Below are 56,295 nucleotides of genomic sequence, written 5' to 3'. Positions count from 1 at the left end.
AGTCGATCGATTTGGTCGAATGCGATGGCGGCGCCGTCTTTCTGCTGGATGAAGAAGATCGACGCCTGGTGCCGGAAGTCGTGCGTTGGCGGGGCGACAAGATGGATATTTCTCAAATTCATCTTCACGCGATTCCCCTGCAGGGAACCGGTATTCAGACCGAGATCGCTGAGGTGTTGCGTGAGAAAGAGATCAAGCTCATTGAACGACGCTTGGATTATGATGAACTCGATGTGCTTGGTTTACGGGAACTCGTTGAGCATGAGGAAGCGATCCGGATGGCGCTGGTCGTCATTCCGCTGGTCAACCGCAGTCAGGGGGTTCTTGGAGCCATTCTTCTCATCAACGCTATCCACCAGGGCGAAAAACACTGGAAGATCGGTGCCCGCTTGATGGAGCTTGTGCGTGCCGTCAGTGCGAGTGCCGGCATCACCATCGAGAACAAATTGCTTCTGCAGGCGCAGAAAGACCTGATGAATGCGCTGATCAAATTGATCGCCGGGGCCATTGATGCAAAATCGACCTATACTGGCGGCCATTGTGCGCGTGTGCCTGCCCTCACGCGGATGCTGGCCGAATCCGCCTGCCGGCAACAGAGCGGGCCGTTCGCCGAGTTCAAGCTGAGCGACGAAGAATGGGAGGCGGTAGATATCGGTTCCTGGCTGCATGATTGCGGCAAGGTCACGACCCCGGAATATGTGGTCGACAAGGCGACCAAACTGGAAACGATCTATGATCGCATCCACGAAATCCGCATGCGCTTCGAGGTGCTGAAACGCGATGCGGAGATCGCCTATTGGCAGGGGCTCGCAGAAGGACGACCTGAGTCGGAATTGCAGGCCACATTGGTGGCCGCGAAGAGGCAACTGGATGATGATTTCGCCTTCATCGCCGTGTGCAATGAGGGTGGCGAATTCATGGATCCAGCACATATCGAGCGCTTGAAAAGCATTGCCGCGCGCCATTGGCGGCGGACGCTGAGCGACCGGATCGGTATTTCCTACGAAGAAAAGCGTCGCAAGGACCGGATTCCCGAGCCAACCCTACCCGTCGATGAGCCCTTGCTGGCCGATCGCGATGATCACATCAGCTATCGCGAAGAGAAGGAGCGTTACGGCCCCGACAATGCCTGGGGTTTCAAGCTTGATGTTCCCACCTTCAAAATGAATCGCGGTGAGGTCTACAATCTCAGTATCGGTCGCGGAACTCTTACCGAAGAAGAGCGCTTTACGATCAACGATCACATCATGCAGACGATCATCATGCTGGAGAGCTTGCCGTTGCCGCCGCACCTCAGGAATGTCCCGGAAATCGCCGGCGGCCACCACGAGAAGATGAATGGCACCGGCTATCCGAAAAGATTGAAGCGGGAAGAAATGTCGCCTGTTGCCCGGATGATGGCGATTGCCGATGTGTTCGAGGCGCTGACGGCCGCCGACCGCCCCTACAAGAAGGCGAAGAAACTCAGCGAAGCGATCAAGATCATGGGGTTCATGAAGAAGGATCAGCATCTCGATCCAGATCTTCTGGACCTCTTCTTGAAGGACGGCGTTTGGAAGCGCTATGCAACCAAGTTTCTGGACCCAGCCCAGATCGATGAGCCCGATATCGATGCGGTGCTGAGCATCAAGCCCGCCGCCTGACACGTAAAGAAAGCCCGCCGACAATTCATGTCGGCGGGTTTTGAACGACTTGAAGCCGGAGAGATCAGCCGCGGCGATGTTGGCGCGGTGGGATCCCTTGAGCTTTGCCGCCTTCGGCACGAGCGCGATAATCGATACGCGGGCGTTGGCTGTCCTGACGCACCGGCTCCGACTTGGGCTCGCCACCGCGGTTGGATTGCGCGCGGCGCAGATCCGCCTCGAAACGGCTTTCATCGGCACGAGGTTCCGGCCGCGGGTTATGGCCACGCGCGTCATGCTGGCGTTCCCGCACCTTGTGATCGCGACCGCGGTGACTGTTCTGGTCGCGGCCCTCGCCATCGCGCGCTTTGTGTTCGGTATGGGCGCGGCGGGGCTCCTGGCTGCGCTCGCCGCGCGGCTTGCTATCACGGCTTTTTTGTTCGCCATGGGCACGGCGCGGTTCCTGCGACCGCTCGCTACGAGGCTTGCTGTCGCGTGCCTGCGCATCGCGAGACTGGCCATCGCGCCGGCCGTTACGTCCGGATTGATTGCGGCCATTCTGCTGGCGCGGGGCACGGCGCTCTTGATCCTGACGGATGGATTGCGCGCGGTGGAGCGAAATCTGTTCACCGTCGCCGCCTGTCTCGGCGCTACCCGCAGACAGCGGGTGATCATCGACCACGGGCAGCTTCATGCGGACGATCTTTTCAATGTCGCGCAGCAGACTGCGCTCGTCGCCGTCGCAGAGGCTGAGGGCGACGCCAGCATTGCCGGCACGGGCCGTGCGGCCGATCCGGTGGACATAGCTTTCCGGTTCGAGCGGGAGCTCGAAGTTCACGACATGGCTGATGCCGTCGACGTCGATACCGCGCGCGGCGATGTCGGTGGCGACGAGGACCTTGACCTGGCCGTTACGGAAGGCGTTGAGGGCATGCTGACGCGCATTCTGGCCCTTGTTGCCGTGGATCGCGGCGCTGGTCAGGCCGTCCCGTTCGAGATTCTCGGCGACCTTGTCGGCACCGCGCTTGGTGCGGGTGAAGACAATGGCGCGGCTGACCTCCGGCGCACGCAGCAATTCGGTGAGCAGACGGCGCTTGTTGGCCTTCGGCACCATATAGATCAGCTGGTCGATACGCTCGGCGGTGGTGGATTGCGGCACCACTTCAACGCGCTTCGGCTTGGTGAGCAGGCTGTTGGCGAGTTCCGACACGTCCTTCGGCATGGTGGCGGAGAAGAGCAGGGTCTGACGGCGGGCCGGCAGAGCTGCTGTGATCTTGCGGATGTCGCGGATGAAGCCCATGTCGAGCATACGATCTGCCTCGTCGAGAACGAAGAACTCGACCGAAGAGAGCGTGATGTGACCCTGGTTCATCAGATCAAGCAGGCGGCCCGGCGTGGCGACCACGAAATCGATGCCGCGGCGCATGGTGGTGACCTGCGGAGCCTGGCCGACGCCGCCGAAGATGACGGTCGAGCGCAAGGGCAGGTGGCGGCCATAAGTCTTGATGCTGTCGCTGATCTGGACGGCAAGCTCGCGCGTCGGTGTCAGGATCAGGGCGCGCATGGATTTCGGCTGCGGTTGCTTCCGCTGCGCCATCATGCGCTGAAGCATCGGCAGCACGAAAGCGGCCGTCTTGCCGGTGCCGGTTTGGGCAAGACCGAGGAGGTCATGGCCTTCGAGAAGATATGGAATGGACTGCGCCTGGATCGGCGTCGGCGTGACGTATCCGGATTCGGTGACCGCCTGCATCAAGGGCTCGACCAGATTGAGGTCGGCGAATTTCGCAAGCGGGGCAGTCTGGGTATCTATGGTTTGGGTATTCAAGTTCGTTTCCTTAGGGCGTGTAATGTCATGCCGCTAAGAAACATGCGCGCAACCCAATGCGGGCGCGCGGACGGAATCCGGCGGGCGAGCCCGAGGCGCGCCGCTCAGGAATCTATGACAGGGGGTTCTGTATCTCAGGACGGACGCCGGTAAACAGCCGTTAACTATTCGGCCTATCTCGTGGCGTAAGCGCGCAGTCGCGAGAAATGCATGCGGTATATGGACGTTCGGCAGAGATATGTCAAGTCAATTGACGCAACTGCCTGGAATCGCTCAATCCGGCTTGATCTTGTAGAGCGTCGCCGACCATTTCAGGAAGGCCGAGAAATCGGCATAGCCGATCTGATACTGGCCGCTGTTGTCGCGGATCTTGCCCCCGAATTCGAGATATGGGTTCTCGGTGGGTGCATAGATTTTCGGGTCGTTGACGATGAGTTGCAGATTGTCTCCGGTTCCGTCGGTACCGACGATCAAGACGGCGCGCTTCTCGGTTTTCGTCTCGCCTTCATTCCGCGCCGGTTCGATCTCCACCAGGATCGGGCGCTCGAAGCGGATTTCGTGCACGACCTCGTCCGGCGGAATCGTCGTTGCCGCTTCCCAACGCATGGCGATCGGCAATTCGCCAAAGGTTTCGCGGGCATATTGCGAATAGCCTTTGACCACACGGCTTACGGCGCTGAACTCGCTTTCCGAAGCGGGCTTGCGGCAATCCTCATTCCCGGTCAGGAAGAAGGCGATGCTGCATTGCATCTCCGCTGGCCCGGTATTGGGTACATCGTAATAGACCATGATCATCTCGGCGATCGCCGCCCAGGCCTGGCCCGGCGCCGTTTCCGGATATGGAGGAATGTCCAACAATGCCTCGGCGCGCGCGGGTGCCGTGACGATGCCGGAAAAGGCGGCCAGGAGGAGAGCCCCGGCGAGGGATTTCCAGAATACGGTTGGTTTCCAGAACATGGGCGATTCTCCGACCAAAGTGGTTGGACAAGCATTCTTGCTGGCGGCGCCCATAAGGGCAAGGCCGTGGTGTTGACAAGATCGCGAGCCCTGGCGCATGCATGGGCGCGATTTTGTTCCGACCCATTTCATTCCTATTGGGCCAATTCCGGAGTGCCACGACCATGAAGATCGAGAAGATTCTGAAACCCCTGGGGCTCGATGCCAAGGCGCTGAAGAAGGGTGACCTCATCGTCCGTTCGCCCATTACCGGCGGCGAAATCGCCCGCCTGGTTTGCGATGATGCCAAGGGTGCCGCCAAGAAGATCGCCCGCGCGCAGGCCGCCTTCCTTGCCTGGCGCGAGGTGCCGGCGCCCAAACGCGGCGAATTGGTGCGCCTGCTGGGGGAAGAACTGCGTAGCCACAAGGCCGCGCTGGGTGCTCTGGTCTCGATCGAGGCTGGCAAGATCACGACCGAGGGCCTGGGCGAAGTCCAGGAAATGATCGATATCTGCGATTTCGCCGTGGGGCTTTCGCGTCAGCTTTATGGCCTTACCATTGCTTCCGAGCGCCCGGGCCATCGCATGGCGGAAACCTGGCATCCGCTGGGTGTCGTTGGCGTCATCACGGCCTTCAATTTCCCGGTCGCGGTCTGGTCGTGGAATTCTGCACTGGCCTTCGTCTGTGGCAATTCGGTCGTGTGGAAGCCCAGCGAGAAAACGCCGCTGACGGCACTGGCCTGTGGCCAGATCCTGAAGAAGGCAGCGGCACGGTTCACCCGGGAGACGGGCGTCAAGGTGCCCGATGGCCTCCTCGAAATTCTGGTCGGCGGGCGCGAAGTCGGCGAAACCATGGTCGACGATCCGCGCGTGGCGCTCGTTTCCGCGACCGGCTCGACCCGGATGGGCCGCGAAGTGGCCCCGCGCGTGGCGCAGCGTTTCGGCCGTTCGTTGCTGGAACTGGGTGGCAACAACGCGATGATCGTCTGCCCCAGCGCGGACCTCAAGCTTGCCGAGCGGGCGATCCTGTTCAGCGCGGTAGGGACCGCCGGACAGCGCTGCACCAGCCTGCGGCGACTCTTCGTGCATGAAGATGTCTATGGAAAGCTCCTGCCGCGTCTGAAGAAACTTTATGGCATGGTGACGATCGGCAACCCGCTCGATGCCAAGACCCTGGTCGGGCCGCTCATCGATGCGGCTTCCTTTGAAGGCATGCAGAAGGCTCTGGGCCAAGCTAAGACCGAAGGCGGCAAGATCACCGGCGGCGAGCGTGTCAGCGTCAGTGGCTGTGCCAATGGTTATTACGTGAAGCCGGCTCTGGTGGAGTTGCCGAAGCAGAGTGCCGTGATGAAGCACGAGACCTTCGCGCCCATTCTCTACGTTGTGAAATATCGCGACCTCGGCGAGGCGATTGGCCTGCAGAATGATGTGCCCCAGGGCCTGTCCTCCTGCATCTTCACCCGCGATGTGCGTGAGGCCGAATTGTTCACCTCCGATGTCGGCTCGGATTGCGGCATCGCCAATGTCAATATCGGCCCGTCGGGTGCCGAAATCGGTGGCGCCTTCGGTGGGGAGAAGGAAACCGGCGGCGGCCGCGAGAGCGGCTCGGATGCCTGGAAGGCCTATATGCGGCGGGCCACCAACACCATCAACTACTCCGACCATTTGCCGCTGGCACAGGGCGTCAAATTCGACGTCGGCTGAGCATCCGCAAAGCTAGATGAATTGACGGGGCGCGGTTTCAACCGCGCCCCGTTTTTCTTAGCGAACAGCGGGTACCACGAGCCAGATCCGCTCGATCTGGTGCCGATAGGCGATGATGAGGCCGATCACCGCGGCCGAGCCGGCCAGAAACAGGAAGAGGCCATTAGGCCCCCAGGCTTCCATGGCAAGGCCCGCGCCGATCGGACCTATGGCCGTGCCGACGCCGTTGACGAAGAGCAGGACGCCCGCCGTGCTCACCGTGCAGCCGCCGCTCAGGCGGTCGTTCGCCAGGGCGGCACCGAGGCCATAGATCGGCGCCATGATCGCGGTCAGCAGGCCGAACAGAATCACCAGCGCCATGAAGCTGGCGCCCGAGAAAATGAACAAGGCGGTGCTGAGCGCGATGCTCAAGGCGATGATCGCCTTGGCGACACTGAGACGCTCGCGCGACCGATCGGAGATGAAGCCGATCGGGAACTGGCCGGCGATACCCGCGATGGCCGCTACGGTCAGCATCAGCGAAAGGTCGGTGGTGTCGAGCCCGGTCTCGATCGCATAACTCGGCAACAGGCCATGGAGCGCGCCGCCTTCGAGGCCCGAGCCGAAACAGATGATGAGCGCCACGGAGGGAGCGGTGCGGAACTGCCGCAGGCTGAGAGAACCGCTGCTGGGAACGGGCAGTTCGGTGGCGCGCGACAGCAGGACAGGCAGGGTGGCGACGCAGACCAGCACACCGGCGATGATGAAGCTGACCATGCCGCCGGTCCCCTCGGCCAGCACCGCGAGGGGCGAGGCACCTGCCGTCAGCCAGGACGCGGTCATGTAGACGCTGTAGAGCCTGCCGCGATTGCCGCGGCTGGCCAGCGTGTTGAGCAGGCTTTCGGCGATGGTATAGACGCCGGCCATGGCAAAGCCGCAGATCACCGACAGAACCAGCCAGAACATGACATCGAACAGGATGGCATGGGCGAGCAGGCTCGCCCCGGCGAGCGCGGCGAGGGCGGCCACTGTCTGCCTGCCGCCGAGGCTGGCAATGAGATGCCGGCAGATCTGGGTGCCAGCGAGATAGCCGATGGAATAGGCCGAGGCGACGAAGCCGATCATCCCCGTCGAGACGCCGTTCTCCTCCAGCCGCAGGGAGATCAGCGGCGAGACCAGCGCCAGGGCGGTCTCAAACCCAGCCACCGCGATCAAGGCCGGCAGGAACAGGATCAGGGATGCACGCATGGGAGTTACTCCGGGTATTCACCAGCGCCGGATCACCTGCGCTGGTCATTGGCACAGCAAGGGGGAAGCGGGCCGGGCCCGGATCGGCCGCCCGATTCGGAACGCAATGAAGCTCAGGATGGAAAGGGAGGGAGCTCTAGCGTTCGATGTCGCCGCGTTCGAGCGGTCCGCTCGGCGGCAGATCCGGCAGCAGGACGCGCGCATGCCAACCGAGCCAAAGGCCGGTGGTCGCCATCCCTATTTTTTGCTGCGCGAACATCATTCGGTCACCTCGAAAGTGACCCCATGCTATCTATGTATAATGAATAAGTCAATTAATACAATTGTATACACGCAAGTTATTGAATCATCATTCATTTTTCTCGGCTATCTATTGTACAATCGTATAATTTTGTTTACGCGACTCTTGAGGGGGATTATAAATGACACAAGCAGGTGGCCGCCCGGCACACCGGATTCTGCATCAGGACTTTATCATGCCGTTCGATTTCCAGCCCACCGACGAGCAGCGTTTGCTGGTCGAGACGACCCGTGCCTTTATCGAGAAGGAGCTCTATCCGCTTGAGCGGCAGATCGACAAGCTGGGGCATGTGCCGGCGGAGATCGGCAAGGAGTTGAAGGAGAAGGTCAAGGCGCTGGGGCTCTATGCCGCCAACATGCCGGAAGAGGTGGGCGGTGGCGGGCTCGACGTCATGTCGCAGATGCTGTTCGAGCGCGAGCTCGGCAAGGTCAATTGGGCGCTGCAGAAATTTGTCGGCCGCCCGTCCTACATCCTGATGGCCTGCAAGGACGAGCAAATCGAGAAATACCTGCTGCCCACGGTGCGCGGCGACAAGATGGAAGTCTTCGCGCTCACGGAGCCCGGCGCCGGGTCGGATGCCATGTCGATCTCGACCCGTGCCGAGAAGGACGGTGACGATTACATCCTCAATGGCGGCAAGCATTTCATCACCGGGGTCGGCGTGCCGGATTTCGCCATCGTCTTCACGGTAACCGGTATCGACGAGACCAAGCGCGGTCCGCGGAAGCGCATCACGGCCTTCCTGGTCGATCGCGACACGCCGGGCTTCACCATCCGGCGCGGGCCGCGCTGCGTCTCCTACCGCTCCTACGACAATTTCGAACTCTTTTTCGACAATGTGCGGCTCAACAAGCGGCAGATGCTGGGCGAAGAGGGGAAGGGCTTCGACGTCGCCAATGAATGGCTGCTGGGCGGCCGCGTCTTCATCGCGGCCAATTGCTGCGGCAAGGCGGAACGGGCGATGGAACTGGCGCTCGATTGGGCGGCGACGCGTAAGCAATTCGGCCAGACCATCGGCAAGTTCCAGGGTGTTTCCTTCAAGCTCGCCGACATGAAGACCGAACTCGCCGCGGCGGACGCGCTCACGGCCTATGTCTGCTGGAAACTGCAGAACGGTACCATGACCAATGGCGATGCCGGTATGGCGAAATTGTTTGCGACCGAGATGCTGGGCCGCGTCACAGACCAGGCGATCCAGATCTTCGGTGGCATGGGCCTGATGGAAGAATTGCCGCTGGAAATGATGTGGCGTGACGCCCGTGTCGAGCGCATCTGGGAAGGCACTTCGGAGGTCCAACGCCACATCATCTCGCGCGAGATGCTGCGGGCGAAGGAACAATAAGCGGCGTTACGGCATCAAGGTGGCGCGGATCGCCTTCAAGGCGAAATGCAGGCCGTCATCGCGCACTCGTGGGATGATCGTCGCGAGATAGGCATCGACATCCTTGGGGGCGGGCACATGGTCGTGATCCGGCAGGATGCCAAGCCGCCAATGCACGAAATCGAGGAGCGGGGCTTTCTCCGGCGGCATGGCTTCGCGCAATGGGCGGAGTGCGCTGGCAAGCTCTTCCGGGTCAAGATCGCCGGCATAAGTGGTATTGCCTTCCCCCGCATAGCAGACCGGCGAGGCATTGCGATCGCCGAGAACGAGGCCCGCGGATCGTTCGGTGACGATCCGCCACATGGCAATGTCATGAGATTGCGGGCGGATGCTCGGCAATTGGAACATGGCATAGCCGACGCCGATGACATCGGCCGGTTGCGTGATGCTGGCGAGGGTGCGGTCGAAAAATCCGCCGCCATAGCCAAGGCGATAAAGTTCCGCGTCAAATCCCACCAGCGGCGCCAGGATGGTCCGCGGCAGGATTTCAAGATCGGTCGCCGGAATGGGAATGTCCCAGATGCCGCGTGTCATGTCGCAGCCCGGCGTCCAGGGACGAAAGGTGAGTGGTTCGCCCAGTTTCTTGCCAACCGGCAAAGCCAGTTCGATATTCTCGGCGGCCAGCACACGCATCAGCGGTCGCAGATCGGGCTCGCCGCGGAAGGGCCAGTAGAAGCTGATCGGGGCCTCGGCCTCGCGCAGCAGCGGGTGCAGTCGCTCCATGAGGGCCGCCGTCATGCCCTGGCGCAAAGTGGGCGGCAGCGCAGTGCGGGCAGCCAGGATCTTCTGCCGGGCTTCCTTGCGCCAGGCTTTCACCAAGGGCCATTGCGTGGGCGTGGCGGCGGTCACTTCCAGATCGGCTTGCCGTTACCGGGCAGCCCCAATTCTTGCCAGCGATCGGTGACGAGTCCGATCACATCCTGATCCATGCGGATTTTCTCACCCCATTCGCGGTGCGTCTCGGGCGGTAATTTGTTGGTGGCGTCGAGGCCGATCTTGCCGCCAAGCCCGCTTTCAGGCGAAGCGAAATCGAGATAGTCGATCGGGGTGCGTTCGACCAGGGTCAGGTCGCGCACCGGATCCATGCGGGTCGAGATCGCCCACATCACATCCTTCCAGTCGCGCGCATTGATGTCGTCATCCACGACGATCACGAATTTCGTGTACATGAATTGGCGCAGGAAGGACCAGACACCGAACATCACGCGCTTGGCATGGCCGGGATAGGCTTTCTTCATCGACACGACGGCGATGCGGTAGGAGCAGCCTTCCGGCGGCAGCCAGAAATCGACGATCTCCGGGAATTGCTGCGTGAGGAGCGGAATGAAAACCTCGTTGAGCGCTTCACCCAGCACCGAAGGTTCATCGGGCGGGCGACCGGTAAAGGTCGAGAGATAGATCGGATCCTTGCGCATGGTGATGGCGCTGACCGTGAAGACAGGGAAGGGCTCAACCGAATTATAATAACCGGTGTGATCGCCGTAAGGTCCCTCGTCGCGGTAATCTTCCAGCGAGACATGACCTTCGAGTACGATCTCGGCATTGGCCGGCACTTGCAGCGGCACGGTCTTGCAATCGACCAGCTCGACCTTCTTGCCGCGCAGCATGCCGGCGAAGTGATATTCAGACATGGTGTCGGGCACAGGCGTCACGGCGGCGAGGATGGTGCCGGGATCGGCGCCGATCACCACGGCGGCCGGGAATGGCTCGCGTTTGGCAGCACCCCACCGCGCATGATGCTGCGCACCGCCGCGATGCTTCAGCCAGCGCATCAGCGTCTGGTTTTTGTTCAGCACCTGCATGCGATAGATGCCGAGATTAAAATCGTCCGACTTGCCCTTGCCCGGCCCCTTCGTGACAACCAGCGGCCAGGTGATGAGCGGTGCGGGCTCGCCCGGCCAGCAACCCTGGATCGGCAGTTCGCCTAGATCGATCTGATCGCCGGTGAGGACGACATCCTGCACGGGACCGTAACCGGATTGCTTGGGCTTCATGGCGAGCGCGGTCTTCAGGAGCGGCAGCATCTCCCAGGCTTCCTTGAAGCCGCCCGGCGGTTCCGGCTGCTTCAGGAACGCGAGGGTCTCGCCCAGCGCACGTAATTCCGAGGGTTCACGATCCATGCCCCAGGCAACGCGTTCCACCGTGCCGAACAGATTGACCAGGACCGGCATGCGATAGCGTTTGCCGGTCGCGCGGGAGACCGGATTTTCGAAGATGACCGCCGGGCCGCCTTCGGCAAGGAGGCGGGTCTGAATTTCGGTCATTTCCAGGTGTGGATCGACGGGTGCCGAGACGCGCATCAGGCGGCCGGCACTCTCCAGTTTCTGAACGAAATCACGCAAGGATTCATAGGGCATGGTCAGGGCAATCTAGCGGGATTCAATCGCGTGGGCTAGGCTCCGACGCCAACACATGCCGAGGCGGCGCGGCAGGCCTTCGACCGGCTCAGGGGCCGACCACAAGGCAATCTGCGCCGGAAGATTTGACGGTGCTGCAGGCATCCACAGCCTCCTGCCGCGTGGCGAAGGGGCCGGCTTGCAGGCGGTGATAGATGCCCTTGCTGCCAAGATCGGCTTGCTCAACATGCAGTTCAAGATTGGCGAGTGGCGCGCCGATGCGCTTCTTGAGGCGGGTCCATTCACCCGCCACGTCGCCCTCATTGGGGACAGAGGCCAACTGGATGCGGAAGCTGCTCGAGAGGGCGTTGCTGGAAGGAGGAGGTTCCGGTGCAACCACCGCTGCCGGCGCTGCAACTTCCGGCGCCGCTATTGGCGTCGTTTCGGGGAGATAGGCCAAGGATGCCGATTGCGATGCGGCAATGGCTTCGGCCCGTTGCTCGGCCGTCATTCGCTGACCAACCACGTCCTGGTTGGTCTCGGCGAGCGTCCGTGAAATACCGGGAGCAGCACCGCGTACCGCGAGCGACAGCCATTTATAGGCTTCGACGTCGCTTTGCGTAACACCTTGGCCCTTGGCATATAATACGCCGAGGCGAGCTTGCGCCTCCGGCTCGCCGGCGGCAGCGGCTTGCTGCAGCAAGGCGATGCCATCGGCGGTCTTGCCGCCGTGACCGGCAAGATAGAGCTCGGCCAGCTTCCACTTAGCGTATCCGTCGCCCGAGGCTACGAGCGGTTCCAAAGCCGATATGGCGGCATCATAATCCTTGGCGGCAATCGCGGCCTCGGCGGTGGCGATGTCGGCGCTTGCGGGACAGGAGAGGGCAATGCCAAGGCTTAGGGGCAGGCTTGCCAGCAGATATCGGAACTTGATCATGAAAACTCGCAGATGACGGCTCAATGATGGGCTGAAAGGTAGACGCTGTGATCGAGTCGCGTCGATGTGTCCGCTCACACGATTTGGGCCATTCGCGGCGATATGCCGCCCTGGCAACGCCATTTCGTCTGTGCCATGCTGAATAAATTGTGGTCGTTTCCGTGCGAGGTAGCGATGCCTATCCTGGTGAAATTCATGTTCCGGCATGCGCTGGTCGGCTATGCCCTGGCGATCGTCTTCGTTGCTGCCTTGCTGGCATTGGATATCGGCGGAATTGCCGGATTGATGCGAGATTCGTCGTCGGGGATTCTGGCGCTCGGCCTGTTAATCTTCTTCACCGGCCTCACCTTCGCCAGTCTTCAGATGGGAATTGCCATCATGTCGTTGCGGCCGGAGCGAGAAGAAGATGATCCTGACGATCACGTTCCCGGTGTTCCCACCTGGGAAGAGGTGCCGGTCCGCGCTGTTGCGAAGACCTCAAAGCTGCGTTCACGCACGCGACGCTAGGCGGCGAAGCCGCCCTTCTTGCCGCCGCGGCGGCCGTGATCTTCCTCGAACAAGGCCGCGAGCTGTTCCAGTACGGTGCCGCCCAATTGTTCGGCATCCACCAAGGTAACGGCGCGGCGATAATAGCGGGTCACATCATGACCGATGCCGATGGCAACCAGTTCGACCGATGAGCGGGTCTGGATCCAGTCGATGACGTCGCGCAGGTGGTGTTCCAGGTAATTGCCCGGATTGACCGACAGGGTTGAATCGTCGACTGGCGCGCCATCCGAGATTACCATCAGGATCTTGCGCTGTTCCGGCCGGGCGATCAGGCGGTTGTGTGCCCAGAGCAAGGCTTCGCCGTCGATATTCTCCTTGAGGATACCTTCGCGCAGCATCAAACCCAGATTCTTGCGGGCACGGCGCCAGGGAGCGTCGGCGGATTTATAGATGATATGGCGGAGATCGTTGAGGCGGCCGGGATTGCCGGGCTTGCCCGCGGCGATCCAGCTTTCGCGCGATTGGCCGCCCTTCCACATGCGCGTGGTGAAGCCCAGGATCTCGACCTTGACGCCGCAGCGTTCCAGCGTGCGGGCAAGGATGTCGCCGGTCATGGCGGCAACCGTGATCGGTCGGCCACGCATGGAACCTGAATTGTCGATCAGCAGCGAAACGACCGTATCGCGGAACTCGGTATCGCTTTCCTGCTTGTAAGAGAGCGGCAGATCCGGATTGACCACGACGCGCGGCAACCGCGCGGCGTCCAGGATGCCTTCCTCAAGGTCGAAGTTCCAGGAACGGTTCTGCTTCGCCAGCAGGCGCCGCTGCAGGCGGTTGGCGAGCTTCGCCACCACGGTCTGCAACGCCGTCAATTGCTGGTCGAGCAATTGCCGCAGGCGTGCCAGTTCTTCCGGATCGCAGAGATCGGCAGCATCGACGATCTCGTCGAATTGCGTGGTGAAGGGCTTGTAGGGCGCTTCATTGCGGCGGCTGAGGTCCGGTTCGTTGCGGCGCTTCGGCGAGCCGGGCTTTTCATCGCCGGCCTCGGCGTCCATTTCCATTTCGGTGTCGTCGGAATCGACATCCTCTGCCTCGGCCGCGGCACTTTCGGCAGCTTCAGATTCCAGCTCCATCTGGCTGTCGGATTGCTGCTGTTCCTTGCCCTTGGTTTCCTGCTGGTCGTCCGGATTGTCCTGGTCCGGCTCGTCCTCGTTCTGCTGGTCGTCTTCCTCGGAATCGAAATCGTCATCCGCGGCTTCGAGTTCCATGTCGGCCAGTAGGCGGCGTGTCGCCTTGGCGTAGGCGGATTGATTGGTCAGTGTCTCGCCCAGGCGCTCGATGTCCTCGCGCACTTTCTGTGGCAGGTCACCGCGCCACAGATCGACCATGCCCTTGGCAAGTTCGGGGACGGCCTGACCGGTCAGACATTCGCGGGCGAGGAGACGCAGCACATCTGGAAGCGAGCCCTCCTGCTGGCTCGCAACCCGCACGAAACCCTTCTGCCGGCAATGCTCGTCGAGTGCCGCATTGAGGTTCTGTTTGACGCCGTCCATGCGTTTGGCGCCGATGGCTTCCACGCGCGCGGTTTCCAGGGCCTGGAAAATGTCGCGGGCGAGCTGACTCTTGGGTGCCTCGCGGGCATGAATCTTGGGATTGTGGTGGCGCAGCTTCAGGGCGATGGCATCCGCTTCGCCGCGTGCAAGCGCCACATCCGCCGCCGGCAGATGACGGCCGGGGAGGGGCAGGCGTGCCTCATTGCCGGAAATGCCGCTCGGCCCCTGATTGGGAGCAAAGCTCACCTGCAATTCGGGGTTCCGCGAAATGGCGCGCATGGTGGCACCGGTAACGCGGCGGAACTCCTCGACCGGATTTTTCGGTCCCGACATGGCTGGCCGAATCCCCTGCCTGTTACGCCCGGATCTGTGCCTGGGCGTTGTCCTTCAGTTCCTGACCGAAACAGCGCTGGAAATACTCGGCCACGACGGGCCGCTCCAGCTCATCGCATTTGTTCAGGAAGGAGACGCGGAACGCGAAGCCGACATCGCCGAAGATGCGCGCATTCTCGGCCCAGGTGATCACGGTACGCGGGCTCATGACGGTCGATATGTCGCCATTGATGAAACCGGCGCGGGTGAGTTCCGCGCAGGCGACCATTGAATTGACCTGCTTGCGACCGGCCTCGTTGTCATAGGTCGGCGACTTGGCGAGCGCGATGTTCACCTCGTCGTCATGCGGCAGGTAATTGAGGGTCGCCACGATGTTCCAGCGGTCCATCTGGCCCTGGTTGATCTGCTGCGTGCCATGATAGAGGCCGCTGGTGTCGCCCAGGCCCACTGTGTTCGCCGTCGCGAAAAGACGGAAGGCGGGGTGCGGGCGGATCACCTTGTTCTGGTCGAGGAGGGTGAGCTTGCCTTCGACTTCAAGCACGCGCTGGATCACGAACATCACATCGGGACGGCCAGCATCGTATTCGTCGAACACGAGCGCGGTCGGATGCTGCAACGCCCAGGGCAGCAGGCCTTCGCGGTATTCGGTGATCTGCTTGCCGTCCTTCAACACGATCGCATCCTTGCCGATGAGATCGATACGGCTGATATGGCTGTCGAGATTGATGCGGATGCAGGGCCAGTTGAGGCGCGCCGCCACCTGCTCGATATGGGTCGATTTGCCGGTGCCGTGATAGCCCTGAATCATGACGCGGCGGTTGAAGGCGAAGCCGGCCAGGATCGCCATCGTCGTATCATGATCGAAGCGATAGCTGTCATCGACATCGGGCACATGCTCGGTGCGCTGACTGAATGCCGGCACCTGGAGCTCGGTATCGAGGCCGAACATCTGACGCACCGAGATGCTGATATCGGGCAAGGACGACTTGTCGGCTGGGGCGAGGTTCTGGGTGACCATTTTTTTCGGACTCGTTCGGCTCGTTAACGTCTTCAAAGGGCGCCTTTTTAGGGCAATTCCGGCGAGGTGGCTAGGCCAATCCCTGCAACGCAGCCTTGCTTTGGTAGGGATTTGCGTTTGTCGGGGCGGGCGGTTAGGCGATGGCAGCCCGTTTTAGTGTGCTGTAGGCCTGATTAACCACTTTCAGGCGCTCTTCCGCATCCTTGTCGCCGCCGTTTGCATCGGGATGCAATTGCTTGACCAGGGATTTATATCGGATCTTGATCGCGTCCCATTCCACCGGCGCCGTCAATTCCAGGACGGCCAAGGCCTGGTCTTCCGCCGACAGGCGGCGCCGGGCGCGGGCCTGGGCTTCCTTTTCGGCCTTGCGCTTGGCCTGGCCCATACGGGCCTCGACATGGGCCTTTACCTCGTCGGGGAACAGGTCGAAGCGGGTGCCGTTGGCGAATTTATACTGGCGACCGCTGGCGCTGCGCTGGCCCAGTTTCCAGGTCGGGCGGTCGCCGACCACCGAGGAGCGGACCGAACGCTCGATTTCGTCCGGTCCCATGCCCGCATAATAATCCCAGGTGCTGTTATATTCGCGCACATGGTCGAGGCAGAACCAGAAGTAATCATTCAATTTTTCCCGCGACTTGGGTGCGCGGAAGGTGCCCTGGGCCACGCAGCCGGGATGGTCGCAGGCCTTCTCGACCGGCGGCGGATCTGGATCGAAATGCCGGCGGCGGCGGGCACGAATGGTCTGTTCTTTCGACATAAAGCTAAGTATGAGGGGGGCGTCCTGATCCTGCAAGTGCGCGAGCGCTCAAAAGATCACATGTCGCAGTCTAATCACCTCATATGATTGCCAATTTCTTAGAATGGAACGTGCTGTCATGACTCATTGTCCCTGTGGCTCCGGCAAGGATCTCGCGCAATGCTGCGGTCCGCTGATCGAAGGTGCTGCTGCGCCCACCGCCGAGGCGCTGATGCGCTCGCGCTATACGGCGTTTACGCTCGGCAATATCGATTACATCGACAGCACCCATGCCAGCGACATGGACGAGCCCTTTGACCGGGCCGAAGGCCAGGCCATGGTGGATGAGTTCAAATGGCGCGGTCTTGAAATCGTGCGCGTCAAGGATGGCGGCCCGACGGATCAGACCGGCGAGGTCGAGTTCACGGCACGCTTCCGCCGCGGCGGGCAGATGGGGCTCCATCACGAGCGCGCGACGTTCAAGCGCGAGAACGGCCGCTGGGTCTATGTCGATGGCGAGCTTAACCCGAAAGCGGCGACCGTGGTGCGCACCGCCCATGTCGGTCGCAACGATCCTTGCCCCTGCGGCTCGGGCAAGAAATACAAGAAGTGCTGTGGCGCCTGATCAGTTTAGCGCGGAGAGACCGAAATGGGCCAAGTCGCCGACACCATGACCGAGAAGCTCAAGGCGGCCTTCGCGCCGGACTCTCTCAACGTCATCGACGAGACCAACCAGCATCATGGCCATGCCGCCTGGAAGGAAAGCGGCGAAACACATTTCAAGGTCGAGATCACTGCCGCTTCCTTTGCCGGCAAGAGCCGGGTCGAACGCCAGCGCATGGTCTATCAGGTTTTGGCTGCCGACCTCGCCGGTCCGGTCCATGCGCTGGCCCTGGTCGTCCGGGCGCCCGGCGAGGCCTAATCCTTGCCATCGTAGAATTGCGGCCAATGCGATTTTACCACCTCGCTGTCACTGGCGAGGGCGTGGCAGGTGTCAAGGAAGGCCGGACGCTTGCCAGGCGCCGTTTCCGCGGGCGGGCTATCGGTCTGCGGGCCGCCCATTTCCCGTTTGGCCTTCTCGCGCCAGCCATAAATGGTCTGAAAAGCGACGGTCCCCATGGCGCGCAGCATCTCGACATGATGCGTGCAGCCATGGGTGCCGCTGAACTGGGCGCGCAGGGTTCGCGTCCAGCCCTTCGCGACGGTTGCACCCTTTAGGGACTCAAAGGCCGGCGTGATCGCAGCGCAAATTTCGAAGGGCGAGGCGGCGGTGATGGCGGCAACGTCATGGACCGTGAAATCATCATCCAGGGTCAGGCGGACGATCATGTCGTGAACCGGTTCGCCCGGCTTGACCTCGCCGCGCCATTCATTGGGAAAGGTATAATCCTTGGTATCGACCATGCGGCCTTCGATATCGAACAGCCCATCGCGGCGGCGATAACCGCGGAAATCATAGCGCCGCGTGTGCAGTGCCTCGCGCTCGGCGGCTGCGGGCAACGCAGTCAAAGGCCGTGTCACGACGGTCTGTCCGACGATTGCGCCGCAGCTGTCTTCGCCTGTGTCTTGCCGAGCACGACCTTGCCGATTTTCGTGACCTGATCGAAAGGCGGAATGACCTTGATGCGGGTCAGCTGATTGCGCTGGCGCTCCAGGATTTCAAAGCGGAAGCCATGGAAGGCGAATATCTGCCCCTCCGAGGGGATTTGCTGGGCCTCGTGGAGAATTAGCCCGGCGATGGTCGAGGCTTGCTCGTCTGGCAGGCGCCAGCCGAATTCGCGGTTGAGATCGCGCAGGGTGACGGTACCGTCCATGACGAAGCTGCCGTCCGATTGTGTCTGAACGCCCTCGACCTTCACGTCGTGCTCGTCGGCGATATCGCCCACGATCTCTTCGAGAATGTCCTCAAGCGTGACGATGCCCATGAGGGCGCCATATTCGTCGACGACGATGGCGAAATGCTCGCGCCGCTTGCGGAATGCCTCCAACTGGGTCAGCAGATCGGTCTGGTCGGGGATGAACCAGGGTTTGCCGGCGAGAGATTCAATGTTCAGGCCGTCGAGCTTCCAGGCATTGGCCTGAATGGCGCGCAGCAATGCCTTGGCATGCAGAACGCCGATGATGTTGTCCTGCTGGCCACGATAGAGAGGGATGCGGGTATGCGGGCTTTGCAGCGCCTCGGACACCATTTCCTCGATCGGTTGATCCGCGTCGATCATGGTCATGTTGCGCCGGTGCACCATGATGTCGGAGACGGGCACGTCCTCCAGATCGAGGATCGAATGCAGCATCTGACCGGCATCGCGGGTTTCTTCATCCGCATGGGTATGAAGTGCGATGGCGCCGCGCAGTTCCTCGATGCGCTCTTCGGCACCGGGTTCGCTCACCACTTTGACACCGCACAGGCGCAATAGGCCGCTGCAGATGATCTGCGTCACATGGGTGACGGGATAGGAGACGCGGACGAGCACATTGATGAGCGGCGCCAAGGTGAGTGCCGAGCGGTCGGCATGGTTGATGGCAAAGGTCTTCGGCAGCACTTCGCCGAGCACGAAGATCACCGCCGTCGCGGCAATGCCGGCGTAAAGTGTGCCGATCTCGCCGAAATAGCGGGCGAAGATCTGAGCCGAGACGATGGCGATGAAGCTGTTGACGCAGGCATTGCCGAGCAGAATGGTGCTGATGACATGCTCCATGCGTGCGCGCAGGTGGTTGACGGCAATAGCTCGTTTATAGCCCTGATTGGCAAGCTGCATCATGCGCGCCTTCGAGGCCGCGGTGAGCGCGGTTTCGGAACTGGAGAAGAATCCCGAGCCGATGATCAGGAGGACCAAAAGCAGGGCGTTGAGCAGCAGGGAATCCATCGTGACTCTCTCTTCAGGCAAATGACGGCGCCAGGGCGCCGGCCGATTACGCGGCGATGGCAGCGTTCAGGACTGCGGTGACCTGGGAAAGATCGACATGCGCCGGATGGAAGGTCTGGCCAATGCCGCGTGCCAGCACGAAACCGATGCGGCCGTCCTTCACCTTCTTGTCGCGGCCCATATGCTCGATCAGCCGCTCGGCGGTCCAGATGCGGCCCTGGACCGAGAGGGGGGATGTCGGCAGGCCGACGCTAGCCAAATGGCGCTGGACGCGCGCTGCGTCTTCGGGCGGGCAGAGGCCGAGTGTGGCCGAGAGGTCAAAGGCCATGACCATGCCGATCGCAACACCTTCGCCGTGCAGCATCTCGTCCGAAAAACCGCATTCGGCTTCCAGTGCATGGCCAAAAGTATGGCCGAGATTGAGGAGGGCGCGGGCGCCGCTTTCGCGTTCGTCGGCGCCCACGATGCGGGCTTTGGCACGGCAGGACACGCCGATCGCATAGCGCCTGGCTGATTCATCACCCTCAATGACATCAATGCCGTTGGTTTCCAGCCAGGAAAAAAAATCCGGCTCGTCGATGAGGCCGTATTTGGCGACTTCGGCATAGCCGGACAACAATTCGCGCCGCCCGAGCGTGTCCAGCGTGCCAGTATCGGACAAAACCAGACGCGGTTGGTAGAAGGAGCCGACAAGATTCTTGCCCTGCGGCGTGTTGATGCCGGTCTTGCCGCCGACGGATGAATCCACCTGTGCCAGCAAGGTCGTCGGCACCTGGATGAAATTGATGCCGCGCAGGATAATCGACGCGGCAAACCCGGTAAGATCGCCGATGACGCCGCCGCCGAGTGCTACGAGGGTTGACGTGCGCTCGACCTTCATGTCCAGCAGCAGGCCGCACAGGCGTTCCAGTTCCTGAAAGCTCTTGGTCCCTTCGCCGGCGGGCAGGATGATGCTGTCAACCCCGATATCGGCGCGCTTCAAAGCCTGTTCCAGCGCTTCCAGGTGCAGCTTGGCGACATTGGCATCGGTCACGATTACGACATGCCGGCGTCCCAGCAAGGGCGCCACGTATTGGGCTGCGGTGTTGATCAGATTGTGGCCGATCAGAATATCGTAAGAGCGATTGCCCAGCTCCACATGCACGCGCTCCGGCGCCGATCGATCCGGCCCGCTCATGATTGCACCTCGGGATCCGTGGCGGCGCGGCCGGGAAGCAGCTTGTCCCGAAGCGCTTCCATGACGCGGCCGAGGGTGGCTTCCGGCGGTCCGTCGGCGCTCTCCACGGTTATGTCGGCCTCGGCGTAAAAGGGATCGCGCAAAGCCATGAGCTCGGCGAGCTTGGCGCGCGGATCGACATTCTGCAGCAAAGGCCGGTTGTTGCGGCGCGAGACGCGCTTTACCAGAAGATCGAGGTCGGCGCGGATCCAGATCGAGAGCCCGCGCTCCTTGACCAGGGCGCGTGTTCCCGGATCGACAAAGGCGCCACCACCGGTGGCCAGCACGTGGACCGGGTTGCCAAGCAGGCGCTGGATGACCCGGCGCTCGCCATCGCGGAAGGCTTCCTCGCCATGCATGGCGAAAATATCGGGTATGGAACAGCCGCCGGCCGCGATCTCGATCTCGCGATCGGCATCGACGAAGGTCAGGCCGAGATGGCTCGCCAGGCGCTTGCCGATGCAGCTTTTGCCCGCGCCCATGAGCCCCACCAGAACAATCGGCCGATCGATCGCCGCGACGACATCGCGGGCGAGGGCTTTGTCGAGGCTGTTCATGGCCTCCTTCGCCTTTTCCGGCGCCTTCTCGGGCGCGGGTGGGGCGCTCGCGGAAAGCTGGGCGGTATCTTGGGTTGCATCGACCATGCGGGGTGCGTAACAGGCAGCCGGGCGAGGCGTCAAGCGGAGCCATGTCACGGGGTTGTGACGAGCCGGCAGCCAGGGAGCCCGCTAGAATTCGACCTAGTAATCGAATCCGCCCCTATGGCATGATTCCAACTCACCCGATGCTCGGTGCAAGCCGCCGGTATCTCCCGTCAAACAATCGGTAACCTTTTGAATTTCCTGACATGAACAAGACCTTGTTGAGCCTGCTGGGCGGAATCGTGGTGATCCTGATCGGTGGCGTTGTGCTGCTTGGCGTCTACAAGCTGCCGGCGCCCACCCAGCAGATGGAAACGCAGATCCCGAATGACCGTTTGTCCCTTCAGTAAGCCCCTGTCGCCGGGTGCCTGGACCCGGCTTGCCCGCAATCTGAGTGGCGCCGGCCTCGTTCTGGGCCTGATCCTGGGTGGGACGGCGCCAGCCTTGTCCCTATCCGGCGAGCCGACGCAATTGGGGGTCCCCCAGGCGACGCCAGCCGAGCCCGCGCCCCATAATCCGCCTGTAGCGACCCCGCCAGCAAGTTCCGGCGGCGGAATCGAAGCTGCCCCCTTGCCGCCCCTGCAGCCGGCGCCGACACAGCCCGCCTCGACCACCCCCCTGCCGGTTCCGACAACCGGGGCGCCCGCGCCGGAAGTTCCCGGGGCGACCCAGCCAGGTGTCTTCCCAACCCAGCCGCCGGTCATGGCCGCCAATCCGCAGCCAACCGGACAACCAGCGGGATTGGGCGCCGATATTTGGCAGGGTTCCGAGGTTTCGCGCCTGATGGCATTGGTCCCGCGCCTGCCGGCGCCGGTCACGGTGCCGGCCTTGCGCGACCTCCAGGTGCGCCTGCTGTCGACCGAGGCGCCGAATGCCGGCGCCGTGCCGGGGATCGATCCACTGCAGCCGCTCCGGGCCGACAAGCTCTATCAGATGGGATTCAGCGACGCGGCGTTGGGTCTTGGCCAGAGTAATGTTCTGCCCGCAGCCATTTCCGGCGATCCACGCGAGGCGGTCGAGCGCTTGCTGGCCGACAACAACGATGCGGCAGCCTGCCAGCAGGTCGATGCCGTGCTGGCCGGCGGACAGATGCTGGATGCTTTCTTCCGTCGCGCCGTCATCTACTGCCAGATCATGCGCGAGCAGAATGATGCGGCTTCGCTGGGTCTCGGCCTTATGCGTGAAACCGGTACGGATGATGCGGCGACCAAGGATTTCATCGCACTCGCTGCTCTTGCCAATGGCGAGACCAAGCGCCAGCCGAAACTTGGCGCGGCGTCCGACGCCCTTAATTCGGCGCTGATGAAGATGACCGGCATGCCGGTCCCCGGCAGCAGCGCTGTTGCCGCCGTACCCGTCGGCGCGGGTGGTGCGCTGATGATCGCCCGCGATGCCGCGCGGCCCTTGCCGGAGCGTGTCGCGGCGGCGGAACAGGCCTTTCGTAACGGCCTCATGCCGGCGGCAGAACTGGGCGAGCTCTATCTGCAGCTACCGGCCGGCAATGCCGATGCGGCGACGGCCATTGCCCTGGCCGATACCGCCGAGTTGCGGGCGCAACTTTATCAGGAAGCCCGCCGCAGCAATCAGCCGGCTCAGAAGGCGAAGGCGATCAACGCTGCGTTGAAGCAGGCGCATAAACGCGGCGATTATCTCAATCAAGCGCAGCTCTACATGGCATTCGCCGACGGCATCAGTCCCAGCCGTGAGCTTGCCTGGTTCGCGGCGGAAGCCGCCCGCCTGATGTTCCTCGCCGGCAAACCGGACAAGGGCGGCTATTGGCTGAACACAGTTGCTGCCAATCCCAGCGCGTTTTCACGCCCGGGAGAGCGGGAAGGGTTGGAACTCCTCGGCCGTATCTCTGGCCTCGGCGGCAATGCCCAAAGTGATCCGGTCCAGGCTTGGCGGCAGGCAAGCGGTACTCAGAACGCACGCATAGACCTTCTTTATGCGCTGCTCTCGGGCCTGGGCGATCCAGTTTCCGGAGGCGTCGCCGGCAGCTTTCCGGCGGAACCTGTCGTCCCCGTGGGATCCTCCAGTGCGGAAATCGCCGCGGCGGCGTCCGGCGGACGGAAAGGCGAAACCATCCTCCTGGTCCTGGCGGCGATCAATGGCGATCAGGCCATCGCTGTGGATCCAGCCGCTCTTGCCACATCCTTGAAGAGTCTCGGTGCGATTGGCTTTGCGGCCGAAGCGCGCTCCATCGCGCGCGAAATCGCCATACTGGCCGGCCTTTAAGGCCGGGATCGTGAGATGACCGCGGACCTCGCGCCGAGCCGCCATCCCGCGCTGGACGGGTTTCTGGAGATGTTGCTGGCCGAGCGTAATGCGGCTGCCAACACGCTGTCCGCCTATCGCCGCGATCTCGAGGATGTATTGGCTTTTCTGCGACGTCGCGGAAGCGATCTGGTCGCCGCCGAGACGGATTTGTTGCGCAGTTATCTGGGCACGTTGAGTGCTGCCGACCTGGCGCCCAGGACGCAAGCGCGCAGGCTGTCGGCACTGCGCCAGTTCTACCGTTTCCTGGTGGAAGACGGGCAGCGCAAGGATGACCCGACCGCTGCCCTCGATGCGCCGAAACTGGGGCGTCCCTTGCCGAAGCTGCTGTCGGAAAGCGAAATGCTCGCGGTGATCGAGGCCAGCCGCACCCTTGACGGTGCCGAAGGGGCCCGCTTGCTGGCAATGATTGAGCTGCTTTATGCGACCGGCCTTCGGGTCAGTGAATTGGTGTGCCTGCCCTTGGCCGCGATCTTACGTGACCAACCCTTTATGACGGTCACTGGAAAGGGCGGCAAGGAAAGGCTGGTGCCGCTCAATCCCCCGGCCAAGGCCGCGGTGGTGGCTTATCTGTCGGTGAGGCCCAGTTTCCTGGGCAAGGACCAGACCTCAGCCTTCTTGTTCCCATCGCGTGGCAAAGAGGGGCATTTGACCCGGCAGCGCTTTGGCCAATTGCTGAAGGAAATCGGACTCAGGGCCGGCCTCGACCCCGCGCGAATCTCGCCCCATGTCCTGCGGCATGCCTTTGCGACTCATCTCCTGGATCACGGCGCCGATCTGCGCAGCCTCCAGAAGATGCTGGGGCATGCCGATATCGCGACCACCCAGATCTACACACACGTCCAGGAGGAACGCCTCAAAAGCATGGTCGAGGCCCACCATCCGCTCGGTCAAACCAGCAAAAAGCGCGCCAAAAAAGCTGATTCGATTGGGGATTCCTAGCTGTGGGGCCGGCCTTGCGCCCGCGGCCAACGGGCGCTGCTGCAGGGGCAGTCATTGTGCAGTGCGGAGGCAAGGATTGACAGCGGGCCGAGGGTCGGGCCAATAACGGTCGAAGAGATGGGGAGAAAATCAGAAGATGAGTTTCAAGATCGTCGAGCAGGCGCCGGCACGGCTTAATCGCAGCGAGTTGGCAGTTCCTGGCTCGCAGCCGCAATTATTTGAAAAGGCTGCGAAATCTGCCGCCGACGTGATCTTTCTCGACCTCGAGGATGCCGTGGCGCCGGACGACAAGGTCCAGGCGCGCAAGAACGTCATCCAGGCGCTCCATGACATAAATTGGGGCACCAAGACCCTGTCGGTCCGGATCAATGGTCTCGATACCCATTTCATGTATCGCGACGTGGTCGACGTGATCGAACAAGGCGGCGAGCGCCTCGACCTCATCATGATCCCCAAGGTCGGCACCCCGGAAGACGTCTATGCCGTCGACATGCTGGTCACGCAATGCGAGGCGGCGATCGGCCGCAAGAAGCGCATCGGTTTTGAAATGATCATCGAGACGGCGCTGGGCATGCAGAATGTGCACGCGATCTCGGCGGCATCGAAGCGCAATGAGAGCCTGCATTTCGGCGTTGCCGATTACGCGGCGTCGACCAAGGCGAAGACGACCAATATCGGCGGCGCAAATCCGGCCTATTCCATCCTCACCGACAAGGATGAGAAAGGTGGCCGCGACGTGCATTGGGGCGATATGTGGCATTACGCGGTCGCGCGCATGGTGGTCGCCGCGCGTGCCAACGGCCTGCGTCCGGTCGATGGCCCGTTCGGCGATTTCGGCGATGCTGATGGCTATAAGGCCGCAGGTGGCCGCGCCAATGTGCTTGGTTGCGAAGGAAAATGGGCCATCCACCCGTCACAGGTTGGCTTGGCCAACGAACTCTTCAGCCCCGCAGAGGCGGAAGTGAAGAAGGCCGAACGTATCATGGAAGCGATGGCGCAGGCTCAGAAGGAAGGCAAGGGGGCCGTTTCCCTGGATGGGCGCCTCATCGATCTGGCTTCCATCCGTCAGGCCGAGGTGCTACTTGCCAAGGCCCGGCAGATTTCCGGTGCCGAGTAAGCCGGCACCGCAAGGAGTGATGTTGTAGATGGCGACTTATCTCGAATTCGAGAAGCCGATTGCGGAGCTGGACGGCAAGATTGCCGAACTGAAGCATGTGGCCAATGGCGGTGACATCAACATCGCCGATGAGGTCTCCAAGTTGCAGTCGAAGACCGAGAAGCTGCTGAGACAGACTTATGCCAAGCTCACGCCGTGGCAGAAGACACTGGTCGCGCGGCATCCGGAGCGGCCCCATTTCCATGACTATGTGAGCGCCCTGATCAGCGATTTCGTGCCGCTGGCGGGAGATCGCGCCTTTGCCGATGATCGTGCCATCCAGGGTGGCCTCGGGCGTTTCCGTGGCCGTCCGGTGATGATCATCGGTCATGAGAAGGGTAGCGACACGCAGAGCCGCGTGCGCCACAATTTCGGCATGGCGAAGCCGGAAGGTTATCGCAAGGCTATCCGTCTGATGGAGCTTGCCGGCAGGTTCGGCCTGCCGATCATCACGCTGGTGGACACACCGGGCGCCTATCCCGGTGTCGAAGCCGAGGCGCGCGGTCAGGCCGAAGCCATCGCGCGGTCGATCGAAACCTGCCTCAAGGTCGAGGTACCGTTGATCTCGGTGATCATCGGTGAAGGCGGGTCAGGCGGTGCCATCGCGCTGGCCGCCGGCAATCACGTGATCATGCTGGAGCATTCGGTTTATTCCGTTATCTCGCCGGAAGGGTGTGCCTCGATCCTGTGGCGCAGCGCCGAGCAGGCGAAGGAAGCGGCCGAGGCGCTGAAGCTGACCGCGGAGGATCTGAAGCAGCTTGGCATCATCGACGAAATCGTTCCCGAGCCGCTGGGTGGAGCGCACCGCAGCCGTGCCGACATGGCGGTGCGCCTGGGCGAAGCGCTGGAGACGGCCTTGGCCCGGTTCGACAATCTGGGGGGTGAGGATGTGCGCCGCCAGCGTCGGGACAAGTTTCTGGAAATGGGCCGGCAGGGTCTCAATGCCTGAGCGCCGTGCCAAGATGCGCTGCTATGCGCTGGCCGGAGCCCTCGCCGGGCTGTTGGCCTTCGGCCAGGCAGCGCTCGCTCAGGAGACCACGGCTATCGGCATCGTCGGCGCCGATGTCGGCATGAATGTCCTCGATTTTGATTCCGCGCGATCCAGTTTCTTTTATCAGAATGATCGTGACGGCGATTTCGCTCTCTCGTTCGACGAGATGTCGGAAGCGATGGCGCATGGCGGTGCGCGATTGTTTGATGGTTATGATCTCGATGGGGACGGCCTGATCTCTTTCGAGGAATATGTGGAATCCGGCACCGAGCTGTTTCAGAGCCTCGATGCCGATGGCGACGGCGTTCTTTCCTCCCTGGAAATGTAGCCTCGCAGGGTTTCCCCGGATCCGGCGTGTAATCTCATGAATGGCAGCCGACGCTGCCTTCTTGAGGAGTTCGGGTTTATGAAAAAATCAAACAAAATCATGCTGTTGAGCGGTGTTATTGGCCTTGTGCTGACGGCTGTTTCGCCGGTTTTTGCCGGTGGGGGCAAAGGCGCCATGTGGCTGGAAGCCGACACTAACAAGGATGGCAGCATCGATCGCGCCGAGTTCGACGCCTTGCGCGCCACCCATTTTGCCGCGTTCGACGCCGACAGCGATGGTCTGCTGACTGCCGACGAATTCAAGGCTGCGCACGAAAAGCGCCGGGCCGAAATGAAATCCAAGATGGGGAAGGACGGCGATGGCCCGCGTCATGGCGAGGGCATGCTGCAGCGGATGGATACCAGTGCCGATGGCCGTGTGACGGCGGATGAATGGCAGGCCAGTTCCCTGCAGCGCTTCGTGCGGCTTGATAGCAATGGCGACGGCGCCGTTACGGCCGAAGAAATGACTGCGCATCATGGCAAGGGCATGCATGGCCAAGGGGCTGTCGATGGACAACGCCTGATGAAGGGTCATGGCGGCATGATGGACCAGGCGGACAGCAACGGCGACGGCCAGCTTTCCAAGGCCGAATGGGATGCCGCCGGTACCGAGATGTTTGCCCGTATGGACAAGAATGCTGACGGCAAGATTGCCGCCGATGAGTTTCCGCACCAGCGCAAGAAGAACGGCGAAGCGCCACAGCCATAAGGTATGGCGTTCGCTGAAACCGGATCAATTGGCAAGGGGCTGGCGTGATGCAGGACGGCATGGCCATAATCCCAATCGAATCCAGTCCCGACTTCATGGACGGGATGAAACGAGTTGGGGCCGCCTTGGTTGATACGGTGCGGAAAGTTCAACGAACCGAAGCTGATGACGCATCCAGTGCATCCGCCGCGGACGATGATCGTCTGCTGGCGGATGTTGCCGGGGGCAGCAATACGGCCTTTGCGCGTTTGATGGAACGGCATCTGGGGCGAGTCTTCTCTCTGGCGTTGCGGGTCACCGGTTCGCGCGCGGATGCCGAGGATGCCGCTCAGGAAGCCTTTGCCCGTGCCTGGCGCAAAGCGCCGGACTGGCGGGCAGGGGAGGCGCGGTTCTCGACCTGGCTCTACCGCGTCACGATGAATTTGTGCATTGACGCAAAGCGCCGGCCGCGCGCGGAGCAGTTGGACCCGGATCTTCCCCTGTTGGATCCGACCGAGAATGTGGTCGATCTGATGATCGAGCGGGAACGGGAACAGCAGGTGCTCGCAGCCATGGCGGCTCTGCCAGAGCGGCAACGCCACGCCATGGCACTTTGCTACACGCTGGGTCTCAGCAACGCAGCCGCGGCCGAGGCGATGGAAATATCCGTAAAGGCCTATGAAGCATTGCTGGTGCGAGCGAAGCGCGATATCCGCGCCAAGTTGGAAGGAGTCGAGCCATGAGCCGACAGATGCGGGATGACGAATTCGAATCTATCTTGGGCCATGCCTTGCGAGCGCATGCGGCGCCGGCGGGATTGCGGGAACGAATCTTGAATTCCGCGCCACCGCGGCAGGCGCATTGGTTTGCCGTGATGTTCTCGCCGGTACGGATCGCTGCCTGTGCGGGCATCCTGTCGCTCTCGCTGGGATTTGCCCTCGGCGTCGGCAATGCAGCTGTCGCCGGTGATACCAATACGGAAATGGCGGTGGCGCTCTATGCCGCCAATGACATCGGGGATCTTTGATCATGCTTGCCGCGACCAAGACAAAATGGCTGCTGGGTGGAATCATCGTGTCGCTTTGCCTGAACCTGTTCCTGCTGGGCGGCATGTTCGGCGGTCATTTTCCGGCACCCTGGGGCAAGCCCGGGAAGATGCCCGGCGTCATCATGGCGACCGTCCCGCCTGAATTGAAATCGGTCATCCGCGAGAAATTCAAAAATAGCGGCCCGGAATCAAAATCGGAACGCGAAGCCCTGAAGCAGGAGATGGATAGCAAGCGCATGCGCGTTGCAGATGCCCTGGCTGCTGAGCCCTTCGATCCGGCACGCCTCGAGGTCGAACTTATGGAACTGGAACAGACGGCGAGCAACATGCTGAGCCGTGCACATCGCAAGATCGCGGAGATCGCCTCCGAATTGACACCCGAACAGCGCCGTCAATGGGCGGAAGGCTGGCGCGAAATGGGGCCGCCGAAGCACTAAAGCTTGACGGGCGCCTATTCGGCCGCCCTGTGACGTGCTGGAGAGGTCGTGCTCGAGTCCGGCGTGGCGCGGAACTTCGCCAGCAAAGCAGAGCGTGCCGTCGCGGCTTTTGCCATGGCCGCCTCCTTCACATGACCGAAACCACGAATCTGTTCCGGTAACGAGGCAAGTGCTACGGCGCTGCGATGATTGTCGGCACTGAGGTCGCGGATGATCTCGGCCATCATCTCTTCATATTCGGCGATCAGCCGCCGCTCCGCCTGACGTTCGGCGCTGCGCCCGAAGATATCCAACGCAGATCCCCGCAGGCCCTTGAGGTGGGCAAGCAGGCGAAACGCCCACATGGTTCCCGGTCCAAATTCCTGTTTTTTGAGATGACCCGTAGCAGTGTCCTGCCGGGCGATCAACGGCGGGGCGAGATGGTAATGGATCTTGAAATCGCCCTCGAACCGATCCCGGATCGCTTGTTCAAAGCTGCCATCGGTGTAAAGCCGGGCTACTTCATACTCGTCTTTATAGGCAAGGAGCTTGGCGTAACAGGTCGCGACGGCCCGGACGAGCGCGTTTTGCGACGGGACAGCCGCCTTCTCCGCCGCCGCTACCTCTTCGACGAGGCGGCGATAGCGCTGAGCGAGGCCGGTATTCTGGTAAACAGTGAGATGCGCCATGCGGTGTGAGACGATTTCATCCAGCGTCTCGGGCATAGGCGCCGCTGGATGGGCCGGAAGCGCGGCTTCGGTTACCGACGCCAGGTCGACCGCCGCGCGGCGGCCCCAGGCAAAGGCCTGGCGGTTGCTCTCCACGGATACGGCGTTGAGATCGATCGCGCGGTTGATTGCCTCGGCACCCACCGGGATAAGGCCGCGCTGATAGGCATAGCCCAGCATGAATAGGTTGGTGGCAATGGAATCGCCCATCAGGGCGGTGGCGAGCCCGGTGGCGTCGAGCAAGTCGATCGCCTGCGTGCCAATCGCCTTGATGAGATTCTGTTGCAGCGCCTCTGCCGGAAACAGCCAGTCTGGATCACGGGTAAAATCGCCGGTGGCGATCTCGTGGGTATTGACGACGGCACGGCTGCGGCCGGCCTGCAGCGTGGCCATGGCATCGGTTGATCCCGAGACAACGATGTCACAGCCGAGCAGAAGATCGGCGGTGCCGGCGGCGAGGCGGGTTGCATAAATCTGTTCCGGGGCGATGGCGATGCGGACATGGCTGAAAACAGCGCCGCCCTTTTGTGCCAGGCCAGCCATGTCCATGACCGAGCAGCCCTTGCCCTCAAGATGCGCCGCCATGCCCAGAAGCGCGCCAATCGTGACGATGCCCGTGCCGCCGACGCCGGTCACCAGAATGTTGTAAGGGCGATCCAGCCCCGGCATCTGCGGATCGGGCAAATCCGCAGCTGCGAACGGTTTGGGATGTGGCTGCCGCAGCCGGCCGCCATGGATCGTGACGAAACTGGGGCAAAAGCCGTCAACGCAGGAAAAATCCTTGTTGCAGCTCGATTGATCAATCCGACGCTTGCGGCCGAAGGCGGTTTCAAGCGGTGCCACACTGACGCAGTTCGAGGTCCGACTGCAATCGCCGCAGCCTTCGCAGACACGTTCGTTGATGAAAGCGCGCTTGGGCGGGTCGACCATGATCCCGCGCTTGCGCCGGCGGCGCTTTTCGGCAGCGCAAGTCTGGTCGTAGATGATCGCGGTAACGCCGGGGATGTCGCGGAGATCCCGCTGTACTGTGTCGAGTTGATCGCGATGATGAACGGTCGTGCCGCCGGGGAACGCAGAATCACCGCCGTATTTCCCAGGCTCGTCGCTGACGACGACAATGCGGCCTACCCCCTCGGCGGCCAATTGCTGGGCCATCATGGAAACGCTGAGTGGGCCGTCCATCGGCTGGCCGCCCGTCAGGGCGACGGCGTCGTTGAACAAAAGCTTGAAAGTAATGGTGGTCTTTGCGGCCACGGCGGCGCGGATCGCCAGCAGGCCGGAATGATAATAGGTGCCGTCCCCCATATTCTGGAAGACATGCCCCGTCTTTGAGAACGGGGCGGCGCCGATCCAGGTGGCACCTTCACCGCCCATTTGCGTATAGGTGGTGGTGTTGCGGTCCATCCACTGCGCCATGAAATGGCAGCCGATACCCGCCAGCGCGCGGCTGCCTTCCGGCACCTTGGTCGACGTGTTGTGGGGGCAGCCGGAGCAGAAATAGGCGATCCGCTTGGTGGGTGCCGTCAGGCGGGCATTGGCGGCATCAATCGCATCGAGACGGGCGAGGGCGGACTCCAGTCGCGTATCGGTCCCGAAGCGCCTAAGGCGCCGCGCGATGATGCGCGCGATATGACCTGGCGAGAGGTCGCCGGCCGAAGGAAGGATCCATTCTCCGGCTTCATCGTATTTGCCGATCACGGTTGGATGCCGTGGCAGATTGTAGAGTTGCTCCTTGATCTGGGTCTCGATCAAGGAGCGCTTTTCCTCGATCACCAGAATTTCCTCGAGACCCTCCGCGAAGTTTCGGAGGCCCTGCGGTTCCAGCGGCCAGGTAAGACCCACCTTGTAGAGCGTAAGGCCGATCTCGGCGGCGCGAGCCTCGGTAATGCCGAGATCGTCCAGCGCCTGTCGGACATCGAGATAGGATTTGCCGCAGGTGACGATGCCAAGCCGTCGTCTCGCTCCATCCAGCACGATGCGGTCGACTTTATTGGCGCGGGCAAACGCCGTGACGGCGGCAAGCTTGTATTTATGGAGCCGCATCTCTTGCTCGAGCGCCTGGGTGGACGCCATGGGCGAACTCGGCAATTGGATGTTGAGGCCATTGCGCGGCATGTCGAAATCGACGGGAACCTGGAAACGCAGACGATCTGGATCTATATCGATCGAAGCCGAGCTTTCGATCGTCTCAGAGACCAGCTTCATCGCGACCCAGCAGCCAGAATAGCGCGACATCGCCCAGCCCAGCAGGCCGAAATCGCAAATTTCCTGCACGCCGGAGGGATTGAGCACCGGAATGCCGGCATCCATGAAGGCGAATTCGCTCTGATGTGCCGTGGTCGAGGATTTGCAGGTGTGATCGTCGCCCGCCAGCAGCAACACGCCGCCATGCCTGGCCGAGCCGGCGAGATTGCCGTGACGGAGCGCATCGCCGCTGCGGTCGACGCCGGGACCCTTGGCATACCACATGGCAAAGACGCCGTCGTATTTGCCATCGCTGAAGAGATCGGTCTGCTGGCTGCCCCAGATGGCGGTCGCAGCGAGGTCCTCGTTGACGCCGGGCTGAAACCGGATGTGCTGGCGTTCGATGAAGTTACTTGCCTGGGTGAGGGCGAGATCGATGCCGCCCAAAGGCGAGCCGCGATAGCCGGTGATGTAGCCCGCGGTGTCGAGCCCGGCGCGGGTATCGCGCTGGCGCTGCATCAGCGGCAGACGCACCAAGGCCTGCGTACCGCTTAAGTAAACCCGGTGTGCATCAAGGTCGTATTTGTCGTCCAGGGAAACGGCGGCAAGTTTCGTCAAGGATGCAGCCTCCAACGGCAAAAGAGGGAGCTTCGCATGGCCTGTTTCGAACGACGATCTTCCGATTCAGTGTGCTTGTCCAGGGGCTTGCCTGGGTGACGATCAACTAGTTCGATTTGGTCACGCGGCGAGCCGCGTGATAGCTTGAAATTGCGTGGCGGGCGCTCAAACGGAACAAGTATTGTTGCTGCAGCGCAGTGAGCAGAGGTGAGGTGAATCGGTATGGCGACGGATCGATCCAGTAAAGACGCCGGACGTTACGCGCTGCTTGGTCCCCATTTTGCGGGGCGGCAACGGCTCCTGGTTGGTGCCGCCGCGGCATGTCTCGCCTATGCCGTGCTGTGGGGTATGGGCCTTACCGGGCCGTTGCGGGTGGCCCTCTCCTGGGATTTCGGCGTCGGCGTCTTTTTGCTGGTGGCGGCTGTGATGATGCTGCGTTCGACCAGGGAACATATAGAGCGCCGCGCCCGCCAGATCGACATCAGTCTCACGGAGATCGCGGGGTTGACCGGCCTTGCCGCGGCTTTCAGCCTCTACGCCGCGGCCGGCGTGCTGGGAGCGGCAGAATCCCAACCCGACATGATCAAGCCGCTCTATATCGGTGTCGGCGGGGGAACCATTATCCTGTCCTGGTTCTTCGTACACACGCTTTTCGCAATTCACTACGCGCACGAGTTCCATGACGAGGATCGGACGCAGCACGGCAAGCCACAAGGCGGCCTCAATTTTCCCGGCGACAAGTCGCCCGATTATTGGGATTTTGTCTATTTCGCGGCGGTCATTGCCATGACCTGTCAGGTGTCGGATATCAGTATCGACAGCCGCGCCATGCGCCATCTGGTGACAGCCCATGGCATTATCAGCTTTTTCCTCAACACAGTCATCGTGGCGCTGACCGTCAGCATCGCCGCCGGCCTGATCTGAAAAGAGTACGACAGAATGGATGCCCGCAATCACTTCCTGGAAACCTCGCTCGATGATTTGCTGCATCCTGGCGAAACCGGCGATGGATTTGCGCAGTTGGAAGCCTTGCTGGAGCGCGTGGCGCGCGATGTTCCGGCCTATCGGCAGATATTGAAGGAAAAGGCCATCGATCCGGCCACCATCCGCAATCCCGCCGATTTTGCGCGTCTGCCTCTGCTCGACAAGGCGAATTACATCCGCCGTTTCGGCCAGGACGAGTTGGTACCCGGTGGCGACCGTGGCCGCTGCGATTTCTACGCCGTTTCCTCCGGGTCGACCGGTGAGCCGACCTTCTGGCCACGCGCTGCCGCCGACGAATACCCGATAGCGACGCGTTTTGAACAAGTGTTCCGCGATGCCTTCGCGGCACATGAAAAACGAACCCTGGCGGTTGTGTGCTTTGCCTTGGGCACCTGGGTAGGCGGCATGTTCACAACCTTCTGTCTGCGCGCCCTGGCCGAGAAGGGTTACCGGATCATGATCGCGACGCCCGGCAACAAACCGGAAGAAATATTGCGAACTGTCGAGAGATTGGCGCCGCAATTCGACCAGACCGTGCTGCTGGGTTATCCGCCGTTTCTGAAAGAGGTGATCGACGCCGGCATCGGGCAGGAATTGGATTGGGGACGCTGCAATATTCGACTTGTCTTGGCGGGCGAAGTGTTCAGCGAAACTTGGCGCGATCTCGTGGCCGAACGGGCTGGCACGAAAGACATTTTGACCTTCGCCGCCTCGCTTTACGGTACCGCGGATGCCGGCGTCCTGGCACAAGAGACGCCTCTCTCCGTGGCGATCCGCCGTTTCCTCAGCGGTCGTCCGGACATCGCGATGGGAATCTTCGGCGAGGCACGTTTGCCCACCCTTTGCCAATACGATCCAGCCAGCCGGTACTTTGAAGTTGTCGATGGTACCTTGGCCTTCAGCGGCGACAATGGCGTGCCCTTGATCCGTTACCACATCGCGGATCGAGGCGGGATCATGGCCCATGAAAAGATGCTGCGGCGCCTCGGTGATGCCGGTTTCTCACCCCAGGCAGCCGGTGTGGAGACATTCCGAAGGCAGCCCTTCGTCTGGGTTTTCGGTCGCGCCAATTTCACCATCTCCTATTTCGGTGCCAATATTTTTCCGGAGACGGTCAGCCTTGGCCTCGAACAGAAGGATGTGCACGGTTTCGTGACGGGGAAATTCGTCATGCAGGTGAAGGAGGGGATCGAAGGGAAACCGGCTTTCACCCTCGCGGTGGAAATGGCCCACAATATGGCGATGGAATCTGCCATCGCCGAACGTGTCGCGGACGAGGTCCTGGCCGCCTTGCGCCGGCTCAACAGCGAATTTGCCAATTATGTCCCGGTGGAATTGCAGCGACCCATCGTGACCCTATTCCCGCAAGGGCATCCGGAGTACTTCCCGGTGGGCGTCAAGCATCGCTATAGTCGCTGACAAGGGTTCACCCTCGGTCGTAAAGCCGGCCGATGACATGACCCCAGCGTTCGCGGATCTTGTGCCGGCGGATCTTCATGCTGGGGGTCAGCATGCCGTTATCGATCGTGAAGGCTTCCGGCAGCAGGGCGAAGCGGCGGATCTTCTCGATCGGCGAGAGCGTGCCATTTACGCGGTCGATGACACCGGCCATGGTTTTCTGGAAATGGGCGTTCTCGACCAGCGACGGCAGATCCTCAGGCGCGCCGTTGGCCTGGCCCCAATCACGGGCAAAATCGGCATCCGGCACGATGAGGGCCACAAGGTGCGGATGCTTGTCGCCATGGGCCATGGCCTGGGCGATCTCGGGCTGCAGCGCGAGAAAACCTTCCACCCGGGCCGGTGATACATTATCGCCGCCAGAGAGAACGATGATGTCCTTCTTGCGATCGGTGATCTTGAGATAGCCGTCGCTATCGAACTCGCCGACGTCGCCTGTATGGAGCCAGCCGTCGATGACGACCTTGGCGGTCGATTCCGAATCGCGCCAGTAACCGTTCATGACAGCCTCGCCGCGAATCAATATCTCACCGTCTTCGGCGATGCGCGCCTCAAGGCCGTCGAAGATCGGTCCCACGGTATCGATCTTGATCTTCTTCGGCATGTTGGCGCTGATAACGGGCGAAGCTTCAGTCTGGCCATAGCCCTGAAGCAACCGCACACCGAGGGCCAGGAAGAAAACCCCGATCTCGTAATTGAGCGCGGCGCCGCCCGAGACGAAGGCCTTCAAATGGCCGCCGAAGCGCTTGCGCACTTTCTTGCGCACGAGAACGTCACATAGCAGGTTCAGGAATTTCTCGCCAAGCGACAGCGATCCGGGCTTCTCGTAGTTCTTGCGGCCAAGGCGATAGGCCAGCCAGAACAAGCGCTGCCGGGCCTTCGGCGCCTTCTCGAGGCCGCGCAGGATCTTGGCATGCATCGCCTCGTAAAGGCGCGGCACCGCCGTCATGATCGTTGGACGTGCCTCGGCCATGTTGTCGACCAGGCGCTCGACACTCTCGGCATACCAGATTTCGGCACCGATCGAGATCGGCAGGAACTGGCCGGCCGTATGCTCGTAAGAATGTGAGAGCGGCAGGAAGGAAAGGAAGCGTTCATTGCCAAGCCTGATTTCCAACAACAGCTTATAAGCACCCTTAATGTTGGCCAGGATCGAGCCGTGGCTCAGCATGACGCCCTTCGGCACGCCGCCGGTACCGGAGGTGTAGATGATGCAGCAGGTTTCGCGGCGGTTCAGGGAAGCGAGGCGGCGGTCGATCTCCGCATCGTCCTTTGACAGTTCCAGCGCCTCCGCCCAATCGAGTTGGCGGAAGGGCATCTGCGCGGCCTTGTCCTGGGCATCCAGCGCAATGTGAAACTTGACATCCGGGGCTTGCAGGGCGGCGGGCAACAGGCGTTTGGCGATGGTATCGCCGGCGGCGATGATACCCTTAGCCCCGCTATGCGTAAGGATATGGCGGTGATCCTCGGTGGTATTGGTGGCGAACGCGGGAACCGTGATTCCGCCGGCACTCATGATGGCGAGGTCTGCGATCAGCCATTCCGGACGATTTTCGGCAATCAAGGCGACCCGGTCGCCGGGCTGGATTCCAAGGGCTACCAAGCCGCGGGCCAATGCCCTGATTTGTTCCGCGATCGCGCGCCAGCTGGCCGACTGCCACCGATTATCGCGGCGCTGGTAGGTACAGGGACGCTCCCCCAGAGCCTCGGCCTGGTCGAAAAACAGCCGCGGCAGGCTTGGAACCTGATCGTAATTCATGGAATCCGCCTCCCCAAACGCCCGTTCCGGGCCTCGTCGCGCGACTCTTGGCGCGCCCCCATAAATCCCCATATAAGGGCATCTGGAAGCAATCAAGCTTGGGAAAGTGAAAAAGCATGACGGCCGCACCTGCGAAATCCGACCCGAAGAATGATCTTGGAGCCCTGCCGAACTGGAATCTGGCGGATCTCTATGCGCGCCCGGATGCACCGGAAATCGAGCGCGATTTGAAGTCTTTGGCGACCTTGGCCGGGGAGTTCAAGCGTGGTTATGAAGGGAAACTGGCTGGTCTTTCCGGCGCGGATCTTCTCAAAGCATTGCTGGCCTATGAGCGCATGCAGGATCTGGCCGGGCGCATCGGTTCCTATGCCCAACTGGCCTATGCCGGCAACATGACCGATCCGGTCTTGGCGCGATTCCAGCAGAATATTTCCGAACGGCTCAACGAAATCTCGGTCGAGACCCTGTTCTTCACCCTCGAGCTCAATCGCATCGAGGATAAGGCGCTGGCGAAGCAGCTTGAGCACGTACCGTTGCGGCGTTATGCGCCCTGGCTCGATGCCGTGCGCGCGTTCCGGCCACATCAGCTTTCCGACGAGGCCGAGCGCCTGCTGCACGAAAAGGCGATCTCGGGCCGTCAGGCCTGGAACCGGATGTTCGACGAAACCATGGCCGAACTTCGTTTCGAGGTGGAAGGAGAGAGCGAAAAGCTCAGCAGCAATGAAGTCCTCAATCTCCTCACCGACCGCGACGGCAAGAAGCGCAAGGCGGCGGCCATGGGCCTAGCCAAGGGCCTCAAGGAGAATCAGCGCATCTTCTCGCTGGTCACCAATACTCTTGCCAAGGACAAGGAAGTCGAGGACAAGTGGCGCAAATTTGCGCGTCCCGTCTCGTCCCGCAATCTTGCCAATCAGGTGGAAGACGAGGTGGTCGATGCGCTCGTCACCGCTGTGAAGGCCAGTTATCCCAAGCTCAGCCACCGCTATTACAAACTGAAAGCGAAATGGATGGGCGTCGACGCTCTCGACTTCTGGGATCGCAACGCGCCCTTGCCGCGCGACGACGATCGCCTCATCCCCTGGGACGAGGCGCAGAAAACCGTGCTCGATGCCTATCATGCCTTCTCGCCGGCCCTGGCGGATGTCGGCAAGCAGTTCTTTGAGAAGAACTGGATCGATGCGCCGTCACGGCCAGGCAAGGATCCTGGCGCTTTCGCGCATCCGACCGTGCCGTCGTCTCATCCCTATCTGCTGTTGAACTATCACGGCCGCACGCGCGACGTGATGACATTGGCCCACGAACTGGGCCATGGCGTGCATCAAGTGCTTGCCGGACCGCAAGGAGCGCTTCTCGCAGATACGCCGCTGACGCTGGCGGAAACCGCGTCGGTGTTCGGCGAGATGCTGACCTTCCAGTCGCTGCTCAGCCGCGAAACTGATCCGGCAAAGCGCCGCATTCTGCTGGCCGGCAAGGTCGAGGACATGCTGAACACGGTGGTGCGCCAGATCGCCATGCATAATTTCGAGACCGTTTTGCATGACGAGCGCCGTTCCGGTGAACTCATGCCGGAGCGCATCGCCGAAATCTGGCTGGAGACGCAGCGCGCGGCTTTGGGCGACGGTGTCAAGCTGCCGAAGGACAGCGAATACGGAGTCTACTGGTCTTATATTCCGCATTTCATCCATGTGCCGTTCTATGTCTATGCCTATGCCTTCGGCGATTGCTTGGTGAATTCTCTCTATGCGGTCTATCGCAATGCCAGTGCCGGCTTTGCCGAGAAGTATCTCGACATGCTGCGTGCGGGTGGAAGCAAGCGGCACCGGGAATTGCTCGCCCCGTTCGGTCTCAACGCCGCCGATCCGGCTTTCTGGTCGAAGGGCCTTGGTGTCGTTTCCGGCTTCATCGACGAGTTGGAGGCGATGTGACGGCGAAAGCTGTCGCGCCACGCGAGTTCGAGGATCTGCTGACACCCGTCGGCCGCCGCATCCTGAGCGGCACGGCGGATGTCTGCGGGGCTTTGGTCGATCCGCGGCGGCGCTTTCTGGCGCTCGAAGGAATCATCACCAAGGGCAAGGCGGAAGCTTTGCGCCGGGCGCTGGAGGCGCGGCTTCTGCCGCTGCTGACGCCGATGGCCATGCCCATACCCCCGGAGACGATCTGGGAAATGGAGCAGGATTACGAGGAATGGCTGCCCAAGACGGCCCGCGTGCGCACCGCCTATCTCGAAAGGAAGCGCAGCGCAGCTTATCAAGAGGCGCAGGCGATGGGCCTCATTGATCTGCTACGCTCGGAAAGCCTCGCGGTGTTTGCCGAAAAAATCTCCGGGCGAAAGCTCGACCGCCGAAACGGCCAGCAGGCGCTCTGCTACAGCCCGGGCGATTATGCGGGCCCGCATAATGACCATCATCCCGAGAACAAGCGCGCGGCCAGTGGCTATCTCGATGTGCATCTGTCGTTAAGTGCATCCTCGGTGGCCCATCAATATCTGGTCTATGCCAAAGGCGGGCATTTTACCGAGATGCTGCCGGTCCATGGCCTGGGGACGCTCACCATTTACCGTCTGCCGTTCTGGCACTATACGACGCCGCTTCAGGCAAAATCCGGGCAGGAAGATCGCGCCCGGCGCTGGGTATTGCTGGCGACCTATCTGTTCGCGGCAGAAAAGAAATCGACAGGTAAATCGGCGTAGCTGTCGCCCTGCCTCTGCGCTAGCATCCCGCGCGATTGAACAGGCGTTGAGGGATGGTCATGCCGGCTGTGGAAGCTAAGAAACAATTCGTGCTCGATTGGGTGGCGGCGCATGCCGGCCAGCTCTCCGACTGGCATCAGATCATCTGGCATTTTGCCGAGCCTGCCTTCCGCGAGTACAAATCGGCGTCCTGGTATGTCGAGAAGCTCCGCGCCGAGGGGTTCGAGGTTGAGGTTGGCTCGGGCGGCATGCCGACTGCCTTCATGGCGAGCTTCAAGAATGGCGATGGGCCGACCATCGCCACCTATGCCGAATACGATGCCGTGCCGGGTAATTGCCAGGCGGCGACGACCCGGCAGCAACCGCGCGGCAATCTCTCGAAATATGCGCCGGGCCATACCGATCCGCATTCCGCCCTTGGCATGAGCGCCTTCGGCGGCGCGCTGGCAGCCAAAGCGGCGATGGAGAAGTTCGATATCAAGGGCACGCTGAAGCTCTTCGGCGAGCCGGCCGAGAAATTGCGTGCCTCAAAGCCCATTCATGCCGCCAAGGGGTATTACGACGATCTCGACGCGGCGGTGAGCTTCCATCCCGCCTATATGCTGCCGATGGTCAACACGACGATGTGGGACAGTCATTGCGGTGTCGGCTACAACTACATCTATACCTTCACCTGTGACGAGCCGCAGAACTGGATCGCGTCGGATAAATATTCGCCGATTCCGCAGAACCATCTGGCGGCACGGGCGCCGGGCGCCAATGATGCGCTCATTCATTTCTATTCGCTCAATGAAAGCCTGCGCCGCTCCATGCTGCCATTTACGGGGCTGTGGAGCTTCAACGAGGCGATCCTCTGCGCGGGGCAGGCGACGGCCGACAATCTGACGCCGCAGATCGCCCAGATCAATTACATGCTGCGCACGGATTCGATCGAGCAGGCCGAGATTGTCAGCAGCGTCATGGACAACAATGCCGCTGCGGCAGCCATGGCGACTTTCTGCAAATGGAAAAAGACCTGGGTGTCGAAGAGCCGGCCGGGTTTGGCCAATCATGCGCTGGCGCAGGCGACCTTCGACAATCTTGCCCTCGTCGGCGCGCCGCAATGGGGGGCGGAGGCAATCTCTGTCGCCCAGGAGATGCAGAAGAATCTCGGCCTCGAGCCGATGCCAAAGCCGTTTCTGCCGGCGACCGAAGCCCTGATCAGCCCCCAGGATTGCGAGCGCGAGCTGCGCAAGCAGATGCCGTCCTGGCAGAAATACATCACCTCGGACGATTACCCGGATTATACGTGGCATTGCCCGACCGTGCGCCTCATCATCGCGCGGCCGATGCTCTCGGCGCCCAAGGGCTATACCTATCCCGATTGGGTGGCGAACGCGCTGGGCGGCATACCGGCGACGATCGATCCGATGATCCAGAGTGCGGCGAAGACGATCGGCGCCACGTTGCTGGATCTTTTCACCAAACCGGATCTACTCGCCAAGGCGACCGCCGAGTTTGATGAGCGCACCGGTGGCGGTATCGGCGGGACGGAATGGATGGCGCCGCTCCTGCCCAAGGATTTCAAGGTGCCGCACCAGTACCGCTGGCCGGAATACGTCACCACCGCGCGCGGCGAGGAATGGACCATTCCTTATCGCGATGACGAATAACGGCTAGTCATCCTCGTCGCGGAATTCGCCGGTCAGCTTCAATCCTTCAATCTCGGTGGCTCCGTCGCGTTTGATGACGCGACGGGCCTTCTTGCCGGTTTCTTCCTGCAAGGCGCCCGCGAAGGCTTCGGAATGCGTGACGATCCAGATGCGTGATTTCCGCGCCGCGCGGCCGATCAGACGGGCGAGGGGCGGCAAGAGGGAGGGGTGGAGGCTGGCTTCAGGTTCGTTGAGCGCAATCAGTGGCGGCAGGCGATAGCCCATCAGCGCACCCAGCAAACAGAGATATTTGAGCGTGCCGTCGGAAAGTTCATGGGCGCCGAAGGGGCGCGGTACATCCGGGAAGCGGAGGTTGAACTGACAGCGGCTGCCTTCGTCGCGCGCATGCAGCTTCGCACCGGGAAAGGCATCCTCGATCGCGGCGTCGAGTTCGACCGTGTCCTCGCGGATCATGGAGAGGGTCGCCAGTACCGCCGCCAGATCGTGCCCGTCGGAACTCAAGGTCGGCGTGGTGATGGCAAAACAAGGCTGGCGCAAGGGCGAGGCATCGTCGGTACGGAAATCGTGATAGAGGCGCCAGCCGAGCAACTCCCGCCGCACGGCATCCAACTCGGGATAGCGGCCGCCATCGCGGATCGCCGACAGGGCGGTTTCTGAAGAGAGGATATCGTCCTCGATCATCTCGCGCCGGCCCTGGGCGTTGCGGATGGCTATGGTCGCATTCTTGCGCTCCATCATGGCAACCTCGCGGCCACGGATCCGCGCCGTCAGCCGCTCTTCCTTGATCAGCGGCTCCAGCGTAAAGGCGGCCTCGGTGCAATATCGGAGGCCGATCTCGACAGCATAGCGCAGGCGCATGCCGTCTTCGATTCCGCCACCGACATCGTCAAGGTCGGCCTGGAGGACAAGGCGCGGCGATGACCCGCGTTTGCCGGCCCAGAGCACGGAATTGATCCCGCCTTCCTGTGCGATGGCGCGGGTGAGCGTACCGTTGGCGGCACCTTGCAGCAGGCTCAGCGCCTTGTAGAGGTTGGTCTTGCCGACGCCGTTGGCGCCGACGAAGACCGAAACCGGTTCGACCGGCAGGTAAAGCTGGCGGACCGACCGGTAGCCCTGGATCGAGATTGCGCTCAAAGCCACCGATCGCCTCCGATTGTCGGGTCAGCGCAAGGCGGTGTTCATGGCAGCGATATGCTCCGGCCCGATGCCACAGCAGCCACCGATGATGTCGGCGCCGCGTGTCTGCCAATCCCTGGCAAAGGCGAGATAGCCCTTGGGGTCGAGATCGGTGCGGATATCGCTCAGCGTGCCGTTGGCCTCTTCATCTTCGCTCCGGGGTGGGAAGGCGTTGGCATAGCAGCCGATCTTGATGGACAGGCCGAGGCGCGCGGCTTCGGCCTTTGCCACGTCGATGGCGCGGCCCATGACTTCCGGCTGGCTGCAATTGAAAAGAAGGGTGGCGGCGCCGAGCTCCTTGGCAAGTGCCACTGCCTCGACGACGCTTTCGCCGGAACGCAATGCCGGCCGCGCAGGATCCGGATGCTCGTCTTCCAGCGTGAAGGAGAACCAGAGCGGCTTGCCGTCGCCCTTCAAGGCGATCGCGACCTCGCGCGCTTCGGCGAGCGCGCTTTGGGTTTCGGCCAGCCACAAATCGACATGGGGTTTGAGGCCGGCGATCAGCGGCTTTAGCAATGCCTGCGCCTCCGCCGGCTTGAAGAGGTCGGGGCGATAGGAACCGAAGAGCGGCGGCAGCGAGCCGGCCACGAGAACCTTCTTTCCCGATTCCGCCACTGCCTGCCGCGCCATGCGGCCGGCGAGGTCCGCCAATTCCTGACCGCGGGTCCGGAAGCGATCCTCGCCGATATGATAGGGGACAACCGCGTATGAATTGGTGGTGATCACCTCGGCCCCGGCGGCGATAAAGGCGGCATGCGCCCGGCGCACAAAATCAGGCCCCTCCAGCAAGGCCAGAGCCGACCACTCGGGCTGGCGGAACGGCGCCCCCATGCGGTTGAGTTCGCGGCCCATGCCGCCGTCAAGCAGGGTAATCCGACCCGCATTCGTCATCGGGGAACCTCATTCTCGCCATGTTAAGGGATTTGGAGCGGGTGAAGGGAATCGAACCCTCGTCGTAAGCTTGGGAAGCTTCTGCTCTACCATTGAGCTACACCCGCGTCGTGGCCGGTTTCCGGGCCGCCCGATTTATAGGCGATCGGCCAATTCCGTTCAAGATGCTGGCAAAGTATTGCCCAGGGTCCGTAACAGGCCCTAGGGTCGCAGGCGTAGTATCTGAATCAGCCCTTTGATCCGAGGCCCAACCATGCCCCAGCATCCCAGCCGCCGCGATATCCTGGTCGGTGGCCTCGCCGCGGCGGCGGGTGGCTTTCTGCCCCGAACTGCCCTGGCCGATGCCCCGGTCGCTAGCTATGAGGCGGCGTTGGCACAGGCGCGGGGGCAAACGGTCTTTTTCAATGCCTGGGGTGGTGACCAGCGGATCAACGATTACATCGCCTGGGCCGGGGACGAAATGGCAGCGCGGTTCGGCGTCATTTTGCAGCACGTCAAGCTGAGCGATACGGCGGAAGCGGTGACGCGCGTGCTCGCCGGCAAGATCGCGGGTCAGGATGATGGCGGCAGCGTCGATCTGATCTGGATCAACGGCGAGAATTTCGCGGCGATGAAGGCACAGGATTTGCTGCACGGGCCGATTTTACAACATTTGCCGAACATGCATTTCGTCGACCCCAAGCGCAAGCCGACGGTATTGGTGGATTTTACCGTGCCGACCGATGGTTATGAATCGCCCTGGGGCATGGCGCAGCTGGTTTTCTTCCACGATGCCGCCCGGCTCAGCAAACCGCCGCGTGACTTGCCGGCTTTGCTGGCCTGGGCGCAGCGGAATCCCGGCCGCTTCACGTATCCAGCGCCGCCGGATTTCATCGGTTCCACCGTGCTCAAGCAATTCCTGCTGATGTCGGTACCGGACCGTACGCCCTTTGATGAACCGCTGGCGCCAGCGCGCTTCACTGCGGTGACGGCGCCGCTTTGGGACTACCTTGCGCAATTGACGCCGCATCTGTGGCGCGGTGGACGCAGCTTTCCCACCAACAGTGCCGCTCTGCGCCAATTGCTGGGCGACAGCGAGATCGATATCTCCATGGCCTTCAATCCCGGTGATGCGTCTTCGGCCATCGCTCAGGGGTTGCTGCCGGATACCGTCCGTAGTTTCGTCATGTCGGGCGGATCGATCGGCAACACGCATTTCCTGGCCGTGCCCTTCAATGCAAATGCCAAAGCGGGCGCGATCGTCGCGGCTAATTTCCTGCTGTCGCCGGAGGCGCAGGCCCGCAAGGCGAATGCCGATATCTGGGGGGATCCGACGGTGCTGGAAATGGATCTCCTGCCGCCGGAGGACCGCGCGTTCTTCGATGCCTTGCCGACCGGTATCGCCACGTTGTCGCCGGAAGAATTGGGCCCGGTCCTGCCGGAACCGCATCCCAGCTGGATGGTCGCGATCGAAGAGCGCTGGCTGCAGCTTTTCGGTTCATGATGCTGCATGCATGGCCCGTTCTCCTGACGCGGATCGGGCCAGTTCTGGCACTGGTCCTGTTGGCGGGGTCGGTAGCAGCGGGCCTTTTATTCATGCTGCTGCCGGCGCTGGGTTATTTGCCGGCATTGGGCGGAGATACGATTACTTGGCGCGTTCTGGCATTGGCGCTGGCGGATCCGCGCCTGGCGGGATCGCTGATCTCGACACTGACTGCTGGAATCGTTTCGACCTTGCTGTCGTTCCTGCTGGCACTCGGGTTCGTCTCGATACTCGATGACGCCAAGCGCGGCGTCCTTTGGGCGCAACATCTGGCCGCCGGTATTCTCGCCGTGCCGCATGTTGCTTTGGCGCTCGGGCTTGCCTTTCTTCTCGCGCCCTCGGGTTGGCTCGTTCGCGGTATTCAAGCTGCCACCGGCTGGTTTCATCAACCGCCCGATGTTGCGCTGATCCAGGATCCACATGCCCTGGCCCTCACGCTTGCCCTGGTGATCAAGGAGACGCCGTTTCTGTTCGTCGCCATGGTGACGGCGCTTGGCCAGATTCCGGTTGCCGCCACGCTCCGCGCGACGACGGCAATGGGCTATGGACGGCATATGGCCTGGATCAAGGTGATCCTGCCGCAGCTCTATCCGCTGGTGCGGTTCCCCGTTCTGGCCGTTCTGGCTTACGGTCTTTCGGTCGTCGACATGTCGCTGATCCTGGGGCCGACCAATCCCGCGACCTGGCCGGTGCTGATCCTCCGTGCAGCCTATGATCCCGATCTCGCGCAGCGTTTTGCCGCAGCGGCCGGCGCGCTGCTGCAACTGGTTCTGGTGGTCGGTGCGCTGTTGTGTTGGTGGGGTGGCGAAAGATTTCTGGCGGCGTTGTTGCGCAGGTGGAGTGTTGCCGGTGCGCGCGATTGGCCGCGCGCCTGGTCAGAGCTCGGCGGTTGGAGCCTATGCCTTGCCGCCAGTCTCGGCCTGGGCGTCGTGGCATTGGCATTGCTGGTTCTTGCCGGCTGGTCCTTCGCCACCAACTGGCATTACCCGGCGCTGTGGCCCGATAACCTCACCTTGGCCAATTGGCAGCGCGCCACCGGCGACCTGTGGCAGACTGTCTTCACCAGCATTGCCTTGGCGGTCGCGGCGGCGGCGCTTGCCATCATCCAGGCGGTCGCCTGCCTGGAGCATGAAAAGGTCCTGGCCGCCGCTACCGTCCGGCGTGCCGAAAGATGGCTGTTTTTGCCGCTTCTGGTGCCCGATATCAGTTTTCTCATCGGCATACAGGTATTGCTGCTGGTCCTTGGCCTCAACGGAACCTGGATAAGCGTGCTGTGGCTGCACCTTCTTTTCGTCTTCCCTTATGTGTTCCTGACGTTGAAGGAACCGTGGCGGCGATTTGATCCGCGCTATGAGCGCGTGGCGCGGGCACTTGGCAAAACCGCCTGGCAGACGCTGTGGCGGGTGAAGCTGCCCTTGCTGATCGGCCCTCTGGCCTGGTCGGCGGCGATCGGGGCGGCGGTCAGTCTGACGCTCTATCTGCCGACTGTCCTGGCCGGGGAAGGCAGGGTAACGACCCTGGCCAGTGAAGCTGTGGCCCTTGGTTCCAGTGGTGATCGGCGCATTGCTGCCGTCTTCGGTCTCGCGCAGGCAGGCATCATCGGTGTTCTGTTTCTGGCAGCAATGACTTTGGCGCACCGGCGGAGGTACACGTCATGACTGCGCGGCGCCGGCTCTGTCTGCAGGATGTTGAATTGTTTCGGCAGGGCTGCCGACTTCTGGGCCCGATAAACTGCGATATCGAGGCTGGTCGGCCGGTAACGTTGATGGGGCCATCCGGCAGCGGAAAATCGAGTCTGATCAATTGGTTGATCGGAATGCAGCCACCCGGCTTCGCCGCACGTGGATCGGCCAGCATCGACGGGGAGGTTTTGACCCAGCTTCCAACAAATTTGCGACGGCTGGGAACCCTTTTCCAGGACGATGTGTTGTTTCCCCACCTGAGTGTGGAGGAAAATTTGGCTTTTGGCCTTCCTGGGAGCCTGGACAAAGCGACCCGCCGCAGCCGCGTCACGGCAGCCCTGGAGGATGCTGGACTGGGGGGGATGGGGCGCCGAAGCCCGGATTCCCTATCTGGTGGCGAAAGAGTGCGAGTCGCCTTGATGCGGGCTTTGCTCTCAAATCCGCAAGCCCTGCTGCTCGACGAGCCATTCAGCAAACTGGACGGGACGCTCCGCAATCGCCTGCGCCAAATGGTATTCGCGAAAGCGGATGAACACAACCTTCCCGTGCTGCTGGTAAGTCACGACCCTGAGGACGGAGTCGCTGCTGGCGGTCCGGTGATCACCTTGGGGGAAATCGTTAACAAGACGATGGCGCAATAGGAAAAAGGTACCGGCGAGGTGCCGGGGGAGGGGCGCGAAGTAACACGCGGAAGTGACTAAAATAGTTGCGAAAACTTGACGGAAACGAGCAATCGCCCTTTTGACATCAGGGGGTGCTTTACCTATAGTGCGCGAGATGTCAGTGCTCGGACTGACTTCACCGGGGGACCTTTCAGCATTACGTTCCGGAACGCGAAGACAGCCGAGACGAAGGCATAAGCCGAAGACGGATTGATATGGTGTGGCTGGACATCGTATCGGCAACCAGAAAATCGGCAAGGACAAGTAGCGAGGAGACGACAAAATGAAAATGTTGCGACTTCTGGCGGTTGTGGGGGCAGTTGGTTTTCTGGCGGCCTGCACCACCGATCTCGACCGTATCCGTACGACCGAAGCGAGCGGCGGCACGCCGTTCACCCAGGCGTTGACTAATGAATATCGTGACCTCGCCGTGTTTGAGGCCGACGAGATGTTCGACTGGCGTGATGCCGGTTACTTCGCCCGCCGCGGCCTCGCCGCTGCCGAAGGTGAAGTGGTGCAGCCGGAAGATCCGGCGAACCGTGACCTCCCGGCTGAATCGCTCGGTGAAGTGACCGACATCCGTGGTCGCCTGTTGGCGGCTTTGGATGGCGGCGCCCGTGATAACAAGCCGGAACTGGCCGCTCGCGCCCAGGCCCGCTTTGATTGCTGGCTCGAGCAGCAGGAAGAGAACTTCCAATACGACCACATCAGCGCTTGCAAGGACGAACTCCTCGCGGCGTTGGCGGAACTTGAAGCTGCTCCGGCGCCCGTCGCCGAACCGGCCCCGGCTCCGAATGTCTATCTGGTGCTGTTCGACTTCGACAAGTCGAACATCAATGACGCCGCCCAGGCGGTGGTCAACCAGGTGGTCGCCGACTTCTCGGCCAACCAGTCGACCGCTATCTCGGTCACCGGTCACACTGACCGCGCTGGTTCCGATGCCTACAACGAGAAGCTCTCCGAGCGCCGCGCCGACGCGGTCCGCGAAGCGCTGATCGCTGCTGGTGTCCCGGCCGAAGCCATCGCCACCGCGTGGCGTGGTGAAGCTGAGAATGCGGTTCCGACCGCTGACGGTGTTCGCGAGCAGGCTAACCGCCGCGCCGAGATCATCGTTCAGTAATCGAGCAGTACCCGCTTCATGCGGAACGGCGCCGGGGCAACCCGGCGCCGTTTTCTTTCCTAGATTGTGGTGTCGGCTTGGTTGGATTCCGCCCGGCAATCAGTCTAAAATCCGGCCTTAACGAGGCCAGTTCATGTACCAGCAGACCACACATTCCATCACCGTCATCGTCGAGCCGACCTATCTCGAAGACCAATCCGCCCCGGATGAGGCGCATTTTGTCTGGAAGTACCATGTCCGCATCGAGAATCGCGGCGACAAGACCGTGCAACTCCGCAACCGGCATTGGCGCATCACCGATTCTCTCGGTCGTGTTCAGGAGGTGAGGGGGGCGGGCGTCGTCGGTGAGCAGCCGGTGCTGCATCCCGGCGAGACCTATGAATACACCAGCGGTACACCGCTTAAGACGCCCTCCGGCATCATGGTGGGCACCTATGAAATGGAAAGCGAGAGCGGCGAGATGTTCGATATCGGCATCCCGGCCTTTTCGCTCGACAGCCCCTATCAGCCAAAGCAATTGAACTGACGGGCCGAGGCGCCGATAGCCCGGATCGGCCAGGGCCGCATCCGAGTCCCGATCGGCCGAGACGGAAAGGAAGCCATCTGTGGCGAAATCAGCACCGAAATCAGGCCGTGCAACCGCGAAGCCCCGTGCGTCCAAACCCAGCCAGACGGATGCCGAGGATGCCGTCCGCACGCTGATCCGTTGGGCCGGCGACGATCCGACGCGTGAGGGGTTGCTGGATACGCCGCGCCGGGTCGCAAAGGCCTATCGCGAATTTTTCAGTGGTTATGACGTCGATCCGTCGCTGGTGCTGAAGCGCACCTTCGAAGAGACGGATGGCTATGACGAGATGATCGTCCTCAAGGACATTCGTTTCGAAAGCCATTGCGAACATCACATGGCGCCGATCATCGGCCGCGCGCATATTGCCTATCTGCCACGCAAGCGCGTGGTTGGCATCTCGAAACTCGCGCGCCTGCTGGAATGCTATGCCAAGCGCCTGCAGATCCAGGAGAAGATGACGGCGCAGATCGCCAATACCCTCAATGACGAGCTGCAGCCGCGTGGTGTCGCGGTGGTGATCGATGCCAGCCACCATTGCATGACGACGCGGGGCATTCACAAGCCAGGCACCTCGATGATCACCAGCCGCATGCTGGGGGCCTTCCGTTCGGATCCCTCGACCCGGCGCGAGTTTCTTGCCTTTATCGGGTTACCGCCCTCCAGTATGGGGTCCGGATCCTAAATGGCATTGGATACGGTCGGAATCCTCGAGAAGCTGATCGCGTTCGATACTGTCTCGGCGCGCTCCAATCTCGCGCTCATTCGCTGGATCGGGGATTATCTTTCCGAATTCGGCGTGGCCGTCGAAATCGTGCCTGCACCGGACGGGCAACCGAAAGCCAATCTCTGGGCGACTATCGGACCGAAGCGGGATGGCGGCATCGTTCTCTCCGGCCACACAGATGTCGTGCCGGTCGCGGGACAGCCCTGGAGCAGCGATCCCTTCGTGCTGCGCGATGATGGCTCGCGCTTCTATGGGCGCGGCACCAGCGACATGAAGGGCTTTATCGCACTTTGCCTTGCTTTGGTGCCGGAGATGCTGGCCAAGCCGCTGACAACGCCACTCCATTTCGCTTTCTCGTATGACGAAGAGCTTGGCTGTCTCGGTGCGCCACATCTCCTCGCTGCGATCGGCGAGAGACTGCCGAAGCCTCGCCTCGCCATCATCGGCGAGCCCACGGGCATGAAACTCGGCGTCCGTCACAAGGGCGTTTACTCGTTCCAGACCGAAATCACCGGCCGCGACGGACATTCCAGCCAGCCGGAGCGCGGGTTGAATGCAATTGTGCTCGCATCTGAAGTGATCGGCGAAATAGCGCGCATTTACGGCGATATCCGCGCCAACGGCCCATTTGACCGCGCTTTCGACCCAGCGCATTGCTCGCTCAATATCGGCTCGATTGAAGGCGGTACCGCCGTCAACATCATCGCTCGGCAATGCCGCTTCCTGTGGGACTTTCGAGTCGTTCCTGGCGGGCATCCAGATCAGGTCCTGAAGCCGCTCGCTGCTTTTGCCGAGCGACGTCTGGTGCAGTTGCGCCGGCACATTCCGGAAGCCGACATTGTGACGACACCGCGGGTTTCCGCGCCGCCGCTGGTCGAGGAACATGAAGGTGCCGCCGAAGCGCTGCTGAAGCATCTGACCGGTGCCAACGAGACGGTGAGCCTGCCCTTCGCGACCGAGGCCGGACAGTTCCAGCAAGCCGGCATGTCCGCAATCGTCTGTGGGCCGGGCTATATTGCCCAGGCGCATCAGCCGGACGAATATATCGACAAGGATCAATTGCTGGCCGGTGAATCGCTGCTGCGGCACCTCATCGCCTGGGCACGACAGAACTGAACGGCGATCATCCATGAGTCTGCTGCGACAATTCCGCCGTCACCAACTGCCGGACATGAATGCCTACCGGCGTTTTATTGTCGCCGGCCAGCATGTGGGCTGGGTCAAACCGGATCTGGCGCGCCGCTTGCTCGAATGGCCCGATCGTTTCATAAGCAATGATGGAGCATTGGCGCTTCACCCCCGGCTTGCGACAGCGCCGTTGCGAAGCGAAGCCATGGCTGAAACGTTATCTGCATTGCGCGCGAGCGGTCTCGTTCCCGGCTGGCGCAACGAGCTTTACCCCGTCAACACGCAGTTCAATGCGCCCCCGCTGCTGGTGATGGAACGCGCAGCGGTGCCGCTGTTCGGTGTTCTGGCCTATGGCGTCAATCTCAACGGCTTCGTCGGCCGTGGCTGGGGCATGAAGGTCTGGGTGGCGCGCCGCGCGGCCACAAAGTCGGTCGATCCCAATATGCTGGATCACATCGTCGGCGGTGGCCAGCCGATCGGCCTGACGCCGATGGAGAACCTGATCAAGGAATGCGACGAGGAAGCTGGAATTCCAGCGGCCTTGGCAGGGGAGGCGGTGTCGGTCGGTATCGTGACGCTGATATTCGAAGCCGTGCAGGGTTTGCGCATCGACATGCAGTTCAATTTCGATCTTGAATTGCCGGCGGATTTCACGCCGCAGAATCGGGATGGAGAGGTGGCCGGTTTTGAACTGGTGCCGGTTTCCGAACTGATTCATCGGCTGCGTTCGGAAGACGACTTCATGTATGACAGCGCCATCGTGCAGGTCGATTTTCTGATCCGGCATGGTTTTATTGGTCCCGAGGATCCCGATTTCCTGTCCCTGGTGGCCGGGTTGCGACCGCCCTTGCCCTACGATCCCGTGCAGGTCGCCGCATGAGCTTGATCGATCGCATCAATGTTTGTCACCGCCATGATCTCTCTCGCTATCGTCCTTTCAGCGTGGCTAGCAGCCGTGTCGGCTTCATGCGCGCGGATATGGCGCGTTCTCTCGCGCAATATCCAAGTGTCTTTCGGGTAACGGATCAATCGGTCAGCGTCGCCGAGCATCTCGACACCTTCGACTACAGGTCAGCCGCGATTGATTCCGTGATGCGTGAAATGCGGCAGAACGGCCTCATCTCCGGCTGGCGCGACGAGTTGTTCCCGGTGGCCGAAACTTATGGCCAGCCACCCCTGTTCGATCTGGAACGCGCCGCGGTGCCGCTCTTCGGCGTGAAGGCCTATGGCGTCCATCTCAATGGATATGTGCGGCGCGATGGCGAGATCTGGCTTTGGATCGGGCGGCGTGCCGCGTCGCGGCCGATCGAACCCAACAAGTTCGATCATCTCGTTGCCGGCGGCCTGCCCACAGGCATGAAGCCGTTCGACAATCTGATGAAGGAAGCCGCTGAAGAGGCCTCCATTCCCAAGGAGCTGGCGCGGCGCGCGCGGCCTTGCGGCGCACTGAGCTATCGGATGGAGCTCGACGGGTGCCTGCGCGACGACACCATATTCGTCTATGACCTGGAACTGCCGGCCGATTTCTTGCCGCAGAACAATGACGGCGAGATCGCTGATTTTCGCCTCATGCGCCTTGGCGAGGTCGAGCGCGTGCTCGCGGAGACCGATTCATTCAAGTTCAATGTCGGTCTGGTAATTGTCGATTTTCTGATCAGGCATGGCTACATCGCGCCCGATAGGCCCGATTACAGCGACCTTGCGCTGGCGGTTGCCCGGAAGCCTTAAACGGAGAACTACAGCCGGCGGGAATGCCGTCTTATCCACATTCCCGCCGGCCTTGAGCGTTAGGCGCCGTTGACCATGGGCGCAACCTCGGCCCAGCCACGCCAGATCATCTCGGCAGCGACATAGAAGATCACGGCCAGACCGACATAAGCGATCCAGTGGTAGCGCTTCAGCATCGTGGCGATGAATGTCGCGGCGAGGCCCATCAAGGCGACCGAAAGCACCAGGCCGAAAATCAGAACATTCGGATGCTCGTGCGCAGCGCCAGCCACCGCCAGAACGTTGTCCAAGGACATGGAGACGTCGGCGATGACGATCTGGATGATAGCCTGACGCATGGTCTTCGCCGGGGCCGCACCGGGCAGGGCACTCTCACCTTCTTCCAGCTCGATCTTTTCTTCCGAGGTCAGCTTGTCGCCCTTGCGCAAAGCGGCCTTCCGGTTTTCGCGGCGCTGGTGTTCCAGCTCGCGCCAGAACTTCCAGCACACCCACAGCAGCAGAATGCCGCCGGCCAGGGTAAGGCCGATGATGCTGAGCAGGTAGGTCGTCGCGAGCGCAAAGCCGATGCGCATGACGGTGGCGGCGGCGATGCCGATCAGGATCACTTTGGCGCGCTGATGCGACGGCAGGCTGGCGGCGGCCATGCCGACAACGATGGCATTGTCGCCGGCGAGTACCAGATCGATCAGAATCACCTGACCGAAGGCAACCATTTCAGGGCCGGTGAGGAGGCTTATGATGTCGTTGAAATCGAACATTGCTGAACTGCTTTAATGTGAGTGAAGGGGTGAGGGTGAAGAGGGCTGCGAGAGATCTTCCGAATATCCCGCCATTGATCTGACGTCGCGTGGTGTGCAGCCTGACTGGCGCAAGGCGCGCAGACTGGTCGCGCCAGCTCGCTTGGCCAATCTGACACCGTTGGCGTCGCTGAGCAGCTTGTGATGGGCATAGCGCGGCACGTCGAGGCCGAGCAACGCCTGAAGCAGGCGATGGATATGTGTGGCTGGCCGCAAATCTTCACCACGCGTCACCAGGGTGACGCCCTGCAAGGCGTCATCCAGCGTTACGCAAAGGTGATAGCTGCAGGGGGTGTCGCGCCGCGCCAGGACGACATCGCCGAGGCGTTCCGGCCGGGCGGCGACCATGCCCAGGCCTTCCTCTTCGAACGACAGATCGCCGGCCAGTGCCCGTGCCTTGGCGACGTCAAGGCGCAAGGCATAGGGGGCGCCTGCCGCTTGCCGGGCGGTGGCATCGTCGGAGTCGAGCGCGCGGCAGGTACCGGGATAGAGCGGGCCGTCCGGTCCTTGGGGGGCGGAACTGGCTCCGGCGATATCCTTTCGGCTGCAAAAGCAGGGGTAGATCACATCCATTGCCTGTAGGCGGGTCAAGGCGTCTGCATAGTCCGAAAAATGATCGGATTGGCGGCGGATGGGGCCGTCCCAGTCGAGGCCCAGCCAGCTCATATCCTCCAGCAGGGCAGCCTCGTATTCCGGACGGCAGCGGGTCCGGTCGATATCCTCGATACGCAACAAAAACGTTCCCCCGGCCTTTCGCGCCCGTGACCACCCATCCAGCGCCGACAGCGCGTGCCCAAGATGCAGAAAGCCGGTCGGACTCGGGGCGAATCTGGTGGTGAATGAGCGCATTAGCCCTGTAGGTAGGATGGGGAACGGCGGACTGCAATGGCCCACGCCCGAATTGCTACGGAATTCGGCCACAATTTGGCCATTTTTGCGGCCCTGCCAGGTGCCCAGGTCACAGTTTGTCGGCCATAGCGGCCAGGCGGGCCTGCAAAGCCTGGAACCATTGCCGGCGCCCATCCACTTCGGCGATCTCAAGATCCAGCCAGGACGTCAGATGGCTGTTGGATTGTGATAGCGGGGTATAGGTCCGGAGGTCGCCCAGACGGGCCAATTCCTTGTCGCAGGCCTCGATGAGTAGATCGAGTTGAGCGCATTGCTCGGCGACGGGGAGGCAACCCAGGAAATGCATCTTGAAGGCGATAATCAGCTTGTTGAACTCACCCATGGCACCGCGCAAGCGGGTGGTCATGAGCCGGCGGAGTTCGGCCTGGCCATCCGCGCTGAGGCGCATGATCTGGGTCTCCGGCGGTAGCTTCGGGTCGACCGCCTCGATCAGGCCCTCGATTTTGTAGAGTTCGAGGGACGGGCCCAGAAGTTCCAGGGAGGGGCCGACGATCCGTCCGATAATATGCCGGATTTCCCGCGCCAAATCGGCATAGCTGCGCTCTCCCTGCCAGAGCAAGCCGAGGGCGGCCAGGCGGACCGCTTCCGAGGGGATCAGGCTGTTATCCTTGTACATATCGAAAAGCCGAGCTTCTTCCTTGGAGACCCGCACGGTTTAGCCTGTTTGCCGGGGCGGCGGAACAGGCAAGTGGCTCCTAATAACCGAGTCGGGATTGCGGTTGTGCGGTGCAGCAATATCAGCCAGAATGTCTCCAAAGTGTCGGCCTGTCCATTGTCAGCAGCCGACCGATAAAGGTCGCAGGAGGAACACGAAGATGAGCGTGCACGCCACGTCCGGATCAGGGCCGGCCGCAGCCACCGGCGCCACTACGAAACGCCTGTCGGCTCCCGAATTTGCGGCGCGCAAAGGCAGCGAGCCTTTGGTCTGTCTCACCGCCTATACAACGCCGATGGCGCAGCGGCTCGATTCGCATGTTGATCTGCTGATGGTGGGCGATTCCCTCGGCATGGTGCTCTATGGATTCGACAGCACCTTGCCGGTGACGCTTGAGATGATGATCCAGCATGGCGCCGCCGTCGTGCGTGGTTCCAAGCAGGCGCTGGTCGTGGTCGACATGCCGTTTGGATCCTATCAGGAAAGCCACGAGCAGGCTTTTCGCTCGGCAGCCCGAATCATGAAAGAAACCGGCTGTCAGGCCGTGAAGATGGAAGGCGGCCGCGAAATGGCGGACACCGTTGCGTTCCTGACCAAGCGCGGCGTTCCGGTGATGGGCCATGTCGGTCTGATGCCGCAATCGGTCAATACGCTGGGCGGTTATCGCGCGCGTGGCCGCGGCGACAAGGAAGCGACCGGCGTCATGGCGGACGCGATCGCTATCGCCGAGGCGGGTGCTTTCTCGCTGGTGCTGGAAGGTGTGATGGAGCAGATCGGGCAAGCCGTAACGGCGCGTGTTCCCGTGCCGGTCATCGGCATCGGTGCTTCAGCCGCTTGCGACGGTCAGGTTCTGGTTGCCGAAGACATCCTGGGCCTGTTCAGCACGTTCAAGCCGCGCTTCGTGAAACGCTATGCCGAGCTGGGCGGCGAGATCGAAGAGGCAGCCGCGCGTTATGCGGCAGAGGTTCGTGGTCGCAGCTTCCCTGGGCCGGAGAATATCTTCGGCAGCATGAAGAAGCACGGCTAGGAATCGCTCTCAGCGCATTAGATCCAGTTCATTCACATGCGTGATTTGAAGGTTGTTCGCCGCATCGCCGATCTGCGCGAGAATGTTTCCCAGTGGCGCGCAGCCGGCTTGTCGGTTGGCCTGGTGCCGACCATGGGCGCGCTGCATGCCGGCCATGTGGCGCTGGTTCGACAAGCGAAGTCTGACAATCAACGCGTCATCGCGACGATTTTCGTCAATCCAACGCAATTCGGCCCCAGTGAAGATCTGAAGGCTTATCCCCGCGACGAGGCCGGAGACATGGCCAAACTGGTCGACGCCGATTGCGATCTGCTCTTCGCCCCCGACGTTACCGAGATGTATCCACAAGGCTTTGCCACGTCGGTCGGTGTCAGTGGTTTGACCGAACATCTTTGCGGTGCGACAAGGGCCGGGCATTTCGGTGGCGTCGCGACGATTGTCACCAAGCTGCTGCTCCAGGCATTGCCGGATCGCGCCTATTTCGGCGAGAAGGATTTCCAGCAATTGCAAGTGATCCGCCGCCTTGCACGGGATCTCGATATTCCGGTGGAAATCGTCGGCGTGCCTACCATGCGCGAGGCCGATGGCCTCGCCATGTCGTCGCGCAACCGCTATCTCAGCGCGACCGATCG

52 protein-coding genes, 1 tRNA gene and 1 pseudogene (2 of these 54 only partly in view) are annotated in these 56,295 nt (G+C 61.7%); 32 read left to right on the top strand and 22 right to left on the bottom strand.

Going from position 1 to position 56,295, the window contains the following annotated elements; translation table 11 throughout:
* On the top strand, nt 1-1,643 hold the 3' portion of the coding sequence (locus ACE3PR_RS12435; RefSeq protein WP_374372304.1) for an HD domain-containing phosphohydrolase. The gene continues 1,354 nt to the left of window position 1, outside the view; 1,643 of the gene's 2,997 nt are visible here — the last part of the coding sequence; the start codon falls outside the window, past its left edge; its stop codon occupies nt 1,641-1,643.
* Nucleotides 1,644-2,091: 448 nt separating this feature from the next.
* Here the strand turns inward: ACE3PR_RS12435 and ACE3PR_RS12430 are convergent.
* Nucleotides 2,092-3,372: pseudogene (locus ACE3PR_RS12430) on the bottom strand (DEAD/DEAH box helicase); the annotation flags it as partial.
* A gap of 348 nt (nt 3,373-3,720) precedes the next feature.
* Complete coding sequence (locus tag ACE3PR_RS12425; protein ID WP_374372302.1) at nt 3,721-4,404, bottom strand: hypothetical protein; 684 nt, start codon at nt 4,402-4,404, stop codon at nt 3,721-3,723.
* 164 nt (nt 4,405-4,568) lie between these two features.
* On the opposite strand from ACE3PR_RS12425, the gene ACE3PR_RS12420 reads away from it, so the two are divergent.
* Nucleotides 4,569-6,086, top strand: coding sequence for an aldehyde dehydrogenase family protein (locus ACE3PR_RS12420; protein WP_374372299.1), 1,518 nt, complete (start codon nt 4,569-4,571; stop codon nt 6,084-6,086).
* Between the two features lie 57 nt (nt 6,087-6,143).
* Here the strand turns inward: ACE3PR_RS12420 and ACE3PR_RS12415 are convergent, their stop codons facing one another.
* Both ACE3PR_RS12415 and ACE3PR_RS12410 read right to left on the bottom strand, forming a co-directional pair.
* Nucleotides 6,144-7,313, bottom strand: a complete 1,170-nt coding sequence (locus ACE3PR_RS12415) for an MFS transporter (protein WP_374372297.1) — start codon at nt 7,311-7,313, stop codon at nt 6,144-6,146.
* 136 nt (nt 7,314-7,449) lie between these two features.
* A complete protein-coding gene (locus ACE3PR_RS12410) occupies nt 7,450-7,575 on the bottom strand; it encodes a hypothetical protein (protein ID WP_374372295.1) in 126 nt (41 codons plus the stop codon).
* Nucleotides 7,576-7,789: 214 nt separating this feature from the next.
* Between ACE3PR_RS12410 and ACE3PR_RS12405 the strand changes: the two genes are divergently transcribed.
* A complete protein-coding gene (locus ACE3PR_RS12405) occupies nt 7,790-8,956 on the top strand; it encodes an acyl-CoA dehydrogenase family protein (protein WP_374372293.1) in 1,167 nt (388 codons plus the stop codon).
* A gap of 6 nt (nt 8,957-8,962) precedes the next feature.
* On the opposite strand, the gene ACE3PR_RS12400 is transcribed toward ACE3PR_RS12405, so the two are convergent.
* The 3 genes from ACE3PR_RS12400 to ACE3PR_RS12390 all read right to left on the bottom strand — a co-directional run bounded on the left by ACE3PR_RS12400 (nt 8,963) and on the right by ACE3PR_RS12390 (nt 12,268).
* On the bottom strand, nt 8,963-9,844 hold the full coding sequence (locus tag ACE3PR_RS12400; RefSeq protein ID WP_374372290.1) for a 5-formyltetrahydrofolate cyclo-ligase: 882 nt from the start codon (nt 9,842-9,844) through the stop codon (nt 8,963-8,965).
* Nucleotides 9,841-11,352 (bottom strand): UbiD family decarboxylase, encoded by a 1,512-nt coding sequence (locus ACE3PR_RS12395; protein WP_374372287.1) that lies wholly within the window; start codon nt 11,350-11,352, stop codon nt 9,841-9,843. Before ACE3PR_RS12395 ends, ACE3PR_RS12400 begins: the two co-directional genes overlap by 4 nt.
* A gap of 88 nt (nt 11,353-11,440) precedes the next feature.
* The gene (locus tag ACE3PR_RS12390) at nt 11,441-12,268 is read right to left on the bottom strand and encodes an SPOR domain-containing protein (protein ID WP_374372284.1); all 828 of its coding nucleotides are present in this window, start codon (nt 12,266-12,268) and stop codon (nt 11,441-11,443) included.
* 66 nt (nt 12,269-12,334) lie between these two features.
* On the opposite strand from ACE3PR_RS12390, the gene ACE3PR_RS12385 reads away from it, so the two are divergent.
* The gene (locus tag ACE3PR_RS12385) at nt 12,335-12,775 is read left to right on the top strand and encodes a hypothetical protein (RefSeq protein ID WP_374372282.1); all 441 of its coding nucleotides are present in this window, start codon (nt 12,335-12,337) and stop codon (nt 12,773-12,775) included.
* Here ACE3PR_RS12385 and cobT read toward each other — a convergent pair.
* The 3 genes from cobT to ACE3PR_RS12370 form a co-directional block, all read right to left on the bottom strand.
* Nucleotides 12,772-14,643, bottom strand: a complete 1,872-nt coding sequence (gene cobT, locus ACE3PR_RS12380) for a cobaltochelatase subunit CobT (protein WP_374372279.1) — start codon at nt 14,641-14,643, stop codon at nt 12,772-12,774. The genes ACE3PR_RS12385 and cobT overlap by 4 nt on opposite strands.
* A 22-nt stretch (nt 14,644-14,665) precedes the next feature.
* Nucleotides 14,666-15,661, bottom strand: a complete 996-nt coding sequence (gene cobS / locus ACE3PR_RS12375) for a cobaltochelatase subunit CobS (protein ID WP_374372276.1) — start codon at nt 15,659-15,661, stop codon at nt 14,666-14,668.
* Nucleotides 15,662-15,794: 133 nt separating this feature from the next.
* Nucleotides 15,795-16,418 carry a DnaJ domain-containing protein gene (locus tag ACE3PR_RS12370; protein WP_374372274.1) on the bottom strand — a complete coding sequence of 208 codons (624 nt, stop codon included), beginning with the start codon at nt 16,416-16,418 and terminating at the stop codon, nt 15,795-15,797.
* Nucleotides 16,419-16,536: 118 nt separating this feature from the next.
* On the opposite strand from ACE3PR_RS12370, the gene ACE3PR_RS12365 reads away from it, so the two are divergent.
* Nucleotides 16,537-17,022 (top strand): YchJ family protein, encoded by a 486-nt coding sequence (locus ACE3PR_RS12365; protein ID WP_374372272.1) that lies wholly within the window; start codon nt 16,537-16,539, stop codon nt 17,020-17,022.
* Between the two features lie 24 nt (nt 17,023-17,046).
* Complete coding sequence (locus ACE3PR_RS12360; RefSeq protein WP_374372270.1) at nt 17,047-17,319, top strand: BolA family protein; 273 nt, start codon at nt 17,047-17,049, stop codon at nt 17,317-17,319.
* Here the strand turns inward: ACE3PR_RS12360 and ACE3PR_RS12355 are convergent.
* The 4 genes from ACE3PR_RS12355 to ACE3PR_RS12340 are packed head-to-tail and all read right to left on the bottom strand — an operon-like array spanning nt 17,316 to nt 21,121.
* Entirely contained in the window at nt 17,316-17,918 is a 603-nt protein-coding gene (locus ACE3PR_RS12355) for a DUF2889 domain-containing protein (RefSeq protein ID WP_374372268.1), read from the bottom strand. The two genes, ACE3PR_RS12360 and ACE3PR_RS12355, sit on opposite strands and share 4 nt — an antisense overlap.
* On the bottom strand, nt 17,915-19,261 hold the full coding sequence (locus ACE3PR_RS12350) for an HlyC/CorC family transporter (protein ID WP_374372266.1): 1,347 nt from the start codon (nt 19,259-19,261) through the stop codon (nt 17,915-17,917). The genes ACE3PR_RS12355 and ACE3PR_RS12350 overlap by 4 nt, the downstream gene beginning before the upstream one ends.
* A gap of 46 nt (nt 19,262-19,307) precedes the next feature.
* A complete protein-coding gene (aroB, locus tag ACE3PR_RS12345; protein ID WP_374372264.1) occupies nt 19,308-20,438 on the bottom strand; it encodes a 3-dehydroquinate synthase in 1,131 nt (376 codons plus the stop codon).
* The gene (locus tag ACE3PR_RS12340) at nt 20,435-21,121 is read right to left on the bottom strand and encodes a shikimate kinase (protein WP_374372262.1); all 687 of its coding nucleotides are present in this window, start codon (nt 21,119-21,121) and stop codon (nt 20,435-20,437) included. The genes aroB and ACE3PR_RS12340 overlap by 4 nt, the downstream gene beginning before the upstream one ends.
* 203 nt (nt 21,122-21,324) lie before the next feature.
* Here ACE3PR_RS12340 and ACE3PR_RS12335 point away from each other — a divergent pair, with 203 nt between their 5' ends.
* From ACE3PR_RS12335 to ACE3PR_RS12290, 10 genes are all read left to right on the top strand, one after another.
* On the top strand, nt 21,325-21,468 hold the full coding sequence (locus tag ACE3PR_RS12335; protein WP_374372259.1) for a hypothetical protein: 144 nt from the start codon (nt 21,325-21,327) through the stop codon (nt 21,466-21,468).
* Nucleotides 21,446-23,353: a hypothetical protein gene (locus tag ACE3PR_RS12330; RefSeq protein WP_374372257.1), complete on the top strand. Its 1,908-nt coding sequence runs from the start codon at nt 21,446-21,448 to the stop codon at nt 23,351-23,353. Before ACE3PR_RS12335 ends, ACE3PR_RS12330 begins: the two co-directional genes overlap by 23 nt.
* 15 nt (nt 23,354-23,368) lie before the next feature.
* Nucleotides 23,369-24,334: a site-specific tyrosine recombinase XerD gene (xerD, locus tag ACE3PR_RS12325; protein WP_374372255.1), complete on the top strand. Its 966-nt coding sequence runs from the start codon at nt 23,369-23,371 to the stop codon at nt 24,332-24,334.
* Between the two features lie 136 nt (nt 24,335-24,470).
* Nucleotides 24,471-25,451, top strand: coding sequence for a CoA ester lyase (locus ACE3PR_RS12320; RefSeq protein WP_374372252.1), 981 nt, complete (start codon nt 24,471-24,473; stop codon nt 25,449-25,451).
* 28 nt (nt 25,452-25,479) lie between these two features.
* Nucleotides 25,480-26,439 carry an acetyl-CoA carboxylase carboxyltransferase subunit alpha gene (locus ACE3PR_RS12315; RefSeq protein ID WP_374372249.1) on the top strand — a complete coding sequence of 320 codons (960 nt, stop codon included), beginning with the start codon at nt 25,480-25,482 and terminating at the stop codon, nt 26,437-26,439.
* Nucleotides 26,432-26,809 (top strand): hypothetical protein, encoded by a 378-nt coding sequence (locus ACE3PR_RS12310; RefSeq protein WP_374372247.1) that lies wholly within the window; start codon nt 26,432-26,434, stop codon nt 26,807-26,809. The genes ACE3PR_RS12315 and ACE3PR_RS12310 overlap by 8 nt, the downstream gene beginning before the upstream one ends.
* 78 nt (nt 26,810-26,887) lie before the next feature.
* The gene (locus tag ACE3PR_RS12305) at nt 26,888-27,559 is read left to right on the top strand and encodes an EF-hand domain-containing protein (RefSeq protein ID WP_374372245.1); all 672 of its coding nucleotides are present in this window, start codon (nt 26,888-26,890) and stop codon (nt 27,557-27,559) included.
* A gap of 47 nt (nt 27,560-27,606) precedes the next feature.
* A complete protein-coding gene (locus ACE3PR_RS12300; RefSeq protein ID WP_374372243.1) occupies nt 27,607-28,281 on the top strand; it encodes a sigma-70 family RNA polymerase sigma factor in 675 nt (224 codons plus the stop codon).
* Entirely contained in the window at nt 28,278-28,565 is a 288-nt protein-coding gene (locus ACE3PR_RS12295; protein ID WP_374372241.1) for a hypothetical protein, read from the top strand. The genes ACE3PR_RS12300 and ACE3PR_RS12295 overlap by 4 nt, the downstream gene beginning before the upstream one ends.
* A 2-nt stretch (nt 28,566-28,567) precedes the next feature.
* Complete coding sequence (locus ACE3PR_RS12290; RefSeq protein ID WP_374372238.1) at nt 28,568-29,023, top strand: periplasmic heavy metal sensor; 456 nt, start codon at nt 28,568-28,570, stop codon at nt 29,021-29,023.
* Nucleotides 29,024-29,037: 14 nt separating this feature from the next.
* Here ACE3PR_RS12290 and ACE3PR_RS12285 read toward each other — a convergent pair whose 3' ends face one another.
* Nucleotides 29,038-32,553, bottom strand: a complete 3,516-nt coding sequence (locus tag ACE3PR_RS12285) for an indolepyruvate ferredoxin oxidoreductase family protein (protein ID WP_374372235.1) — start codon at nt 32,551-32,553, stop codon at nt 29,038-29,040.
* A gap of 201 nt (nt 32,554-32,754) precedes the next feature.
* On the opposite strand from ACE3PR_RS12285, the gene ACE3PR_RS12280 reads away from it, so the two are divergent.
* Together ACE3PR_RS12280 and ACE3PR_RS12275 are read left to right on the top strand one after the other, a co-directional pair.
* Nucleotides 32,755-33,456: a DUF1345 domain-containing protein gene (locus tag ACE3PR_RS12280; RefSeq protein ID WP_374372232.1), complete on the top strand. Its 702-nt coding sequence runs from the start codon at nt 32,755-32,757 to the stop codon at nt 33,454-33,456.
* Nucleotides 33,457-33,471: 15 nt separating this feature from the next.
* Nucleotides 33,472-34,935, top strand: a complete 1,464-nt coding sequence (locus ACE3PR_RS12275) for a phenylacetate--CoA ligase family protein (protein WP_374372229.1) — start codon at nt 33,472-33,474, stop codon at nt 34,933-34,935.
* A 7-nt stretch (nt 34,936-34,942) separates the two neighbouring features.
* On the opposite strand, the gene ACE3PR_RS12270 is transcribed toward ACE3PR_RS12275, so the two are convergent.
* On the bottom strand, nt 34,943-36,733 hold the full coding sequence (locus ACE3PR_RS12270; RefSeq protein ID WP_374372226.1) for a long-chain fatty acid--CoA ligase: 1,791 nt from the start codon (nt 36,731-36,733) through the stop codon (nt 34,943-34,945).
* A gap of 116 nt (nt 36,734-36,849) precedes the next feature.
* Between ACE3PR_RS12270 and ACE3PR_RS12265 the strand changes: the two genes are divergently transcribed.
* From ACE3PR_RS12265 to ACE3PR_RS12255, 3 genes are read left to right on the top strand one after another with little or no spacing between them, the layout of a single operon-like run.
* Complete coding sequence (locus ACE3PR_RS12265) at nt 36,850-38,658, top strand: M3 family oligoendopeptidase (RefSeq protein WP_374372223.1); 1,809 nt, start codon at nt 36,850-36,852, stop codon at nt 38,656-38,658.
* Nucleotides 38,655-39,422, top strand: coding sequence for a hypothetical protein (locus ACE3PR_RS12260; RefSeq protein WP_374372220.1), 768 nt, complete (start codon nt 38,655-38,657; stop codon nt 39,420-39,422). The genes ACE3PR_RS12265 and ACE3PR_RS12260 overlap by 4 nt, the downstream gene beginning before the upstream one ends.
* A gap of 59 nt (nt 39,423-39,481) precedes the next feature.
* The gene (locus ACE3PR_RS12255; protein WP_374372217.1) at nt 39,482-41,074 is read left to right on the top strand and encodes an amidohydrolase; all 1,593 of its coding nucleotides are present in this window, start codon (nt 39,482-39,484) and stop codon (nt 41,072-41,074) included.
* Between the two features lie 3 nt (nt 41,075-41,077).
* Here the strand turns inward: ACE3PR_RS12255 and ACE3PR_RS12250 are convergent, their stop codons facing one another.
* The 3 genes from ACE3PR_RS12250 to ACE3PR_RS12240 form a co-directional block, all read right to left on the bottom strand.
* Entirely contained in the window at nt 41,078-42,214 is a 1,137-nt protein-coding gene (locus ACE3PR_RS12250) for an AAA family ATPase (RefSeq protein ID WP_374372214.1), read from the bottom strand.
* Nucleotides 42,215-42,235: 21 nt separating this feature from the next.
* A complete protein-coding gene (locus ACE3PR_RS12245) occupies nt 42,236-43,141 on the bottom strand; it encodes a homocysteine S-methyltransferase family protein (RefSeq protein ID WP_374372211.1) in 906 nt (301 codons plus the stop codon).
* Nucleotides 43,142-43,174: 33 nt separating this feature from the next.
* A tRNA-Gly gene (locus tag ACE3PR_RS12240) sits at nt 43,175-43,248 on the bottom strand.
* A 146-nt stretch (nt 43,249-43,394) separates the two neighbouring features.
* Here ACE3PR_RS12240 and ACE3PR_RS12235 point away from each other — a divergent pair.
* The 9 genes from ACE3PR_RS12235 (at nt 43,395) to ACE3PR_RS12195 (ending at nt 52,275) form a co-directional block, all read left to right on the top strand.
* Entirely contained in the window at nt 43,395-44,624 is a 1,230-nt protein-coding gene (locus tag ACE3PR_RS12235; RefSeq protein WP_374372208.1) for an ABC transporter substrate-binding protein, read from the top strand.
* The gene (locus ACE3PR_RS12230; RefSeq protein WP_374372205.1) at nt 44,621-46,321 is read left to right on the top strand and encodes an ABC transporter permease; all 1,701 of its coding nucleotides are present in this window, start codon (nt 44,621-44,623) and stop codon (nt 46,319-46,321) included. Before ACE3PR_RS12235 ends, ACE3PR_RS12230 begins: the two co-directional genes overlap by 4 nt.
* Nucleotides 46,318-46,986, top strand: coding sequence for an ATP-binding cassette domain-containing protein (locus ACE3PR_RS12225; protein WP_374372203.1), 669 nt, complete (start codon nt 46,318-46,320; stop codon nt 46,984-46,986). The genes ACE3PR_RS12230 and ACE3PR_RS12225 overlap by 4 nt, the downstream gene beginning before the upstream one ends.
* A 304-nt stretch (nt 46,987-47,290) precedes the next feature.
* Complete coding sequence (locus ACE3PR_RS12220) at nt 47,291-48,127, top strand: OmpA family protein (protein ID WP_374372200.1); 837 nt, start codon at nt 47,291-47,293, stop codon at nt 48,125-48,127.
* Nucleotides 48,128-48,260: 133 nt separating this feature from the next.
* Nucleotides 48,261-48,653 (top strand): Co2+/Mg2+ efflux protein ApaG, encoded by a 393-nt coding sequence (apaG, locus tag ACE3PR_RS12215; RefSeq protein ID WP_374372197.1) that lies wholly within the window; start codon nt 48,261-48,263, stop codon nt 48,651-48,653.
* 79 nt (nt 48,654-48,732) lie between these two features.
* Nucleotides 48,733-49,377, top strand: a complete 645-nt coding sequence (gene folE, locus ACE3PR_RS12210; RefSeq protein WP_374372195.1) for a GTP cyclohydrolase I FolE — start codon at nt 48,733-48,735, stop codon at nt 49,375-49,377.
* The gene (gene argE, locus ACE3PR_RS12205; protein WP_374372192.1) at nt 49,378-50,535 is read left to right on the top strand and encodes an acetylornithine deacetylase; all 1,158 of its coding nucleotides are present in this window, start codon (nt 49,378-49,380) and stop codon (nt 50,533-50,535) included. It abuts the gene before it with no gap.
* Nucleotides 50,536-50,548: 13 nt separating this feature from the next.
* Nucleotides 50,549-51,427: a DUF4743 domain-containing protein gene (locus ACE3PR_RS12200; protein WP_374372189.1), complete on the top strand. Its 879-nt coding sequence runs from the start codon at nt 50,549-50,551 to the stop codon at nt 51,425-51,427.
* On the top strand, nt 51,424-52,275 hold the full coding sequence (locus ACE3PR_RS12195) for a DUF4743 domain-containing protein (protein ID WP_374372187.1): 852 nt from the start codon (nt 51,424-51,426) through the stop codon (nt 52,273-52,275). Before ACE3PR_RS12200 ends, ACE3PR_RS12195 begins: the two co-directional genes overlap by 4 nt.
* 59 nt (nt 52,276-52,334) lie before the next feature.
* Here the strand turns inward: ACE3PR_RS12195 and ACE3PR_RS12190 are convergent, their stop codons facing one another.
* From ACE3PR_RS12190 to ACE3PR_RS12180, 3 genes are all read right to left on the bottom strand, one after another.
* Nucleotides 52,335-53,033: a TerC family protein gene (locus ACE3PR_RS12190; protein ID WP_374372185.1), complete on the bottom strand. Its 699-nt coding sequence runs from the start codon at nt 53,031-53,033 to the stop codon at nt 52,335-52,337.
* Between the two features lie 12 nt (nt 53,034-53,045).
* Nucleotides 53,046-53,921 (bottom strand): tRNA glutamyl-Q(34) synthetase GluQRS, encoded by an 876-nt coding sequence (gene gluQRS / locus ACE3PR_RS12185; protein ID WP_374372182.1) that lies wholly within the window; start codon nt 53,919-53,921, stop codon nt 53,046-53,048.
* A 109-nt stretch (nt 53,922-54,030) separates the two neighbouring features.
* On the bottom strand, nt 54,031-54,633 hold the full coding sequence (locus ACE3PR_RS12180; protein ID WP_374372179.1) for a hypothetical protein: 603 nt from the start codon (nt 54,631-54,633) through the stop codon (nt 54,031-54,033).
* A 163-nt stretch (nt 54,634-54,796) separates the two neighbouring features.
* Here ACE3PR_RS12180 and panB point away from each other — a divergent pair, with 163 nt between their 5' ends.
* On the top strand, nt 54,797-55,663 hold the full coding sequence (gene panB, locus ACE3PR_RS12175; RefSeq protein ID WP_374372176.1) for a 3-methyl-2-oxobutanoate hydroxymethyltransferase: 867 nt from the start codon (nt 54,797-54,799) through the stop codon (nt 55,661-55,663).
* A 36-nt stretch (nt 55,664-55,699) separates the two neighbouring features.
* Nucleotides 55,700-56,295, top strand: partial view of a pantoate--beta-alanine ligase gene (gene panC, locus ACE3PR_RS12170; RefSeq protein ID WP_374372173.1) — the 5' portion only. The gene runs 253 nt beyond the window's last position; only the first 596 of its 849 coding nucleotides appear in the window; the start codon lies at nt 55,700-55,702; its stop codon lies beyond the right edge, outside the window.

It is taken from the genome of Dongia sp. (assembly GCF_041909655.1).
Lineage (GTDB): Bacteria > Pseudomonadota > Alphaproteobacteria > Dongiales > Dongiaceae > Dongia.
The sequence above is the reverse complement of the archived record's forward strand: the minus strand, read 5'-3'. Positions and strand labels throughout refer to the sequence as shown.

What these genes read in the sequence shown, in the direction of transcription:
- panB (WP_374372176.1), top strand. Translation starts at nt 54,797, where the DNA reads ATGAGCGTGCACGCCACGTCCGGATCAGGGCCGGCCGCAGCCACCGGC.
- ACE3PR_RS12225 (WP_374372203.1), top strand. Translation starts at nt 46,318, where the DNA reads ATGACTGCGCGGCGCCGGCTCTGTCTGCAGGATGTTGAATTGTTTCGG.
- argE (WP_374372192.1), top strand. Translation starts at nt 49,378, where the DNA reads ATGGCATTGGATACGGTCGGAATCCTCGAGAAGCTGATCGCGTTCGAT.
- ACE3PR_RS12405 (WP_374372293.1), top strand. Translation starts at nt 7,790, where the DNA reads ATGCCGTTCGATTTCCAGCCCACCGACGAGCAGCGTTTGCTGGTCGAG.
- ACE3PR_RS12425 (WP_374372302.1), bottom strand. Translation starts at nt 4,404, where the DNA reads ATGTTCTGGAAACCAACCGTATTCTGGAAATCCCTCGCCGGGGCTCTC.
- ACE3PR_RS12280 (WP_374372232.1), top strand. Translation starts at nt 32,755, where the DNA reads ATGGCGACGGATCGATCCAGTAAAGACGCCGGACGTTACGCGCTGCTT.
- ACE3PR_RS12410 (WP_374372295.1), bottom strand. Translation starts at nt 7,575, where the DNA reads ATGATGTTCGCGCAGCAAAAAATAGGGATGGCGACCACCGGCCTTTGG.
- apaG (WP_374372197.1), top strand. Translation starts at nt 48,261, where the DNA reads ATGTACCAGCAGACCACACATTCCATCACCGTCATCGTCGAGCCGACC.
- ACE3PR_RS12300 (WP_374372243.1), top strand. Translation starts at nt 27,607, where the DNA reads ATGCAGGACGGCATGGCCATAATCCCAATCGAATCCAGTCCCGACTTC.
- ACE3PR_RS12340 (WP_374372262.1), bottom strand. Translation starts at nt 21,121, where the DNA reads ATGGTCGATGCAACCCAAGATACCGCCCAGCTTTCCGCGAGCGCCCCA.
- ACE3PR_RS12395 (WP_374372287.1), bottom strand. Translation starts at nt 11,352, where the DNA reads ATGCCCTATGAATCCTTGCGTGATTTCGTTCAGAAACTGGAGAGTGCC.
- ACE3PR_RS12275 (WP_374372229.1), top strand. Translation starts at nt 33,472, where the DNA reads ATGGATGCCCGCAATCACTTCCTGGAAACCTCGCTCGATGATTTGCTG.
- ACE3PR_RS12195 (WP_374372187.1), top strand. Translation starts at nt 51,424, where the DNA reads ATGAGCTTGATCGATCGCATCAATGTTTGTCACCGCCATGATCTCTCT.
- ACE3PR_RS12220 (WP_374372200.1), top strand. Translation starts at nt 47,291, where the DNA reads ATGAAAATGTTGCGACTTCTGGCGGTTGTGGGGGCAGTTGGTTTTCTG.
- ACE3PR_RS12265 (WP_374372223.1), top strand. Translation starts at nt 36,850, where the DNA reads ATGACGGCCGCACCTGCGAAATCCGACCCGAAGAATGATCTTGGAGCC.
- ACE3PR_RS12350 (WP_374372266.1), bottom strand. Translation starts at nt 19,261, where the DNA reads ATGGATTCCCTGCTGCTCAACGCCCTGCTTTTGGTCCTCCTGATCATC.
- ACE3PR_RS12320 (WP_374372252.1), top strand. Translation starts at nt 24,471, where the DNA reads ATGAGTTTCAAGATCGTCGAGCAGGCGCCGGCACGGCTTAATCGCAGC.
- ACE3PR_RS12295 (WP_374372241.1), top strand. Translation starts at nt 28,278, where the DNA reads ATGAGCCGACAGATGCGGGATGACGAATTCGAATCTATCTTGGGCCAT.
- ACE3PR_RS12370 (WP_374372274.1), bottom strand. Translation starts at nt 16,418, where the DNA reads ATGTCGAAAGAACAGACCATTCGTGCCCGCCGCCGCCGGCATTTCGAT.
- ACE3PR_RS12230 (WP_374372205.1), top strand. Translation starts at nt 44,621, where the DNA reads ATGATGCTGCATGCATGGCCCGTTCTCCTGACGCGGATCGGGCCAGTT.
- cobS (WP_374372276.1), bottom strand. Translation starts at nt 15,661, where the DNA reads ATGGTCACCCAGAACCTCGCCCCAGCCGACAAGTCGTCCTTGCCCGAT.
- ACE3PR_RS12255 (WP_374372217.1), top strand. Translation starts at nt 39,482, where the DNA reads ATGCCGGCTGTGGAAGCTAAGAAACAATTCGTGCTCGATTGGGTGGCG.
- ACE3PR_RS12270 (WP_374372226.1), bottom strand. Translation starts at nt 36,733, where the DNA reads ATGAATTACGATCAGGTTCCAAGCCTGCCGCGGCTGTTTTTCGACCAG.
- ACE3PR_RS12315 (WP_374372249.1), top strand. Translation starts at nt 25,480, where the DNA reads ATGGCGACTTATCTCGAATTCGAGAAGCCGATTGCGGAGCTGGACGGC.
- ACE3PR_RS12330 (WP_374372257.1), top strand. Translation starts at nt 21,446, where the DNA reads ATGACCGTTTGTCCCTTCAGTAAGCCCCTGTCGCCGGGTGCCTGGACC.
- ACE3PR_RS12390 (WP_374372284.1), bottom strand. Translation starts at nt 12,268, where the DNA reads ATGATCAAGTTCCGATATCTGCTGGCAAGCCTGCCCCTAAGCCTTGGC.
- xerD (WP_374372255.1), top strand. Translation starts at nt 23,369, where the DNA reads ATGACCGCGGACCTCGCGCCGAGCCGCCATCCCGCGCTGGACGGGTTT.
- ACE3PR_RS12310 (WP_374372247.1), top strand. Translation starts at nt 26,432, where the DNA reads ATGCCTGAGCGCCGTGCCAAGATGCGCTGCTATGCGCTGGCCGGAGCC.
- aroB (WP_374372264.1), bottom strand. Translation starts at nt 20,438, where the DNA reads ATGAGCGGGCCGGATCGATCGGCGCCGGAGCGCGTGCATGTGGAGCTG.
- cobT (WP_374372279.1), bottom strand. Translation starts at nt 14,643, where the DNA reads ATGTCGGGACCGAAAAATCCGGTCGAGGAGTTCCGCCGCGTTACCGGT.
- ACE3PR_RS12235 (WP_374372208.1), top strand. Translation starts at nt 43,395, where the DNA reads ATGCCCCAGCATCCCAGCCGCCGCGATATCCTGGTCGGTGGCCTCGCC.
- ACE3PR_RS12190 (WP_374372185.1), bottom strand. Translation starts at nt 53,033, where the DNA reads ATGTTCGATTTCAACGACATCATAAGCCTCCTCACCGGCCCTGAAATG.
- ACE3PR_RS12335 (WP_374372259.1), top strand. Translation starts at nt 21,325, where the DNA reads ATGAACAAGACCTTGTTGAGCCTGCTGGGCGGAATCGTGGTGATCCTG.
- ACE3PR_RS12365 (WP_374372272.1), top strand. Translation starts at nt 16,537, where the DNA reads ATGACTCATTGTCCCTGTGGCTCCGGCAAGGATCTCGCGCAATGCTGC.
- ACE3PR_RS12290 (WP_374372238.1), top strand. Translation starts at nt 28,568, where the DNA reads ATGCTTGCCGCGACCAAGACAAAATGGCTGCTGGGTGGAATCATCGTG.
- gluQRS (WP_374372182.1), bottom strand. Translation starts at nt 53,921, where the DNA reads ATGCGCTCATTCACCACCAGATTCGCCCCGAGTCCGACCGGCTTTCTG.
- ACE3PR_RS12420 (WP_374372299.1), top strand. Translation starts at nt 4,569, where the DNA reads ATGAAGATCGAGAAGATTCTGAAACCCCTGGGGCTCGATGCCAAGGCG.
- ACE3PR_RS12415 (WP_374372297.1), bottom strand. Translation starts at nt 7,313, where the DNA reads ATGCGTGCATCCCTGATCCTGTTCCTGCCGGCCTTGATCGCGGTGGCT.
- ACE3PR_RS12360 (WP_374372270.1), top strand. Translation starts at nt 17,047, where the DNA reads ATGGGCCAAGTCGCCGACACCATGACCGAGAAGCTCAAGGCGGCCTTC.
- ACE3PR_RS12305 (WP_374372245.1), top strand. Translation starts at nt 26,888, where the DNA reads ATGAAAAAATCAAACAAAATCATGCTGTTGAGCGGTGTTATTGGCCTT.
- ACE3PR_RS12245 (WP_374372211.1), bottom strand. Translation starts at nt 43,141, where the DNA reads ATGACGAATGCGGGTCGGATTACCCTGCTTGACGGCGGCATGGGCCGC.
- ACE3PR_RS12200 (WP_374372189.1), top strand. Translation starts at nt 50,549, where the DNA reads ATGAGTCTGCTGCGACAATTCCGCCGTCACCAACTGCCGGACATGAAT.